This is a genomic window from Finegoldia dalianensis (assembly GCF_046255015.1).
Taxonomy (GTDB): Bacteria; Bacillota; Clostridia; order Tissierellales; family Peptoniphilaceae; genus Finegoldia; species Finegoldia magna.
In genome coordinates, this window is record NZ_JBDLBQ010000007.1 from 57,027 (window position 1) to 114,697 (window position 57,671).

Sequence of the window (57,671 nt, forward strand, 5' to 3'; positions counted from 1 at the left end):
ACAAAGTAATAAAGGAGAGTAAATTATGAAGGTTAACGTAAAAAATACAAAAATGGTTTTGAAAGATATGGAAGAAGATTTTTCTTGCCCTATCCCCTTTTCAAAAAATGATTATATAGAGTTTTCGAAACAATATTCAGGCGAATCTTTCAATGATGAAGAATATCAATGTAAAATCAACTCGTACATCATGGAAAGTGATATTTGCGAAAAGATTATTGAACATTTTTATAAGAATAATTTGGAATATTTTACAAAATATTTTCCAGAGTTTCGAGAACATTTTTGTTCAAAAGTTTTTGTGGATCATGTTTACGATTATGCTGGAAATGGCGTTGCTATGTTTTCGGATTATACTAATATAAATTCTGATATTTGTACACTTGTCGAGTACGCTTTTTTCAGAGAATGTGTTTTGTCATTAATTTGTCGTGATAATGACGAGCAAGTTGCGAGTGATATAATTGATGAAAACATAGATGAAATTGAAATGGATAGTTATGATTGTTTCACGATAGATGATATCTATGATGTTGTTGAAAAATATAGTAATAAGAATGTAATATGTGATTAGTTACTTGTGGTGTTATTATTTGTACATGTGTCACATATAACAAGTAAATATAGAAACATTAAGGCTTTAATTGACAAGTGATACAATGATTAATTATTTGTGGATTTATCACTTGTCGATATATCACAAAGAAAAAGGAGAATAAATTATGAATAATGTAGTTTTAATGGGAAGATTAACAAAAGATGTAGAACTTAGATACAACCAATCGCAAATGGCGATCGGTAGATTTACGGTTGCTGTTAATAGGAGATTAACTAAAGAAAAAAGACAAGAGGCAGAGGCGAATAATCAACCTACAGCAGATTTTATCAGTTGTGTTATATTTGGAAAACAAGCAGAGGTTTTAGCACAATATGTTTCTAAAGGTATGAGAGTATTGTTGTCCGGTAGAATTCAAACTGGATCATACGATAATAAAGAAGGTCAAAAGATTTATACTACTGAAGTTATTGTTGAACAATTTGAATTTATCGACAGTAATAACCAACATGGTCAAGACAATAAACAACAAAATAGCCCAGACGATTTTGGAATGGGTAATGCTGTCATAAATAACGATAGTGAAATGCCTTTCTAAATGGAAATAGAGGAGTGGTGTAATGCCACTTCCTTTCTTTTTATTAGAATGTGATTTGTGTTTAATACACTTGTGATTTGTAGGTATGTGGTAATGGTTGAGGTGATTTTGTGAAGTGCAAGGATAAGTATAAAAATCTTGATAAATATAGAGCTGCGAAGCGTAGACAACAGCAAAGGCATAGAGAAAAGTATGGTGCCGGAAAACCTCCGAGAACTTGGAGTGATGAAGAAATTCATTTGTTAATGGATTTCGATGGACTAGATAGAGATTTGGCGAAAAGATTAAACAGATCTCTGGGTGCGATATATACAAAGAGAGCTAGAGTTCGTTCGCAGGCAAGGGGGTGACTGATGTTCAGGAATATGTGGGTACATTTTATAGTATGATTAATAATTAATCTACTTGTGATTTGTCGATATGTTACATATATAAGAAAAATAAAAAATACAAAGGAGAGTTATTATGACAGAAGTAAATCAAGATTTAAGAATGTTTTTAGCAACTTTGAATAACAGAGTTAAAAAGATTGAAGGAATGTTTAACCAAGAAAGTGAAGATATTTGTAAAACATTGCATTTAATGAAAGATAAAAAGGCAATAGCAATATCATCAGCTGTTAGAATTAAAGATGTAGTTTTGTTATATCCAAACTTGAATATATCAAATTATAATCCAGATGTAGATGAAGGCTTATCAACATTAGTATTAATTCCTAATGATAAAGATATTGTTAACGAAATAAATAAAGCATATCTAAATGCTTTTGACTACGGTATTAAAAAAGGGATATATCCAAAGAATACAACAATGGATATGATAAAGAAAAAGACCAATGAATCCTTATTTATAGACGTTAATTCTTTTGTTGCTAATCAAAAAGATGATAACAAAGAGTTTTGTCAATCTTTAGCACAAAATAAACTAATGATAAGAAATGTTAAAGTAGGTAATGATGAAACAGGTAAGCTTTCAGTTGTACTAAGAGATAGAGAGGGTAAGCTACTAGATCCGAATGAAAGAATTTCTTCTGGAGATACGGGTGAGATAGTAATTAAGTTTTATCCATACTCACATAAAGGTAAGGTTGGAATAAGTCGTTATATTCAAGGTTTTATTAGAACTAGCGAATGTATTACACAAAAATCAATTTATATTTAAGTGATAATAAGAATGTGGTATAATAATTAATAACAATACCACATTCTTATTATTCTGATATTTTTTGCAAAAGAACAATTTGTCTTAAATTATCATCGGCACTAGGATTAACGCAGGTTGATAAAATGACGTATTTTTCGATAGCCTCTTTTGGTTTATTGACTACTATGTCTGATGTATTTATCAAATTAATTAACCAGTCACGATCTTCTTGCGTTTTATAAAAGTTTCTATCAAGCTTTTTAATACGCTTAATAGAAATTATTTTATAACGTTCAATACCTTGTATCGATGTTATTGTAAATATATCGTTATTACTAGATTGTAAGCTGGTTGCGTATTTTTGGTTTTGTAGCTTAGTAAGATTTGAAAACATCTTATCGTCTAGCATTTTATGCCCGAACAGGTTGTTGTTCCAATCACTAAAATCACTACGATTGTAACGGTCTAGAAAGATAGTTCCATATTTGTTCTTTTTGTTATTAATATCGTGGTTAAGCCAGTAGGTGTCATCTTTAGATTTTACGATGATTTCGTCAATATTTAAAGCTTTGTTTTCAATTCTACCGATGACATTTTCGTTGTTTAGATTTTTTCTTAATTCGAGTATTTTGTCTTGTGATGATTTTTCATTTGAATTAAGTGTTTTATTCATAGATTCTGATATAGCTTTAGTATTGCTTTCTTTTCGATAGCTTTGAAGTTCAGAATTTGTGATTATAGATATAGGTATTATAAACGTGATTATAGCTATGAACAAAAGTAATTTTTTCATTATTTTAGCCTCCCGTTTATGTTATACCCATTATTATTAATTTTTGAAAGGAGATATAGTGAGTGAATTTAATTTATTAGATGAAAAATGGATTCCTGTAATTGACACTGATTGTAATAACTTAAATGTTTCAATTCTGGAGCTATTTAAAAATGCCTCTAAGTATATTAGTATAGCAGGTGATACTGAAGTTCAGACAATTTCTATAACAAGATTTTTGTTATCTATTCTTCAAACGGTATTCTCAAGATTTGATGAGAATGGGGAAGAGTATGGATATTTTGGACTAAATGAGATGTTTAAGCAGAAAACTGAAATAGATACAAATGTTATTGAAGATTATGTTAATGATTTGAATAAAGCGTGGATTAATTTATGGGAAAAGAAATCTTTCCCCAAAATTGTAGAAACTTATTTAAATAAATATCACGATAGATTTTATTTATATGATGACGAGTATCCGTTTTATCAAGTAAGTAGTAATATATGGGAAGATTTTAATGTTGTATCGATGGGTAAGCAAAATGCAAAACCATCTAATATCCCTTTTAAAAAGATAAACGGTAAGTTTTATGAATCAAATTCTTTAAGAATGTTCAACGTTAACGATGAAAAGGCAAAGAATAAACTGTCAGATTCAGAACTTGCTAGATGGATCGTAACATATCAAAACTATTCTAATACGTCAGATAAGGCTGTTTTTGACGGTGTTGACAAAAAGTCATATGGTTGGTTGTATAAGATTACTACAATAAGTTTAAGGGGTAGTAACGTGTTTGAAACACTAATGCTAAATCTTGTTTTAGTACACCCGGTTAAAGAGTTTGTAGGAAATTCTCAAAAACCTTGTTGGGAAGAATCGTCAAATAAGATTATTACTAAGAATATTAAAGGTTATGTTCCAGATAATTTAGCAGAATTGTATAATACTTATTCAAGAGCTATTAGAATATCAAACAATAGCTTAGATGTGTGTAAATTATCTTTAATAGAGCCTATTAAATTGGAAAGTATGGCTATTTTGAGATATAAGGAAAAAGAAGATATTTATAACACGATAAAGGTTAGAAGTAACTACATTTTATGGCAGATTTTATTCTTGATCAGTAAGGGGCTGTACGAAACACCCGTTATTCTTGAAAACTTATTAAAGTATTCTGAAAATATTGATTTCAAAGATATTAAAATAGACATGGTAACATTGATAGATGATGGAAATGCCTTATCATATGTTCCAAAAGAGGAAATTTTCAGTAGTTTTAACATAAATGTATTGGAACTTTTTAACAAGGATTCTGATTTATATAAAACTTTAGAATATTGTTATACTGTTGTTCAAAATTACAGTAATTTCTTATATAAAATTACACAATTAAATAGATATGACGATAAGTCTTCTAAAGATTACATTGAGAAAAAATTAGAGCCTCTATATTTCTATGTAGATAGAGAACTCTCAGCTGATATTGATTTAGAAGATTTTAGAAAGGATTTTAAAATGTTTGCATTACACCAAATAAAAGAGTTTTCGACTAGAAAAGATTGCTTAGAAATTTACAATAAAGCCCCAGAAAGCCCCCGACTTTAGTCGTGGGGATGAATGGGAAATAAGATTTAAAAAACAATTTAAAAGATAGTTGGAGGTTTGTAAATGAAAGCTAAGACATCATCGTATGTAGTTGAATATGAACTATTGACAACTACTAGAGATAGAAAGAGTTTAGAAAAGAAATTTAATAGTGCTAAGTCTATATACAATGCTTGTCTTAATGAGTGTTTGAAAAGACTTAAGAGATTAAGAAACAACGAAAAATATAATAGTCTTTTAAAAGAAAAATCTAGCAAGGAAAGAAATAGAAGACTTAAAGAAATAGAACTATATACGAACTATTCAGAATATGATATGCACAAATATGTTAAGGACATAAGAAAATTGTATTCCAGACATATAGGCTCTCGTGAAGCACAAAAACTTGCTACTAGGTCTTTTCAGACTGTGGAAAAACTACACTATCATGTAGCTGACAAAGTTAATTTTAAAAACAGATATAGCGATATGTCTATTGAGAACAAAAGCAATAATACAGGTCTTAGATTAAAAGATAATATTGTTTTATGGAATGATTTAAAGCTAAAGATTAAAGAAAAGAGAAATGACATATACAATATCCAATCAAGAAATGATAAGACCAAATACATTAGAATACTTAAAAGAAAAATCAGAAGAAAAACCAGATATTTCGTTCAAGTAATCAAAGAAGGTATTCCTCCTAAGAAAAGAAACTACGGAAAAGAATCAGTCGGTATTGATATCGGAACATCATCTGTTGCTATTGTATCTGATAGTTGTGTTAAGCTAGAGAGATTATCTAATACAGAAAATGAATACAAGAAATTAAAGAGATTAGATAGAAAATTAGAACGCTCTAAGAGAATAAACAATTCCAAAAACTATAATGATGACGGAACGGTTAAAAAGGGATCAAAAAGATGGATATATTCTAATAGATATATTAAGTTAAGACAAAAAAGAAAAGACTTATACCGTAAATTAGCGACTAAAAGAAAAGAATATCAAGAAATATTGGCAAACAAGATAATATCACTAGGTGTAGATATTAAAGTCGAGACAATGAGATTTAATGCACTTCAAAAAAGAGCAAAAGAAACAACCATAAACAAAAAGAACGGAAAGATTAATAAGAAAAAGAGATTCGGAAAATCTCTGAGTAATAACTCTCCTTCCCAACTGTTAACTATCATAGATAGAAAACTACACTATGTAGGGTGTTATTTAAAAAAGATAGACACGTTTGAAGTTAAGGCAAGTCAATTCAATCATAAAACTAAAAACTGTATTAAGAAAAAACTATCTCAAAGATGGAATGTAATAGACAATATTAAGATACAAAGAGATTTGTATTCAGCATTTTTAATTCAAAATGTTAGTGATGATTTAAAATCAGTAGATACTGATTTGTGTGACCAGAAATATGACAAGTTTGTTAACTTGCACAATATAGAAATCAATAGATTAAAAGAAACAAAAGAAATGCGTTGGTTAATCGCATAAAAAAAGACCAGTCGGATTGACTGCACCGACTTAAATAAGACAAAATCGAAAGCACATAGCAGGTCTTTTAAAGGCTGGGCTAGTGAAGTGCATATCGTACGATATAGATTTGTTGAGTTCTCTGTTAAAGAAGACTAGATCATTTATTTAATGAAGCAATCTTCGGATTTTCCTAAAGAGAACCCCCCGACTTCAGTTGTGGGGAGTGGTCAGGCAAACCTAGTAAAATACATTGATTACAAAAGAAAAGAGGAAGAAAAAAATGAAGAATAGATTATATTTAGACATACACGCAATACAAGTACTACCACCATCAAATGTGAATAGAGATGAATTTGGAAATCCAAAATCAGCACTATACGGGGGAGTGAATAGATCAAGAGTTAGTTCTCAATCATGGAAAAGAGCAATCAGAGAATATTTTTATGAAAATAGTGAGGTTCAAAACTTAGGAGTTAGAACATTAAAATTACCTGATTATATAGCTGATAAAATGCTAGAAATTGATAGCTCAATCCCTAGAGAAGAGGCTATTAAAAAGGCTGGAAAGGTGTTAAAATCAGCTGGAATTTCAACAAAACTTAAAGATGTTGATGATGAAGGAGAAAAGACTTTAGTCCTAGAATCTTTGTTTTTTATTTCGGATAAACAAGCGTTAGAATTAGCACAAGCAGCAGTAAAAGGTGATGTTGCAAAACCCGATATTATAGACAGTATTAAAAACAATATGTCTATAGATATAGCGTTATTCGGTAGAATGGTTGCTTCATCTAAAAACTTAAATGTAGAGGCAAGCTGTCAAGTAGCACATGCTATATCCACTCATGAGGTTAATTCTGAAGTAGACTACTTTACGGCAGTTGATGAGTATACTAAGGATCAAGGAGCTGCAATGATTGGTAATTCTAATTTTAATGCCTCAACATTATACAGATATTCAAATATTGCGATTCACGACTTGTTTGAAAAAATACACGACAAAGAAACATTAATTAATTCTATTAAGCTTTTTATTAAAGCTTTCTGCTTATCAATGCCATCAGGAAAGATAAGTTCTTATGCAAATCAAACTTTGCCTAGCTTTTTATCAATCGATATTCGTTCAGATAGGCCAATGAACTTAGTTTCTGCTTTTGAAGAACCCGTATTGTCTAATTCAGGATATACTAATAAATCTATAGTAAAACTTTGCGATGAACATAAAAAGTTTAATAAATTTTACGACAAACCTTTATTAAGCTCTTTTATTTCTTTTGATGATATTGAGTGTTTAAATGAGTTTGGCGATGAAGCCGATAATTTAAACAATTTAGCTGAAAATGTAGCTAATTTTTTAAAAGACAATTTAGGTGATTAATTGTGAGTGTTATTTTGTTAAAGTTTGCTAGTCCTCTTCAATCATGGGGAGGCTTAGCAAATTATGAGATAAGAAATACTGAATATTATCCAACAAAAAGTGCTGTTATTGGGCTGGTAGCAGCGGCTTTTGGCTATAAAAAAACCGATACAGAAAGCATCAAGAAGTTAAACTCTTTAAATTTCTCCGTTAGAATAGATCAAAAAGGTAGTTTGCTTCGTGATTTTCAAATAGCTATGGAATACAACCCTAAATATATGCCTAATGACCCTAATTATTTTGTTAAGAGTAATTTAATACAAAAGTATTATATCCAGGATGCTAAGTTTCTTATAGCCTTATCGAGTGATGATGAAAAGTTAATGGAAGATGTATACAACGCTTTAAAAAGCCCTGCATACCAACTATTTCTAGGCAGAAAATCAAACCCGATAAATGCTGATTACTTAATAGGAAAATTTGACGGAAATGAGCTTGAAATAATCAAAGATTATGAGTGGTTAGCTTCTAAATGGTATAAGGAAAGTGTCAAAAAAGATAGTATAGAGTTATCAATATTCAGTGATTATATAGATACTAGTAGTAAAGAAAAGCTAATAAGACGTGATTTAACAGAGTCTTTTGAGAATACAAAACGTGATTTTTCAAGTAGATTCGAATATAGATATGTAACAAAGGTGGGTGAGTAAATGTATCTTTCAAGAGTAATGCTTAAAGATAATCAAAATTACAGAAATTATGTGTATACTAATTTACAATATTTTCATAAATGGGTTGAAGAATCCTTCCCAAACGAATTTAAAGAAAACATAAGAACTAGAAAGTTGTGGAGATTGGATAGTTTTAATAATAAAAATTATCTAGTAATGCTATCAGAACAAAAGCCGGATATCGAAATGTTTGAAAGAAACGGTATTAAAGGAACTGCTAAAATAACCAACTACGATCAATTTTTAGACGATATTAGTGAGAATAAACTATATCGATTTGAAATAAAATATAATCCCGTTAGTTCTGTATATGTTAGAAATTCAAAAAGAGGAGACAACTTTATATGTAGAAGTGATGAAGACAAGATAAAATATCTTATTGACAGAAGCGATAAAAACGGTTTTGAAGTTTTGGAGTGTACACTAATTCAATCAGGTTATGAAAAGTTAATTAAAGATAATCAAAAAGCTCCTATCAACAAAGCTGTAGTTGAAGGTGTTTTAGCTGTTAAAGATGTAGAGAAATTTAAAGAAATTTTAATTAATGGTTTTGGCAAAAGAAAAGCTTATGGATATGGGCTTATGACAATTGTGCCAATAGCTGAAAGGGGATAATATATGATTAATAATTACAAGGCAATAGTTGATTCTGAATTAACCAAGAAAAGCAAGCATGGTCATAACAGATATGTTATAGTAGATATAGAAACAGGCGAGATTTTAGACGATGCTCAAGGATATGGATATAAGTCCAAAGAGGGTGCGTATAAGTGCTTTGGATATAAAAGAAAAAGAGGCGATCTAAATTAGTTTTCTTGCAATAGCAGGTGTTTTTTGCTAGTCGGCATTATGATAACTTTTCATGCAAAGTCGTGCGAAAAAAGAAGCCTTAACTAATAGTAAAATGAATGTTATAGAAACTTTGGCACATTATTATAAAATTTTTATTTATTGATTTTGTCTGATCCTAGAATTTCGAGCTTTTGTAAGTGTTTTACCCGCACATGCGGGTGTGTTCCTGCTGAGTAAAGAATCTTTTCTTCCACGCTCAAGTTTTACCCGCACATGCGGGTGTGTTCCCAGGGAAGACACTGGAAGCCCTAAAACAGCACAATTTTCCCAGCAATAGCGGGTGTGTTTCTATGTATGAGGATTATCAAGACAGGTTTCTCGCAATGGCGAGGGTGTTTCTTTATATTTAAGAGTATTTTCTCGCAAATAGCGAGTGTAGTCCAAGAATATTTTTATCTTTTATTTTTTTCTCGCAAATAGCGAGTGTAGGTACATGATATAGTGCTACATATAATTAGTCTACTTGTGATTTGTCGATATATTATATATAACAAAAAGATAAAGGAGAGTTATATGAAATATATTTATGGAATGAAAGAACGTGGATTTTCAATAGGATGTCAACCAAAAGACGGATTATTGGGTTTATCAGATAAAACAAGTGATAAATACTACGACATTATTGAATATTCGAGAAAACTAACAGAGAAAGAAATCAAAGAAAATGAACTAAATCCAATAGAATAATTGTTTCCAAGAGAGGATGAATTTCCTCTCTTTTTTATTGGTACATTAGCTAGATAGAATAACTAATTAGAACATTCAATAGTTGCGATATATTACATACATAACAAAGATAAAGGAGAGTAGACTATGAAAGAAGTATCAATTAAACTTATCACAGAGTTAATTTTGGATAAGGATTATTTGGAATATTCTTATGACTTAGATATGAGTGAATATGATGATGAAAAACTAACAAAATGGTGCTTAGATTATATCAAGCGTGATATCAACGAGATAATCATTAATTCAGACATTGAGCCAATAATAACGATAACTGATTAGGAGAACATTTATGAAAAACGATATACAAACACTCAACCAAATCTTCCATCAGGTTTTGCAAGATGATGAAAATGCGAATGGAGGAATAAGCTACATTGGAGAAAATTTTGGAAACTTTTTATTAGAAACTACACAATTATTTCCTAGAAACGTTGAGGAATACAACAAAAAGTTGCCTAAATATAATAAAATGCTTATAGAATGTGGTATTAAACCAACTTTAATAAGATTTTAGAAAGGGCTTATTTAAGCCTTTTCTAAACCTTATGGTACAGTTATGAGTGTGATTAATAATTTATCTACTTGTGATTTGTCGCCATATTACATACATAATAAAAGAATAAAGGAGAATATTGTGAAACTATATGAATTGTATTGGTGTGATGAATGGAGAAATACTAGAACGCTTAATGTTTCCTCAAGGATTATAATAACTAAAGATTTGGAAACAATAGCCGATGTTTGTTCTCAAACTGCGAAATCCGATGAAGAGCTTTTATCTTTATACGGTGATGTGAATGATAAAGAGGAATTGTTTGATAAATTAGTAAATCAAGAAATAGATTATTTGCATTTGAATGTAATAGAGTTAGATGAAGTAAACTTGTAAAATATTGAAGAAAATGAGGGGTGATTTTCTCCAAGCTTTTGGTACATATTTTTATCAGATTTTGTAGTGTGTCGACAGATTTTTCTGATATTATAAATATAGTTAAAGGAGAGATAATTATGAAAGATTTAGAGTTACAAAATATTGAATTAATTGATAATGCGATTTGGTTGAATAGACGTGAACACATCGGAAATTATGCTTTTATTGATAAAAAGCTCGAAAGCGATTCGGAAAAAATTATGGTTGCTCTTCAAAAACTTGATAACGGTTTATTAGCTGGAGCAGTTTATTATGTCCTCGAAGAAGACTTAGATGAGGAAACTTTTGACAAGTTAGATTTAGATGACAGGAAAATAGGAAAATTATTGTGTGAAATTTTATTCAATAAAAACAGTGATTCTAATGTTGAATTAAAAAAAGAAATTAAAAAAGCCATTTTAAAATTATACGAAAATGGGAACATAATGCGAATCAGACAAATTAACAATGTTTTGCTTTGTGTTCAAGATGATTATGAAGGCAAAGATTTCGATAGTTGTAAAAGTTATTGGGAAAAATGTGAAATATTAAAAGATATTTATATACTTGATATGTATATATCTTTCGATAGTTTACAAAATATTGACTTAAATAAATTCAATTATGAACAAATTGTTGAAATTCACACAGGTTTAAAAAACTGGATTGATATAAGTAAATATGCAGATATTAAATACACTGCGGAGGAAATGAGAACAATTAGGGATGAGTTAGAGGATTGGGGCGTAGATATTTCAAAATATGTAGGCGTTGGTTTTTCGGAAGACCAGTTATACGAAATAAAAGAAGGGCTTGAATCAGGTATTGATGTAAGTGCTTATGCCGATACTAACATTGATTCTGACAAGATGTTTAAGATTAGAAGAAAGCTAGAAAAGGAAAAGACTAATTAGGTTTATAACAGAGAGGAGATATTTTCCCCTCTCTTCTTTATTTTGGTACAGCAGCGGATAGATCTTACTAGTTACTGCTGCTAAAATTGTCGATATATTATATACATAACAAAGACAAGGGAGAGTAAAATGCTATTAATATTAGGAAAAACTTGTTCTGGGAAAGATACTTTTGCGAAAGAGTTAGATAAGCTTGGATATAAGCCCGTTATATCAAGGACTACAAGAGAGAAAAGAGCAGAATCTGATAATAAGTACAAGTATGTCACAAGAGAACAAGCTGAAAAAGAAAGAGATAAAGCTATAGCTTATACAGAAATAGGCGATAATATCTATTATGTCCTAGAAGAAGATTTGGTTTCTAAAGACTATTATATAATCGATTATAAAGGTTTTTTAAAGCTTGAAGAAAGTTTTCCAAATACTGATTTCGATATAGTTTATTTAACTGCTGATGAAGAAAAAAGAAAAGAAAGGTTCATCAAGCGTGGTGGAACAGTTGAACAATTTTGTAAAAGAAATATTGCAGAAAAAGAGCAATTCAAAGACTTTATAGCAATAACCCAAAGTCGAGATTTGGAAAATCATAATATAAGGTTTCTCACATTTTTGGATAATAAATTCGAGAATAATTTCGAAAGTTTTGCGAAAGAGGTCGATAATACTTTGACTTGGTTTGAGAATATTGGCGTTATAATTGATTTTATAATCGAAAAAGATCATTTATCCGTAAACTCTGATGGCAAAATAAGAGTGTATTATACGGAAAACAACGAGGAAAGAGTAAAATATGTTTCTAAAGGCAATTTCGCAAGAATTTTGCAACATGATAACGAAGGTTTTCTCTATGTATTAGACGACATTTTGGGGAATAAAAATATATTCAAATTGTTAGCGAAAATAGACAAGCAATAATTGGGGAAGGTTTCCTCGATTATTGCTTAATTTTTTTTCCTAATATCTTGTTTTTTTCGAGAAATTCACTCTTGAAGATATCTGTTAAATAGTATATACTATGTATATACGTTAAAGATTAATATTTGGAGGTTATTATGCAAGTTAAGTTATCTAAGTGGGGAAATTCTCAAGGTTTACGAATTTCAAGGTCAATTTTAGATGTTTTAAATTGGAAAGATGATGATTCTTTAAATTTAAGAATTGAGGATAACAAGTTAATAATTGAAAATTCATATTGTGATGAAATTAGTATAGAGGATTTATTTAAAGATTTTAAAGGAGAATATATAAAAGAAGACATTGATTGGGGAGAAAGTGTAGGAAAAGAAGTATGGTAGATCAAGGCGATATAATAAAAATAAACTTAAATCCAACTAAAGGGCATGAACAAGCGGGATATAGACCAGCATTAGTAATAAGCAATAATTTTTTTAACAGAAAAACGAATCTTGTAATTGCTTGTCCTATAACTAATACAAACAATAGGTTTCCTTTGCATATAGAATTAGATAATAGAACTCAAACAACAGGTGTAATACTGTGCGAACATATTAAATCATTGGATTTAGCAAGCAGAGGCTATAAGCTAGTTGAAAAAGTTCCACGAGATATCCTAGAAAATGTATTAAACGTTGTTAAGTCTGAATTATAACATAATATAGCATAGATTTTGAATTAATAGCCCCGCACTCCTCTTCTGAGCAACTGCATTAGGAGGAATTAGGGGTTTTTTTTGCCTTGGTTTTGTATATAGTTTTTTAAATAAGTTTGGAAAGAGGTTGGCATAAACTAGCTTTTTGTTTGTGTGTATAGGTACATCGTTTAGCGTGATTAATAATTAAGCTACTTGTGATTTGTCGATATATTACATACATAACAAAACAACAAATAAAGGAGAGTAAATTATGGCAAACTTATCAGATGCATTTGGGAACGTAACAATTAAAAAAGAAGGCAAAGAAATGTCTTTAGAACTTTTGAAGAAAATTTTTGAACAAATTAACACATTCTATTATGGTAATTTGAACATATCAGAAGACGAACTTGAATTTGACAAGCCATTAGATTTTGCAACAACTGGAAGATGTTCTTTATGTACAACTTTAAATGATTATTTTGATTTTAACTTGGATAATTTTTCAAAACAAGAATTAGAAAACATTTCAGGTTTAATTTTCGATTTTGATTATACAGATTATGAGCCAGGATGTGAATTGTTCGAAGAAGGAAATATAACAATACGAGCGATATACGAAGATGATAAATTAAAAACAGAATTTATCTTTGAGGAAAGTTATCCAATATATATAACTGCTGGAAATTTAGAAACCTTTTTTGTTTATGACAATGCTTTTGACACATATACAAAATACGGTGTAAAAAATTTCAAAAAATTTCTAAAAGAAGATTTAGAATATCAAGATAATGAAATATTTAAAAAAGCGTATAACAAACTACTAGAAATGTCTTGCGAAGAGCTTTTAGAACTTTTTAAGGATAATGAAATACGTTTTTGTGATAATGGCGAAGATGTTTCATGGGTTGTTGAAAATATCTTAGATTCAGTTATGGTTGAAAGCTAAGAGGTTACACCGTATAGGACAGATTTTCTGTCTTGTACGGTGTAAGTTTTTATTTTGGTACATTAATTGGGTTAATAGTTTTGTGTGGTATTGTTATTTGTCGATATATTACATATAACAAAAAGATAAAGGGGAAGTCAAATGAATAGAGAAAAGTTAATAACTGAAATTCAAAATAAGCTTAATCAAGCGTATATGAACAGAGATTTAGAAGACGTTGATAAACTTATTCGTGATGTTTTTAATGATGTTGAAAAATTAAGACAGCCAGTAGATAATTCACAAGTCAAAACAAATAAAATGTATCGTTTTGAAGTGTCAGGTTTTTGTGAACTAGATATAAGTGCAAATTCCTATGACGAGGCGACTGAAAAATGTGAAAAAAGCATGAAAGATTTATTTACCAACTCTTTATTCACTAATTTTACATTTGTTGGTGAGGTAGACGAGTTTGGTGAGGTGGTAGAAGATTGGTAAAACTATTCATAAAGGCTTCTCAAATATTTTCGGAAGCCTTTTTATGTGGGTGCAGTGAGCTACCAACAATATCGATATATTACATATAACAAAGAGATAAAGGAGAGAAGCAATGATAGAAAAGTCAGATTTATTAGATTTCGATGTATGGCAATTAAGTGAAATTAAGTTAGGGTTAGAAAAAGAGCTTGATGTTAGCGTATATACTAAGCCTGAATTTGATAAAAACCAAATGAGAGAAATCAGAGTAGGATTGGAACGTGGATATGATATTAGTGTATATGCAAAGCCTGAATTTGAAGGTGAACAAATGCAACAAATAAGAGTAGGTTTTGACCACAAGATTGACGTTAGCTTATACGCAAACCCAGAGTTTGATTTTGAACAAATGCGAGAAATAAGGGTAGGGTTAGAGAAAGGGCTTGATGTTAGTATATATGCAAAACCTGTTTTTGATTATGAACAAATGCGAGAAATAAGGTTCGGATTGGAATTCGGATTTGATATTGATGTGAGTGCTTATGCAAAGCCTGAGTTTGTTCCTTTTAAAATGTATCTAATTAGACAATGGTTAGAGAGTGGGCTTAGTGCAGATGAGAGTATCAAACAAGCTAATGTTACAAGGGTTAATATTTTTGATACAGGTTCTGAAAGATTCAAGTTGTTAAACGAAATAATACAATTGATTAATGGCTAGTACGGAGAGGGGATGGTTTATCCCTTCTCTTTTGTTTTTTATTTTGGTACATCAGTTAGATTAATAGTTCTGAGTGGTATTGTTATTTGTCGATATATTACATATAACAAAGAGATAAAGGAGAGGATATTATGGATAAGCTAGATTTATCGCTATTCAATGATGAGCAAATGGAACAGATTAGGTTGGGGCTAGAAAAGGAGCTTGATGTGGGTGTTTATGCCAACCCCGAATTTGATAATTGGCAAATGCAAGAGATTAGACTAGGGCTTGAACAAGGGCTTGACGTGAGTGCTTATGCCAAGCTGGAATTTGATAATTGGCAAATGTACGAAATTAGGCTAGGTCTTGAAAGTCGTGTCAAAGTTAGCAGGTATACATACCCAGAGTTTAATGAAGTTCAAATGTATGAAATTAGGCTAGGTCTTGAAAACGGCGTTGATGTGAGCTGGTATGCAGACCCAGAGTTTGATGATGAGCAAATGTATGAAATTAGACTTGGGCTTGAAAATGGTGTTGATGTGAGCTTATACGTAAATCAAGATTTTGATACAGACCAAATGAAGCAGATTAGATTAGGGCTTGAAAGTTGTGTTGATGTTAGTGTATATGCAAACCCAGAGTTTGGTTTATTGCAAATGTATGAAATTAGACTAGAACTAGAGACAGCTTTGGAGAGGGGATAATTTATCCCTTCTCCATTGTTTTTTATTTTGGTACATCAGTTAGATTAATAGTTTTGAGTGGTATTGTTATTTGTCGATATATTACATATAACAAAGAGATAAAGGAGAGGATATTATGTTAACGATTAAGGATTTATTGGATAACGGAATTTTCATTCAAGAACGAGCTACTAATGTCACGATTTTTTCGGATATAGAAAATTTGGAAGACCTTGAGGTTGAGGATTTAGTAACTAATAACTATTGCCCCGAACTAGTTGAAACTGTTTGGAATACGGCAAGTTACGATTTATGGCTAGAATATGAGAGAGAAGGTGCGATTATATCTTTCGATGATTTTGAAACTTTTATGAAAAATTGGAACAATGTTGAAGAAGTTATTAATTATATAAGGAGAAATAGGTGTGAATATTAAAAAAGAAGATATAGAAAAAATAGACAGAGTTGATATTTTACAAGATATAAAAACAATAATAAACGATAGAATATCACAGATAGAATTTGACGAGATAACGGGCGTTGTGCAAAAAGGTAGTAACACTTATATGACCTTAAAAATTTCTGATAGTCTCAAACTAGAGGTAGAAAGATTTCAAGATGGTATTAACAACGCTATCAATGTGTATCTAGTTGATAATAATGATGAGTTCATTCAGGACTTAACAACCATAAGGCTTTCAGATAATCAAGACCAATCAAGTGATTCAATCGAGGTTTTGGTTTGGTCTGATGAAAATGATGAGGATTATAACGTTATTTTCAACATAGATGTGCGACAAGAAGATTTATAATACTATCCATAAAGGCTTTCGAAACATTTTTGGAAGCCTTTTTTGTGGGTGGTACAGCAGCAGGAATCTGGTATCTTATTTCTGCTGCCGATAGTAACGATATATTACATACATAAGAAAACAACAAATAAAGGAGATTATATTATGATAGAAGCATTGAGTTACACAAAAGAACAGTTAGATTATTTTTTAGAAAATTTGTCTAAGTACAAAGGGCAAAAATATTCTGAAACGTTTGTTAAAACGTTAAATTATGAATATTTGCAAAGAGAAATAATAAGAAAAGATAAAAAACAGCAAGAAGAAAACGAAAAAGCATTGGCAAAGATTTTGGAAATCAAAGATAGGTTAGCGAAAGATTCAGAATTCAACAAAAACAAACAAATTCTTGAAGAAGGTTTTTCAATACTTTATATTAAAGAATCTCGTGTAGAGTGGGATAGAGAAGAATTAGCTAAAAGAGAAAAATCATTAAATAAGAATTTGTGGAACGGATTTATTCATTATCTTGAACAAGATTTGTTTATTGAATTAGACTCTCGTTATGGCATAGATATAATAATAGATCGTTCTGATTGCTTTGATTGGCTTTATGAGATTGAATTTTCTGAAAAGGAAATGGTCGAAAACGCAGAAAAAGTCGCAAACATTATTGTTCAAGAGGTTAATAAAAATTTACTAAAATCATTAAAAAAAGTTTTGGGTGACAAAATAGAAAAAGATACATTCTATGGCATTTCCAGATATAAGGTTGGAATATTTTATGTTGATTGGGAAAAAAAGACTAAGATAGATTATCTAAAAGCAAGAAGTTCTCTAGCATATATCTATTATTTATCGAATATAGGGAAAGCTACGGATATTGCAACTGCTAAAGAAGTTTTAGATATAGCGATTAGTAAAATAGAAACAGCATTCGCCAATAACAAAAGGGTTTCAATAGATTTTTGTAACAATGTTGTAGAATTTTATAAAATCAAAGATACTAAAATAAAGTTTTCAAAAGAGTTTGTTCAAATGTACAATAATTTTGATTGATTTTCACAATATGTGTGATATAATAAGGCTAAGAGAAAGAGGAATTAATAAGAAAGAGCTTCATGATTGTGTCATTGAAGCTCTTTTTCTAAAATGGAGGTGTTTTTATGAGAGCTATTGATTTTTCAAAGTGGTTTTTAAACAAGAATCCAAATCTATTAAAAGGCAATTTTGACGGAAATCTAAAATTAAATAAGTTATTGTATTTTTCAAATCTTATGTATTTTAGTGTTTTTGGAAAAGAACTTATGAGTGATAATTTTGAAAAGTGGGAAAAGGGGCCAGTTATAGAAAGCATATATAACGAATATAAAGATAATAGCCTATTTGAATTAGTTAAAAGTCTCCCTTCTATAACTGATAAGAAGACATTACAGGTATTAGAAATCATTAATTTTGTATACGCTGATTATTCTTCAAAAGAGCTAACAGAGGAATCACATACTCATAATATATGGAAAGATGTTGAAGAAAAAGGTTTAATTGATTTCAAAAACATTTCACAAGATGTGAAAAAGTATATGCTAGATTTATACAATATATATAAATATTATGACTTCAATAACATCGCAATAGAAAGAGTAAATGGCAATAAATATATTTATTTCAAGGATAACCTAGAATTAACGGATGACATATTAAATATACTTCAAACAATTAACAGTATAAATTCTCCTGCTTTTATAGAAATGATAGACGGGGAGTTGGTTTTTTCATAATGGATATTCTAATTTGCAAACTAATATATCCAAATGATCCTACAAAAACGTTGGTAGCACATCAACATTTTGTAGGATTTTTTGATTGTAATTCTATTGTTCTATATTCGATATCATCAGTGTTAGGAAAAGAATACAAGGTGTTTTATAGTGGGTCTAAAGTGAATCCACTATGTTTTTTGTTGGTAGGTGATCTAAAAAGTAAGTGTAATTTGAGAGCCGATTCTTTTATAGATTGTTCAAAATCATATAGAATAGAATTAGATAATACAATAAACATAAGCAAACTATCTTGTAGAAATATTCCAAATGATATTAGGGAAAAGATAGAAGAAAGAATTAAAATTGTTAAGAAAAATGGAAAGCATACCGAATACAGCATAAAGCTAAGCGATTTTGTAAAATACAATCCAAAGGTTAAGCATTGATTTTGTGTGTAATAAATCAAAAATAACCATAGCAAACCCCGAGACTTTATAACCTCGGGGCTATCTTTTTTTCCTGGATTGTAGGTACAGTGATCGGAAATAGTAACTAGTTCCTGTTGCCTTTAATTTTGCTATATTACATACATAAGAAAACAACAAATAAAGGAGAGTAAAGCAATGATTAAGACAGTAAAATTAACGGAATTAGTTAAAAAAGAAATAGAAAACGGTAACGTTCCAGAGGTGTATATAGATTACAGAGATAGAGTTTTTCTATCAAGTTATAAATTAGATAACTTCAGTAAAGATAGCCTAGTAGATGAAATATATGAAGATTTTCTATTCGATAGTGTTGATGATAATTGTATAAGGTCTTATATTGATTATTTATTAACTTTAAAAGAGTTTGAAGGATTCACAGAAGAAGATTTCGCAGATGATGAAGTTTATTACTTAATGAGTGAAAATGTTGATTATAATATTGATGAATTGTTAAATAGCACTTCATTAAACGCTTATTTCTTCCCAAGTCAACAAGATAACCTTAATTCTGAAGGTAGCCAACTTTATTATAATCTTGCTGATATTTTCGAAGATGAAGAAGATAGAGTTAATGAACCTATTAGTCCAATACTTACAGAGCTTTTTTCATCACAAGGATATAAGTTAGAAGATTTGAGAAATGATTCACTTATAGAAAATAGCAAATTTTTAAAATCATTTATAGAAGAATTGAAAGACTTAAGTTCTGATAGATGTATGTTAACCGTTCTAACAAGAATGAATTTAAACGAATTTTTCGATGTTTATAATACAGGTAAAAAGATTAGCGTTGATGAAAACACAACATTAGGATTATATGATGCAGTTTGTGGTGGCGGAAGTTGTTTAGAAATAGAATTAGAAAAGCCATTTAGTTTTGAGGTTAAAAAAGACTATTTCGAAGAATTTAATTTTAGTGGTGATTTAATCAATTATGGTTATGATATAGACGTAGTATATGGATTAGGTGGAGAATTTTGGTCAGAAGATTTCACGATATCATAAGAGGGAGATTCATTTCTCCCTTTTTTAGGTACAAGGATCGGAATGATTAACTTGTTTGGATTACACATTACACCGATATATTACATACATAAGAAAACAACAAATAAAGGAGAGTATATTATGAATAATGTAACTTTAATGGGAAGATTAACAAGGGATGTAGAATTGAGATACACTCAATCACAAGTAGCAATTGGTAGATTTACTGTAGCTATTAACAGAAGATTAACTAAGGATAAGAGACAACAAGCTGAGGCTAATAACCAACCTACAGCTGATTTCATCAGTTGTGTTGCGTTTGGAAAACAAGCCGAAACTATAGCCCAATATGTGTCAAAGGGTATGAGGGTATCATTATCTGGAAGATTACAAACAGGTTCTTATCAAAACAAACAAGGTCAAACGGTTTATACAACTGATGTTGTTGTTGAACAATTTGATTTCATTGATAGCAACAACCAAGCGAATAATAATCAAGGTTATCAACCAGCTAATCAACAAGCAAATGGAGTTCAACAACAAGCTCCAGATGATTTTGGCATGGATGCTATGGATTTCAATGATGAGTTGCCATTCTAATAAGCTTATAACGAGAGGGGGTTTTCCCCTCTCTTCTTTATTTAGGTACAGGGATTAGAAAAATTAACTTTCTATGATTACCTGCTATGCCGATATATTACATACATAAGAAAACAACAAATAAAGGAGAAAAAACAATGGAAAACTATTTGAATTACAAACAACGATGTACAAAAAGAGCAAAGAGAGAGAAAGAAGAGGTTGAAAATGCTAAACTGTTAGTAGATGGTATTTTAATATCTTTATCTTTTTTTGGTATGATTGCAACGATGGTTATTTTAAACTTGATGTTCACTGAGATATTATATTAACAATAGGGAAGGTCTTTTCTTCCCTGTGTTAATATATACATAAGCAAAAATATATTAAAAATTTAGGAGATAAAAAATGAGATTAAAAGAAGCGATAGAAATTGTTTTAGAAAAAAACAAATTCAATAGCGGTGACGAAGGTGCTGACTGCACTTTTAATTATGATGAAAAACTTCATAAAGATTTGATGGACTGTGAAAACGACAATATCTGGTTTGATATCGATCAGGACATGGAAATTCATATTAAAATCAAAGACTTGGATAAGTCTTTAGAGGTGTAAAAGTGATTAAAGATTATAATAGATATACGTTTGAAGGAAAAGAGCTTAAAGAAGGTCTTTTGGAATTTTTGAAGAACGATGTTTTTGATGACAGGGGCTGGAATATGGTTGCAGATACTGAGTTTATGAACATAATCATATATCCAAGCTGTGTTAATACATTTGCTGAAAATGAAGTATGCTTTTGGAAAAATCCAAGAGCAGAAGCTGTTTCGCAATTTGATGATTACTGGAGCGTAGGTGAGTTAGAAGAATATGCGACAGAAGAAGAAATAGAAAAAGCTAAGTCGAAATCTATAGATAATTATGAAGAGCTTGATTTAGAAATATACAAAGATAACTTATTCGATATTATAAAGGATAAAGAAAGCTTTCTAGAAGATTTAGACACTTGGCTTTCGTTTGATAGATTTTTCGAAATATTTGTTGATAATTTCAATAATGCTTTCGAAGACTTATAAAATGCTTTCATTGGTGGGATATGGCTTTATAGCTATATCCCTTTTTCTCTTATATAGGTACAGAAAAAGCTTGTTTATCAATTACTGCTGCTGGTAATCTCGATATATTACATACATAATAAAAATAAGGGAGAGTGGATTATGAAATTAAAAGAGATTGAATTAGTTGTGAAAGAAACGCCAGTGAAATATGATGGGAGAGAGGCTTTGATTAAGGATGATATTATTAAGTCTACACAGACAGAAAACAATTCTTCATCAAAATTAACAGAATTATTAATTAATTACTTTTCGTTATATAATGACGAGAAGGAGAGATTTATTTCTTTATTGTTTGATTCAAAGTTGAAACTTATAGGTATTGATCTTATTTCTATAGGTACTATTAATCAGTCTCTAGCTCATCCTAGGGAGGTTTTCAGGAAAGCTGTTATATCAGGTGCCGCTTTCGTTATGATTGCACATAATCACCCATCAGGAGATACTACACCATCCGCTGAAGATATAAAGGTTTATAGAAATTTATCAGAATGTTCTGAAATCCTTAATATAAAATTATTGGATAGTTTTATTGTTTCATTAAAACCAGAACAGGAAAGTGTCTTAAGTATGAGAAAGTTTTTGTCTTATGATAACTAGGGGGATATTATGAAACAAATAGATATGTCACAATTTGACAGTCGCCAACAAGAACAAGTGAAAATAGGGCTTGAACAAGGGCTTGATGTTAGTGTATATGCAAGGTCAGAGTTTGATTGGAGACAAATGGAACAAATAAGGTTAGGATTAGAGCGAGGGCTTGATGTGAGTATATATGCCAAACCTGAGTTTAGTGATAGACAAATGTATTATATTAGGTCTGGATTAGTGCAAAAGATTGATGTGAGCTGGTATGCAAAGCCCGAATTTGATTCAGAACAAATGAAACAAATAAAATTAGGTTTAGAGAAAATATTTGAATCAAGTAAGACAGTTGATGTTAGTTGGTATGCAAAACCAGAGTTTGATTGGAGACAAATGTCTCAGGTTAGGGTAGGGCTTAAACAAGGGCTTGATGTGAGCTGGTATGCAAAACCAGAGTTTAAACGTGACCAAATGGAACAAATAAGATTAGGCTTAGAAAAGATGATTGATGTGAGTTCTTATGCCAACCCAGAACTAGATTATGAACAAATGAGAGAGAAGAGGCTGGAAATAGAGAGAATTTTAAGGACAACAAAGGCTGGAGGATTAGAATTAAAAGATGTTGCAAAACTTTTGAAGAAAGATATTATGGATAAGTACCCTGATGTGAAAATATCAGTTAGAACTAGAAGAACTTGTTGTAATCGTATTTATGTGAGACTTTTCTTTAAAGAGCATGATTATCGTGCTTTCACTTATTACGAATTAGCTGAAAGTATGAAACAATCCTTAATAGATACGTTGAATATAGATTGTGCAGATGATAATTTAGATATAATAAGTAACTATTTATCGGGAATGGGAATATTGAACAAGAAGGGTCATTCGGTTTTCAATAGTATCCATGATTTTCTTGATCGTTTTAATTATGATAAAGATGATCCTCAGAGAAAGTATTTTGGTTTTGAATCACGAATCAACTTTGAGTTTGTCTAAGACATAAGAGAAGGTTTTATCCCTCGCTTATATACATTCTGACTACCCCACAACTAAAGTCGTGCCAGTAGTCAGATAAATAGAGAATTAACTAAAGATTTATACACGGAGAGGGGATAATTTATCCCTTCTCCTTTATTTTTTTGTTTGTCGGTACATTAGGTGGATAAAGTATTTACCTAATACTTTCAACAATACCGCTATATTACATACATAACAAAACGACAAATAAAGGAGAGAAAAACAATGACTACTAAATTTGATAATAAAAAGGAATACAAAAATATTGCAGAAAAGTTAATTAAGGTTTTAGAAAATGATGATATCGATATTAATAACTGGAATAAGGGTTTTATTGGTTTTCATAATCCAACTACTAATAAAGAATATACTGGTAAAAATATTATTATATTAATGCTTTCACAAATGTTATCTAATTATTCAGATAATAGATACTTAACATTTAATCAAATTAAAAAACTAGGTTTAAAACTTAAAAAAGGCTCAAAAGGTACTTGCTTAAATTATGTAAATACTTATAGAAAAGATTTGAAAAGAAATTTAACTAGAGAAGAATTGAATGATGTTGAATTGATTAGAGAATTAGACCGCAAGGGCTTATTACAAAGTTATAAAAAATATTTTACAGTTTTTAACGGTGACGATATAGAAGGCTTAGAAGAAATTAAAGACATAAAGGTTGAAATAACTAACGACATAGATATTAATGCAATAGCAAGTAACATCGGCGTTCTGGTTAAAAATCAAGCTATAAACACCGCACACTATAATCTAGATGATGATTGTATTTATATGCCTAAATTATCTCAACTAACTTCTAGTTATGAACATTATCTAAAGACATTTTTCCACGAATTGACACACGCAACAGGTCACAAGAGCAGACTAAACAGGAATTTAGAAAACTATGATTTGGATTATGACCTTCATTCAACGGAAGAATTAATTGCAGAATTAGGTTCTATAATTCTTGCGAAATATTTTAATGTAAATGTTGATGAAAAATTATATAACAATTCATTGATTTATATAAAAGGTTGGTTGAGCCTTATAGAAGATGACAAAAAAGTTGACATGTTAGCAGCAGCAGTAGAACAAGCTATCCAAGCTGTTACATTAATAACATCTAAATCCAAGGTTGAAAAGGCTGCTTAATTGTAGCCTTTTCTTGTTGGTACAAGCAGCGGGAAATAGTAGCTAGTTACTACTGCTTGTTTTATCGATATATTACATACATAACAAAACGACAAATAAAGGAGAGAAACAATGATATTAAAAAGAGATAAAAATAATTGGAAAAACCACACGTTTTCTACAGGTTCTAGCACAGGAAGTGATTACAAAGCCTTTGAAAAAGATTCTAAAAACGATTTGGAAAACATGGCAAAAGAAAATGGCTTGTGTTTACACTCGTTCAATAAAAACCATTATTGTTTTTCAGCTGTGTTATCAGATGGAAATAATTATGTTTATGTTTCACAAAGTGATGTCAGATTTTTTGATATAGATAAAATTCTAATTAGAACTATGGAACACGACCATGATTGGCATGGTGGAAGAAATCAATATTGCAAATGGAGTGAGCTTGGAAGAGAGGCAAAAAGAATAATCGGAAGAACTGTATAAGAAATTTAGGCGAGAAAAGTATCTCGCCTTTTTGGTACAGGGTTCAGAAAAATTAACATGTTTTGATTACACGTTATACCGATATATTACATACATAAGAAAACAACAAATAAAGGAGAGAAAACAATGGAAAGATTTTTTGAATGTGATGTAAACACAAACAGCAGAGAGAATATGATAGAATTTTTAACTAATCATTATCGTTATTATAATTTACACTCATGGAATCGCAGCAATTCATACGCAAATAATGTTAAGTTATATAATCTAGGTCTTGATTCAAAGGATTTAGATTTTGCTTATGAAATTATTTGTGGTGATGAAATTATTTGTGGTGAAATGTATGATGATTTCAATTTTATTATATCTCAGTTTAAAGAAACCTACGGGTATGATATAGGCTTCAACGGTCGTTCTGGTGGATATCTGGTACTATATTATGGAGAAAAAGTCGATGGTGATGTTGTAGTTTATCCAGGGCGTGCAATCGACAGTTCAGATAAAGATTACTTCGAGGATTGGTCTGATGACGAACTAAAAGATAGAGTAGAGCTTGTAAAAGCGTTTGATAATATTTGTGACATGATTCGTGATGTTTTTATAGATTATTTAAAAAACGGTGAGGTTATAGAACAAGAAGAAGTAGTTAAATCTTATATGTTAACATTGAATTAATTTTGTAGGGCAGGCAAATAATATTGTCTGTCCTTTTTGGTACAAGGATCAGAAAAATTAACTTGTCTTGATTACCCGTTATACCGATATATTACATACATAAGAAAACAACAAATAAAGGAGAGAAACAATGGAAGATTTAAAACAATTGCAAATAAATGAGGCTATAAAAAGAATGAGCCTTATAAAGATTTATACCGAAACTATAAGAGAATTTAAAGAAGAGGGTACGATTTCAAAGTCAATAAGAGGTGGTTTATATTGGATTGACAATGACGATGAAAAAAGAGTTCAAGAGTTCGAAGAAAAATATAACGCTGTTGTTTATAGCATTATAGAAAACAATACAGAGTTTGGTAAAGTACAAGCTTTGTTTTATGTATCAGATGATGTTGACGAATGGAATTTGGATGTTGAAGATTTAGAAAACGGAATTTCTAATTGTTATGTATACAATCTTGATTGTCCAGAGTTTTCAGAATTTGGGTCAATTGGTTTTAGAAATGCTTTTGGAGGCCTTATTAGAGAATATTAGAAAAATAGTTATGTAAATTTTGGAGCAAGTTGTAAAAATTTGCTCCATTTTTTTATAATGTTTGGTACTAAGATCGGAATGATTAACTTGTTTGGATTACACATTATACCGATATATTACATACATAAGAAAACAACAAATAAAGGAGAGTAAACAATGGAAGAGCTTAAAATAACAGTAAACGGGAAAACATATGATGTAACAAGGAAAGAAAATGAAGATTTTATATTAACTGGTGGCCAAGGTATACAAATAATAAACGCAACAAATGTAAAAATCAAAGATAATGATGAATTAATTTATGATGGTTATTCAACAGAAGGTTTCCTAATATGGGAAGATGTCGTAAATCCAGAGATAGTTGAAAAGATACTAGACCAATTATAAAGATTTGCTAAGCTAACAACTTAGCCTTCTTTCTGGAACGTTTTATAAATTCATGCATAAGAAAAATAAAAAATAAAGGAGTGTAAATTATGAATAATGTAGTTTTAATGGGAAGATTAACAAGGGATGTAGAATTGAGATACACTCAATCACAAATGGCTATTGGTAGATTCACTGTAGCTATTAACAGAAGATTAACTAAGGATAAAAGACAACAAGCTGAGGCTAATAATCAACCTACAGCTGATTTCATTAGTTGTATTGCTTTTGGCAAACAAGCTGAAACTATAGCCCAATATGTATCAAAGGGTATGAGGGTGTCATTATCTGGAAGATTGCAAACAGGTTCTTATCAAAACAAACAAGGTCAAACAGTTTATACAACTGATGTTGTTGTTGAACAATTTGATTTCATTGATAGCAATAACCAACAAAGCAACAATCAAGGTTATCAACCAGCAAATAACCAACAAAACAATCAACCGTTTGATGATGATTTTGGCATGGATGATATGGCATTTGATGAAGATTTGCCATTCTAACAAGCTTATAACGAGAGGGGGATTTTCCCCTCTCTTCTTTATTTTGGTACATGGTCAGAAAAATTAACTTACTATGATTACCTACTATGCCGATATATTACATACATAAGAAAACAACAAATAAAGGAGAGTATATTATGACGAAATTAGATTTATCAGTATTTGATGAGTATCAATTAAAGGAAATCAAAAAAGGTTTAGAGAATGGCGTTGATGTTAGTATTTATGCTAAGTCTGAGTTTGATTGTTGGCAAATGACACAGATAAGATTAGGATTAGAAGAAGGGCTTGATGTTAGTGTGTACGCAAAACCTGAATTTGATAGTGCTCAAATGGATCCAATTAGATTTGGTTTAGAAGAAGGTATTGATGTTAGTGCTTATGCAAAACCCGAATTTGGTATGGGTCAAATGGAACAAATTTTATTAGGCTTAAAGGGTAATGTTGATATTAGTATCTATGCTAAGTCGAATTTTGATGAATTTCAAATGGAGGAAATTAGACTTGGTTTAGAAGAAGATTTTGATGTTAATTTCTATGCTAAAGAAGAATTTGATTATAAGCAAATGCGAGAAATTAGATTAGGTTTAATGACCCTTAAAAAATCACTAAAAGATAAATTGTGTGACGATATACAAGCATTACTCAAATAGGTTTATAACGAGAGGGGAATTTCCCCCTCTCTTCTTTATTTAGGTACAGGGTTCAGAAAAATTAACATGTTTTGATTATCCTTTATACCGATATATTACATACATAACAAAACGACAAATAAAGGAGAGAAAAACAATGACAATCTTATACAAAACTAATACAAACAAAAACGGAAATTCATATCATGTAGCTATCAATCATGATAACAAAACTTATAACGAAAATACTTTTACTTCTGACTTAACAATTTTTGTTAAGTTAAAAGAATTAAAACAACTTAAAGCACTAGCAGTAAATAATGGTTATATAAACATTGGTTAATATTTTACAAAAATAAAGGTAGAGTGAGGCTGCTTTTTACGCCCTTGCTCTACCTTGCCTCCTATACGATGGTACAATAATCAGAATAATTAACTTGTTTTGATTATACGTTATATCGATATATTACATACATAAGAAAACAACGAATAAAGGAGAGAAACAATGGAAGATTTAAAAACTAGAGATGAACAATTATTAGAAGATGCTTTGAAAAATAATGTTGAAGGATTTTTTCAAGATTTAGAAAAGGCTTTTGATTATGACGGCGAAAATTATGATGAGGATTATTTTATAACAGACGATATATTTGATATAAAAGTTTTGTCAGATTTAAATAAGACTTTCTTTGGTGCGTGTTATCAAATAGCTTTTGGTGGCCCTAATATTTATATTAACACTTATGACAATGTTGTTGAGGGTTATTGGGGAGGAACAAAAATTATAGAAAATTTAGAATATTATTTAGATTCTTTAGGCTTAGATGATAAGTTTGAGTTGTTAGAAACTTTAGATGACTATATAGAAGAATTGTTCGAATGTAGGTAGATTTATTTCTACCTACATTGGTACATTGGCTGGATAAAATAATTAGCAAGGGCTTTCGTTGTTCCAGATATATTACATACATAACAAAGAGATAAAGGAGAAAAAAACAATGACAACAAGAATAGAAAAAGCAGTAAAGGATAGCGTAATAAAACAAGATATATTAAATCTTCAAGAAGAGATTGTTGAATTAATTTATAAAACTTTAAAGGATCGAGACGTTGAGAAAACTTTAATAGATGAAGTTTATTATGATGGTATAACTTATGATATTTATTTAGAATGTTTGCCTGAAACCTTCTATGATGAAACAAATGGTTGTGATTATATCCAACAATTTACTGATGTGTCTATAAAACAAAATAATAGCTTAATATTTTCTTTTAATTCTGTTATAGGTAAACTTTATTCTTCCGATGAATTAACTGACGATAATACAGATATTATATTAAATATTTTACAAGAACTAGTAAAAGAATTATAAAAATATTAATTAAGATAGGGCGGGGTTACAATAAACCCAACTCTATCTTCCCTCCTATATATGGTACAAATACAAGATAGGATAAATACTAAAGGTTTATGATATTGTCGATATATTACATACATAAGAAAAAGATAAAGGAGAGAAAACAATGATAACTAGAATAGAAAAATCAATAATGAATAGCATAATAAAACAAGATATATTAAATCTTCAAGAAGAGGTTGTGAGATTAATTCATAAAACTTTAAACAATGATTATAGTAAAATTAAAAAAACTTTAATAGATAGGCTTTTGTTTAATGGAGAATATTATGAAATCTATTTAGAATATGATTTCGGTGAATATTATGATGAAGAAAAACATGATAATCATTTAAAACCACTTACACGAATATATATCGAAGAAGATAATCACAATGATATTGAAATACAAGATAATGTTCGAATTTTTGTTTCTAATTTCATGGGTGAATGTCTTTATTCTTATAGTGAATTAGACGAATATAATATAGAGATTGTATCATTTATTTTAAATGAATTAGTAAAAGATATATAAAAATTTTAGTTAAGATAGGGTTGGGATTATTATATCCTAGCTTTATCTTCCCTCCTATATGATGGTACAAGGATCAGAAAAATTAATATGTCTTGGTTACCCGTTATACCGATATATTACATACATAACAAAACAACAAATAAAGGAGAGAAGACAATGATAGACAACTTAACAAAACCTGTAAAGGAATTAGAAATAGTAGTAGATAATACACTAAGAAAAATCAAAGAATTAAAGAACGAAATAAAAGAAAAAGAACTTGATAGATACTATTCGGATTCATTTGGAGAAGCAATTGAATTAAGCGAAGAAATAGATGAGTTAAAAGCGAAATTAGAAAAAGCAGAAAAAGACCTTATTAATATTACTGATATTTAAATTTAAAAATGTTAATTAAGATAGGACAAGGATTTATATAAACCTTGTTCTATCTTCCCTCCTAAAATAGGGTACAGCAGCAGAAATAATATCTAGTTACTGCTGCTTGATTTGTCGCTATATTACATACATAACAAAGAAATAAAGGAGAAATAAACAATGAAGGATTTTTCAGCAAGAGTTAGTTCAGAAGAAGTTGACAGACTATTAGATTACGTTTATAAAAATGATTATGAAGTATATTGTGCAAATGGTTGTATGAGTGATTTTTATATTATCAATACCGAAAATCTTAAAGTGTGTAAAAGAAGAAAACCTAGAAAATATACAGTCTTATATTATGTTCCTATAAACTGTTGGGAGGATGAATTATATATTCTACAAACTGATAACATCGATACAGTTATCGATTATACCGAGCGTTATGGCTTAGAAGAAGGTCAACTACCCCACGACTAAAGTCGGGGCTTGTCTTAACAGACAGTCCTAGTTGATTAGACTAAGCACTTATGTGCTACGTTACTTGTAAATATATAGTTACCAAGGAATGTTTTGCCTAGTTCCTTGCTCTAAGATATGTGATTAAAAGACCGAAGGGTTGTGGTCGGTGTTGCATATATAAAACTACAAGATAACATTGTCGAAGGCAACATTACAGCTCTTATGTGCTGGCTTATAGCTTTAAACATAAGATTCAAGAAAGGAGACCTTATGGTTGTATATGTCTTAAATATTGATAATAAACCCTTAATGCCAACCACAAGGTTTGGTAAGGTAAGAAGGCTATTAAGGGATAAGAAAGCTAAGGTAGTAAAAAGAACACCATTCACAATAAAACTACTGTATAGAACAGATAATAATGTTCAAAATATAACTTTGGGAGTTGATTCTGGATCTAAACATATAGGTTTATCTGCTTCAACTACAGACAAAGAAATATTTTCAGCAGAGTATGAACTTCGTAATGATATAGTTAAGAAACTATCGTCAAGACGTGAGTGCAGGAGAACTAGAAGAAATAGACTAAGACACAGAAAAGCACGTTTTAACAACAGAGTATCATCAAAGAAAAAGGGTTGGCTTGCACCTAGTGTTAAACATAAGGTTGATAGTCACTTAAAGATAATATCTGATGTATGTAGTATTATTCCAATCAAAAAGATTATTGTCGAAGTTGCAAGTTTTGATATGCAAAAGATTAAAAACCCTAATATATCAGGTGTTGAATATCAACAAGGTGAACAATTAGGATTTTGGAACATACGAGAATATGTATTGTTTAGAGATAATCATACTTGTCAACATTGCAAAGGAAAAAGCAAAGACCCTATATTAAATGTTCATCATATTGAATCAAGACAAACTGGAGGTAATAGCCCTAACAACTTAATTACTCTATGTGAGAGTTGTCATAATGCTTATCATAAAGGAAAAATTAAACTTAACATTAAGAAAGGAAAATCTTTCAAAGATTCAGCTTTTATGGGTATTATGCGTTGGACTTTATTTGACAGGTTAAAAGAGATATATGATGATGTAAGTTTGACTTATGGATATATTACTAAGAATAAAAGGATAGAAAACAACCTACCTAAAGAACATAAAATTGATGCTTTTTGTATTGCAAATAATCTTAATGCTAAGCTATCTGAGACAAGCTTTTATTTTAAAAAGGTAAGGTGTCATAATAGACAAATACACAAGATAAATTATCTTAAAGGTGGAATTAAGAAAAACAATCAAGCTCCTTTTATGGTTAAAGGATTCAGGTTATTTGATAAAGTAAAATATAAAGATAAAGAATATTTTATATTTGGAAGAAGAAGTTCAGGACAATTCGATATTAGAGATTTGTTTGGAAATAAAGTAAATAACGGTTCTATATCGTGTAAGAAATTAGAGTTTATAGAACCAAGAAAAACAGTATTAGTAGAAAGGAGATAAACAAGGATTGGAAAATCCTAATGGTTTCCTTGTTTAGTTGTTATGATATAAATATTCTAAAATGTTAATACAACTATTGAGCAAGTATTTATATAATGCTTGCTCTTTTCATTGGTTATTCTATTTGGTACAGCAAGAAGGTGTTATATAAATTTTATATAATCCCTTTTGCGATATTTCTAAATTATAAGAAAACACTTAGTTAATGTTTATATAACTATTGTGCTATTCTTATTTCATTGGTTGGGGGATATGGTTAATACTTTATCTCCCGTTTTTTCCTATAATTTTAGACTTTTTTTGCACTATTTTTACGGCAATTATTGTTTAAGCCATAATGTAAGGTGTAGATGATGTTTTTGTTGGGTTTTTCGATTTGTTTTTCAGCAATATTTTTTATCAATAAATCATAATGCGACATTTTGGGTAATATAATTTTTGGTTTTGCTTTTTGTTCATTATTTACATTATTCCACATCATATAAACGACATTCTGGAACAAATATTTTTCAAAGACGACATTTTGGAAAATGAAATTTTATATCTGTATTACTGTTCATTATTTGATTGATTCCACACCATATAAGCGACATTTTGGGCTAGTTATTTTTATAGACGACATTTTGGGTAATGTAGTATTTTGATTTATTTTTTGTTCATGTTTTATTTTATTTAATATCATATAAACGACATTTTGGAACTAGTTTTTTAACAGACGACATTTTGGGTAATGTGATTTTTATCTTTGCTTTTTATTCATAATTTGATTTTTTTCATACCGTATAAGCGACATTTTGGAATCAATAATTTCAATAGACGACATTTTGGGGAATATAATTTTTGGTTTTGCTTTTTGTTCATTATTTACCTTATTCCACATCATATAAACGACATTCTGGAACAAATATTTTTCAAAGACGACATTTTGGAAAATGAAATTTTATATCTGTATTACTGTTCATTATTTGATTTATTCCACACCATATAAGCGACATTTTGGGCTAGTTATTTTTATAGACGACATTTTGGGTGATGTGATTTTATATCTATGTTTCTGTTCAATTTTTGATTTATTTCATACTGTATAAACGACATTTTGGAACTCGTTTTTTAACAGACGACATTTTGAGGAATGTAGTATTTTGATTTATTTTTTGTTCATGTTTTATTTTATTTAATATCATATAAACGACATTTTGGAACTCGTTTTTTAACAGACGACATTTTGGGTAATATAATTTTTATCTTTGCTTTTTATTCATAATTTGATCTATTTCATATCGTATAAACGACATTTTGGAATCAATAATTTCAATAGACGACATTTTGGGGAATATAATTTTTGGTTTTGCTTTTTGTTCATTATTTGATTTATTTCGATCCGTATAAACGATATTTTGGAACTTGATTTTTAACAGACGACATTTTGGGAAATAAATTGAAAGAGCAATAAAAAAGACTATCGCTAATTATAGCAATAGTCGATATGTTTAATTAATTTGTTTTTTATTTTCAGGATATTTAATAATCTCAATAACATCATCACTATAGAAAAAATATAGCTGTTCCGGTATCAAGACTGGATATGGTTCAGTGCCATAATAATCATAAATAGTTTCATCATCACCAAAAGGATTAGGTGTGTTTTTTTTAGTTATTCTTACTATATCTTTATATCCGTTATCTTTTTTAATCATAATAATTGTTCCTAATGGTAGATCTTTAAAGTTGTCTTTATTCACTCTTATCCTCCAAAAGTTTTAAAAATTTTTTTCTATTTTCTTCAATTTCATCCTTATGTTCCAGATAGAAATTTCCGGAAGGGTGTGTTTCCAATTCTTCTTGCATATCAAAATATGATTCGATAATTTCATCTGCATCTAGCTTACTCTTTTTCTCTCTATTTTCTCTGGTGAAATCAAATTGAAGACCTATAACTTTGTTTCCTTTTTTCTTTTTAATAATTTTAAAATAATCAAATAGTTCAGATAATTCTTCGTTAATTGGCTTTAGAACACGTCTATCAATATCATACATTCTATATGAATCTGGTATATCTAATTCATATCTAAATCTGTCAATGGAAACATACCAATGTCCTGTATCACTAAATTGTTTAAGTCTTCTATAGCACTCTTTTGTGTAACTGCTTTTAAGATCAACGAACTCATTGAGTTCAAATCTAGTAAACTGTTCTGTAAAATCATTTAGAAGAAATAGAAAGTCATCGTTAACTCTTACGGTTAATTTGCCTTGTGATTTACTTATTTTAAATGTAGTAAATAATACTAAGTCAATTAAATCGTCTTCTGTTTCGTACGAAAATTTACAGTCTAATAATTTTCTATTTGTTGACTGTAAATCTTCTATAAACCTTTCTTTATCCTTGCTTCCATATTTAGTTAATGTCTTAATGTCTTCGAAAGAAATATCAATAATTTTATCCCTTTGTCTTTTCAACTTAGAGCATAAATACATTAATATATTTAATTCAGTAGCATTAAAATTACGAAGTGGAACAGTATTAAATCTGTTGTTGAAATTAACGGAGCGTTTATACTCAAATTTTTCAATTAGATTTCTGTGTTCCCATATTATCGGTTCATTCGCCATAGTTTTCTCCTGTTAGTATTATTTTTTATAAATACATAATACCATAAAAGACGAAGTATGTAAACATTTGTCGTCTATACATTAGAAAACATTAAGTTATCCACAAAAAAGTTATCCACATTTCGCTATCCCCAAGTTGTCGTCTTTGATTACCCAAAATGTCGTCTTTGCCTACCCAATTTGTCGTTTTTATGCCCCAAGTTGTCGTCTTTACCTACCCAATTTGTCGTCTTTTCTACCCAAAATGTCGTCTAAGACCCTCTTTAAACTTAGTGTTTTAAACCACTACAGAAGACCTACAACTATATTACAACTATATTACAACTATAAATACAAATAAAATAACAACATTGTGTTACGAGGTTATTATTTTTCATTTTTTCAATCATATTCTATCACATATTTTCGTGGGTATAACAATAAAGAGAGGAGATAACGCATGGCATATTTAAAGGTTAGATCAATAAAAGATATATCTAGTTCACTAGATTACATAGAAAAAGATGAGCAGACTTATTATGGACTATTGGTAAACGAATTAAATGGTGGAAGATGTGAAATAGAAAATAAAGTTAGTTCTCCAATAATAGCATGTGATAGTTTTGTTAAGTATGGAATTGAATATGAAAACAAATTAAAAAACGAAGGGTTAAGTATAATTTGTTCTTTTGATCCACAAGATAAATTAACCGTTACAGAGGCTTTAGAAATTACAAAAGAGATTATGAAAGAAGAATTTCCTAATCAGCCAATGGTATTGGCAAGTCATGTTAATGGTCGTAATATCCATACGCATACTATTGTATCAAACTATTACAACAATTCAGTAAATAATTACGAGAGACTATATTCAATACAATCAAAACTCAGGAAAAATTTAAATGATGTTTGTATTGAAAGAGGTCTATCAAGTATGTATGAGTTAATTTGGAACGAGATTAATAATAGGATATATCAACCGAGTGAAAGGTTAGAACGTAAGAATAAAGAAATAGATATTAATTTTAAGTATAGGGATAAAAAGAAATTCAGTAAAAGAGAAATTTTAGATTTTAAAATACGATCAATTATCTATGAGAAAGCATATAGTGCTAATAATGCAATAGAACTTTTTAAAGAAAAAGGTTTAAAGGTAAAGGAAGAAAATGGAATTATATATATAAAAAATCAAGAAAAGGATCGATATAGAAAACTTTCTAAAGTAATAGTAGGTGTTAATACGAAGAGTGATTTAGATAAAGAAATCAAATCATTATATGAAAAACCTAAAGAAGAATTACCAAAAGAAAATATTAAAGATATTTTAAAAAGCAAAGATATGAAAAAATTAAGCACATTAAGAGATAATGTTCTTTCTGTTCACGAGAAATACTTTTATATGAAAAATATGTTTGCTAGTCTAAAGATTAAAAGAAAAGAGAATGAATCGTTTGATGATTACAGAAGAAGATACAAAGAGGAAGAAAAGATTTTTATATCAAAATCCTCAGCATTTGAAATTAAAATATTGTCTGATTTAGATGAGGATGACGAGTATCTAAAAAAATTACTTTTTTCTAACACTAGTAAAGTTAAAGAAATGTTTAATATGTTAATAGAAAAAGCAAATAACAAGCTATTTAATAGAGAAAAAGAAATGGAAATGAATAATGAATACAAAGAAATAGAGGAAAAGGAAATTGGCAGAGAATATTATTAACTTAGGAGAAAATGTAGAGTTAATAACCTACATTTTAGGGTATGACTTAGCAATTGAAACGGATTCGTATTTAGTAAAAGTACTAGATAGGGTTAGATTTCTTAATAAAGAAAATTCTGATTCGTGGTTATTTACTAAAGAAAAGATTGAAGAAATTGTAAATAAAAAAGATGAAAAATACGATGTTAAAGATGATTTTTATTATGAAACTATTACAGATAAGATAGTTTATTATCTTGAAGAAAAGGGGTTTGATGTAATAAGACACGATAAGGGATTTGATGTTTTGAGTAAAGTTAAAGCAAACTCAATTTACAATGTCTATAAAACGTCACAAAGAGAAACTACAAAAGAAATAGATGTAGAAAGACAAATCGAGCTAGGAAAGGAATTACGCTTAGCATTAGAAAAAGAAAAAGAAATGGAGAGAAGATCTATGTCTTTGGAAAATAATTTAGATTTTGGTGATGAATAATGGAAAACTTGTCGCAAATAAGTCAGTATTCAATTGAAAATAAAAATGCAGTTGATTTGGATAAAATATATACTAATTTCAAAGAGAAAGATTGTTTTAAAGATGAAATACAAGAAAGATACGCAAATATTATTTACTTTCTATATAACAATTCAGAGTTTAATTCTAAGAAATTATCGTTATTAGATGTAGTCAAATATCTTGACCGAATAATCCTAAAGGATTTAAGTTTTAAGTATTATATTGAAACGTCAACTGATAAGTCTAAAATAAACTTCATTACAGATTATAAAATAGCTGATAACAAGGACAAATTTGATTTCAAAACATATTTTGAAGAAAATGGTGTGAATTACAAAGATATTTCAAAATATCTTTTAACAGAAATCGAAAAAATCAATTTTTCATATAATAACACACAAGTGTTTAATAATCTTGAAATAAGAAAAAAAACAATAGAAAGAAAAAAACAAAAGAAGAAACTAACGAATCTGGAAAAACTAGATTATAAAGTAATAACATTAATCTTTGATCAATCAGAAAAAGAAAAAGAATCTATAGATGAAGAATTAAACGTATATACTTATATTGATAAATGGATAAATAACATTAATGTTTACAAAACAAAACAGGTTATTATCAAATTAGAAAGCTTTTTAAATTCTTTAATTTTACAAAACGAAATCGGCTATAAGCAAAAGGATATATCCGATAAAAGAATTGAATTTATCAAAGAATACAAAAAATTAAATAAGAAATTTAGAAAATATGATGTAAAATCGATCGAAAAAGAATTGATAGATATTGAAGATAAGTACAGTAAAAACATTACTGATGGTTATTCTGAGCCTATTTTTGTATCAAATTTTTTAGATTTACTTAACGAAATAAGAGTATCTATTGAAGATATTACAGACTTTGATATAAAAAACGAACTAGAGGGTTATATATACTTTTTAAACAACAGATTCTCTAAATCTTCTAAAATGCTTACAAAAACTGATATGACATGCCTTAATATAATTTTTGCATATATAGATAATAACGTTGAGTTACAAGAATTAAAGGGTGGTAAAGTTAAAAATGTAAGTACTGAAAAAAGCAAAAGAAAGGCAAGGTTTATTACTACAGTTTTATTTACTTTCATTTTTTTCTATATTGCAAATCAAATTGTTGGTTTTGGATTGTCAGAAACTCCGGAAACATATTTTAGTAAGGTTGATTTTTTGCTAAATAATCCTTATCAACTCTTCGGCTTAATCGTTCTACATCCACTTATATATTTCAACTTAATAGCTATATTATCTGGTGTTCTTGTGGCATCGATGTATATATATATCTGGTATTATAGAAATGCTGGTAAAAGAGATTATGTCACAAAGGGAATTGAGCATGGAGCGGCAAGATGGGAAAGCGTACAAAGCTTAAATAATACTGAAAAAGATATAAAAAGCGAAACAAACGGAATTAAGGTTACTAATAACTTTATTTTAACAAATAACGTAAAGCCATCAGTTAATCGTGATATTAGCGGTGCAGATAACAATAACATTTTAGTAATTGGGGGTTCAGGTTCAGGTAAGACTTGGACTTTTGTAACACCTAATGTTTTAGAATCCGACTACAATCAGATTGTCGTAGACCCTAAAGGGGGAGTTTTGAAAGCTACTGGTAAATATATGGAAGAAAGAGGCTGGAAGATAAAGATTTTAAACTTCGTTCAAACAGAGGCAGACAAAGAAGAGGATAGGTACAATTCAGATGGATATAACTTCTTTGAATATATCTCATCAATCGAAGATATAACAAAAATAGTTTCTGCTCTTGCTTCATACAAAGAGGATTCATCATCTAAAGGAACTGACGAGTATTGGGAAGAAAAGGGAAAGGATATAATCAAGTGTGTATTTGCATATTTGAAGTTTGTAAATACGGATAGGTCAAAGCAAAACCCAACGGAGGCTTTAAATTTAATAAGGTCTATTGATCCTGCAACAAAGCAAGGGGAGTTTCCAGACAGGATGCGTCAATTAGAAGAAGATATGAAGAAAAATATTCAAAAAACAAGCAAAGAGTTTGAATATCAGCAGTACACTTTTGGATTATGGCAAGAGTTTTCTAAGGAATCTGAAAAGCCATTATCTTCAATGTTGTCTGTTGCAAAAGGTAAACTATCAAAATTCTCATCACCAGCTTTGAGAAATTTAACCTTGAAAGATGAATTAAAATTAGAAGATTTCGGCGGAAAAGAAAAATGCATTCTGTATATAATCACACCAGATAACGACAAATCGTTAGGTTTTTTAGTTTCTATTTTGTTTTATCAATTAATTAGTAAGATGTATGAAATGGCAAGACGTTACGATAATGGGGAGCTTCCTATACCTTTACAGATTGTGCTTGATGAGTTTACAAATATAGGAAAACTTCCAGATTATTTAGGAATTATTTCTACAAACCGTAGTCGTAACATAGGGATAACGATGATTGCCCAATCTTTCGTGCAAATCAAAGACGTATACGGTGAAAATGGCTTGGAGGCTATAATGGCTAACGTAAACTATATATTGTTTTTAGGAGCAGGTAGTAGTAGAGGTGAAGATAAGTCGACATTAACAGGTAAAATTTCAGATATGATAGGAAAAACAACTATTGAGTATTCTACAAACAACAAAACCCGAGGTAAAGAATCTTCCGTATCAGAATCACATAGTGTTTCAGGAAGACCTTTGATGACTGCGGAGGAAGTTGCTGTATATAAAGGTGCAATTCTTTTTATTAATGGAAAGTTTCCTATCAAAGATGATAAGTATAAAACCATAAAACATCAAAACATTAATCATTTAGCTGGTGTAAAAGGCAAAAAAACTTTAAATCGTATTTACAACAGAACACCGATAGAACAAAGAGAAAAGCTAATGTATGAGATTAGAAAGAAAATAAAAGATGAAGGATTTGATGTAAAATATTTACCGATCCAAAAAGATGTGTCAAGTATAATGACTAGAGATGAGATTTTAAGTATACCAAAAGTTAGAATATATGATGGTAATTATCGTGAGCTTACAAATTCAATTTTATCGAAAGATACAGAGTCTGAAATTTCTGCTAGAGAAGAACTGGAATTGTCTAGAATAGTTGAAAAAGAAAAAGATGATGATTTTAACATAGATGATTTCTTCAATGTGGATAATGACAACAACAAAGATGAAGTAGATAAAGATATTAAAAAAGAAGATGTTATAATATCTGTAGATACAGATTCCGAAAGCTTAGATATAGAGAGTGAAGATAAATCTGATATATCAGAAAATCAAGAAAGTGACTTCATTGATGATTTCGATGTTTTTGAATGAGGTGAGATTTGTGAACGAACTTGAAATAAAAAAATATATAGAACGCAGAGAAAATCTTCAAAAAGATATTGAATATGAGCCTTCTAATATTTTCGTAGATGATACTTTAACAATGAGAGAGATAGGAGAAAATCTTAGCGAGGTTTCAAAGAAAAGTTTAAAAAACTTTAGGGAAAAATATTAGAATAATGGGGAAAAGAGTTCATCGCAGTAGCGGTGTTCTTTTTTTGCTCTTAATGTTAGTTTTACTGTCCTTATTTATGATAATTAATTAGGGATTTGTGCAATTTAACATAAAAGCTGAATGTTTTTGCCTCAAATACATCTTTATCGTGGGTATAACAAGAACGTAAATGATAGCATTTAAAATACAAAACAAATCCCACTTTTCACTTTTATAGCTATCATATTAAATTTAAAAAGGAGATTTTAATACAAATGAATACGAATACAATGACGTTAAATACACAAGAAAGCTTTTTATCTAAAGCAAAGGCGTTTATTAAGGAACATAAATACTTAATAATTTTAGCTTCCTTAGTTATTATGGCTGCATATATATTAACAGTAAGATCTGGTTTTGCAGCAGGAATTATCAATTCAGGAGCTTCAAAAAAAGCGAATGACTTAATGATTGAAGTTGTATCATTTTTCGGTAAATTAATGGCAATAGTAGGTGCTATATTAGCAGCGATTGGTATTGCTAGTGGCTTTGCAGCGATTAATAACGGTCAACAACTACAATCGCAATTATACCAATTCGTTGGTGGAGTTGCTCTAGTAGTACTTGGATTATCTTTACCAACAATAGTTAAATATTTCATGTCTTAGAAAAATTAGCAAAGAATTAAAGTGGGTATTCTTTGCTAATTTAAAATTGTGAAAAGCCCTATATTCTTACAAGGCTAAACACAATATATAAGGAGTAAAAATTGAGAAAAAATAAAAATATTTACAAAATAGGAATTTTTTTGCTATTGGTAATTCTTGTATCTCATAACTTATCTTCAATTTCTTTTGCTCAAACAGTAAATAATAATCCATTATCAGAAGCTTTTAATTCACACTTTAATTTAATAGCAAACATAGTAAAGATATTTAGTATTATAACTATAGTTAGTGGTTTAGTAATGATAGGTTCACACTTAGCAGAAGGATTAACAGATACATCAAAGTTAATGACAGGATTTTACACAGTTGCGTTTGGTCTATTTTTGATTTTTGCAATAGGTGCAGTTGGAACAAACGGACAATTAAAATTTGAAGGGCTATTAGATGCTAGTATGTATTTTCTAAAATACGGTGCAACATTAACAATTGCTTGGTCATTAATACAATTTGGTATTGCAGTGAGTTCACAATCGGCACAACAGATTTATAGATCAGCAATGTTATTTGGTGGTGGTGTAATTGTGCTTATATCAGCAACTCTTTTAACAAGTTTACCAAAGCTTACGACAAATCCCGAAATAGATTGGAATTCTCCTTTAGTAATTAACTTTAGTATATTTTTGAAAGGGGTTTTTTAAATGTGGAAGATGTTTTGTGAAGCGATACTTTCGCTTTTTAAATTTATGGTTGAAATGCAGGATGTCACAGCAAAAGTAGGTGGGTTTTTTACAAGACAAAACATGAATATGTTTTTATCGCCATCTGGAACAATATTAAGCGATCAAACATTATCAGGGTTAAACAATATAATATTAGCTGTGGCTTATACGATACTTGCAATAGGCTTTGTATTAGGTCTATATTCAATGGCATCTAAACACGATGCTGTTCAGGCACAAGGTATAGTAATACCTTTAAAGTTCTTCTTTAAAATAATGATTATAAAAATGTTGATAGAAAGTGTTCAAGAAATATTTTTATCGGTAGTATCAGGGTTTGCGGGCTATGTGGAAAATTTTTCTAAAATTACGACTATAGATCATGCATACTCGGCAAATTCGGTTTTAGCTGGCATGTTAGATTCGAAACATGCAATCAAAGAAGAAATAATAGATAATATGGCAAGTACTTTGAAACTATCATCAATAATACTAGTCTTACTATTTGCTTTAGGGGCAATTGCGATGTTAGCAATATCATTAATGATAGGGTTTTATATATTAGGCGTAATGGTAGATTGTATATTATATTATTTTGCAGCACCTATAGCTGTAGCATCAATAAGTTGTGAGCAATGGGCTAATACTGGATTTACATACTTAAAGACGATTTTAAGTATAGGGTTAAATATTTTGCTTATATTAGTCGCCGCAAAGATATCAACGCAGTTATTTTTAAATGTGTTTAATGCGATAGAGAATGGAAGTGGAATAGGAAATGTGTTATTTAGTGGTCTTGTAGCAAGTCCACAAACATTTATAAAAGTGTTCTCATCGGCTGATCCAGCAAAAACAATGCAATCTTTGGGAATAGGAAGTGCATTTACACTAAGTTTAAAGGTTATTGCAGGAAGTATGCTTATGAGTTTAACTACGTTGACGTTATTTAAAAAGTCAAAACAAGTAGCGAACTTAGCAACAGGTGGAGCTTTTAATTAGGAGGAATAATTTTGATACAAGTTAACATACCAAGAGATATTTCAGAATATGAAAATAAGATATTTTTAAATCTTACTAAAAGAAAATTATTGGCTTTAGGAAGTGGCTTAGTTTTAGCAATTTTAGAGACAATAATTTTATCTAAGTTTTTAAAGATGAACATAATAGCTTATCTAATATTTTTAACAGTAGTTCCAATAGCAATGATTGGTTTTATTAAAAAAGATAATTTAAATATGGAAGATTATCTTAAGAAGTTATATCGTGGTAAATTTGGAGTGAATAAATTGACATATAAAACAGAGGTTAATCAAAACTTCTATAATATGTTAAATAACAAAAAAAGAAAGAGATTTGTTTTTAAAGAAGACCAAATGACACAATTTGATATAAAGTCTGGTGAGATATTAAATAAAAATGATTATACTCAATTATTGAACAACAAGGTTTTAGTCGATAAAAAAGAAAACAACTATGTTGGATTAATAAATCATAGAGTAGAAACAAAAGAATATCGTAAGATGATAACTGAAAAATATAAAAAAGGCAAACCTAAAGAAGAGGCATTGTTCAATTTTGACGAAAGAGGTGAGTTGGTTGGGATTATTTAAAAAGAAAAATAAGGAAACAAAAGAAATAGCAACAATAGATTCTAAAAATAAAAACCTAAAGAAATCTAAAGAAAAAGAAAATATCCCTTTAGATGAAAATGTATTAATAGCTAAAGATGTCAATACTACAGGAAAGCTTAAAAATAATAAAGATATAAAAAAGAAAGCTATTAGTAAAAGAGAGCAAGAACAGAAATTAAGAAAATCTAAAGAAAAGAAAGTCAAAAATTCAAAATCCGATATATATAATAAAAAGAATGCATCAACACAAAGTTTAATAGGTTATGACAGGCTTCTAAGTGACGGAACTTTAGTAATAAGAGAAAACCTACTTTATTCAAGGACAATAGAGTTTGCTGATATTAACTATAAATTGTTAGCTGAAAAAAAGCAAAGTGAACTTTTCTTAAATTATGTTAAGTTTCTAAATACACTAGATGAAAATATAGCGTATGAAATGTCATTTAACAATGAATTAGTAAGCCATGATAAGTTTGTAAAAGATGTAAATATAAATTTGAAAGATGATGGTTATGATGAATTTAGAATTGAACTTAACAATCAAAATATCGCAAAATATGACACCGATAAAAACAATAGAATAAATAGAAGAAAGTTTATAACATATACAGTATTAGCTGATGACTTAGAAGATGCTACAGAAAAACTTAAAAGAGCAGAAACAGCTATTAGAGAAAGATTAAAAGACATTTATCCAATAAATTCTGATGATGTTGTAAAGGTGTTATCAGCTAAAGAAAGATTAAAGTTATTCAAGACGATAATAGATCCTATGAATCATTCTAACTCAAAATATGATAATAGAATGTATTTTAGACATGGGCTAACATCTAAAGACTTTTTAGCTGAAGATTCCGCTGATTTTACCGATAAATCAATATTTGAATGGGGAAGATATTATGGTCAAGTAAGATTTATCAAAGATATACCGACAGAAATGACGGATGAATTTATTCAAGATTTGACTGCTGAAAATATCAACATGATATGTTCAATCCATATTAATCCAATTCCAAAGGATGAAACTAAGCAAATGATTAGAACTAAACTATCTTTTATGAATACAGAGAAGTTTGGTGAGAAAAGGAAATTATCTGGTAAGGGATTAGGTGTAAGTGATGAATTTGTTGCACAATCATTAATTGAAAACTTGGAAGAGGCTAAAAAGATACAAAATAAGATTCAAGAAGAAAACGAAAAAATGTTTGTGACAACATTTTGCATTATGACAATGGCTGAAACAATTGATGAACTTATGGATAACAATTACAGAATAGACACTCTTTGTAGAAGTCATGGTATCAGTTTAGGTAATTTAGATTGGGAACAAAAAGCAGCGTTTAATACGGTTTTACCATTTGGATATAACAGACTAGATGTTTCACGTCAATTGTTATCTAAATCTTTAGGTATATTTGAACCATTTAGTACTCAGGATATCTATCAACCGGGTGGTTTTGTATATGGTGTAAACCCAACAAGTAAATCAATTATTTTACTTAATAGATTAAGTAGAAAAAACCCATCAGGTTTTATTATGGCAACACCAGGTTCTGGTAAATCAATGGCCGCAAAACACGAGATAGCTAATATTTTCTTATCTACAGATGATGATATTGTTATAGTCGACCCAGAAAGTGAATATGGAACTTTAGTTAATAGGCTTAACGGAGAAATAATAACTTTAGGTCAAAACAAGGGTAACTATATTAACCCAATGGAATTAGAAGAACAAATAGAAATAGACAAGAATGATTTTGTTCAAAATGAAATGTTTGAAAATGAGCCGGATCCAGTATCTACAAAAATAGACTTTTTGAACTCATTCTTTGCAATGATTACTAGAATTAATAAAAATAGTGATTCAAGTAGTTTAACACCAGAAGAAATATCAACAATAGATGTGGTTGGTAGAAAACTATATAAAAGATGTGAAAAAGAAAATAGAGTTCCAACTCTTAATCTTCTTTATGACACTCTTGTAAAAGAGGCTGATTATACTTCAACAAGACTTGCACAAGTATTACAAATCTATGTTAATGACGGTAGTTTGAATATATTCTCTAAAGAATCTAATATCAATATTAAAAATAGAGTAATATCATTTGACCTTAACTCTGTAACACAAAACTTAAAAGGTGTATGCCTTTTAATCATGCTTGATAATGTATGGAACAGAATTATTCAAAACAAGAAAAAAGGAAAAAGAACATGGATTTTTATTGATGAGTTCTATTTGATGTTAAATAATGAATACTCAACATCATTCTTATATCAATTATTTAAACGTTCAAGAAAATATGATGGTGTAATTACAGGTATCACACAAAATATATCAGATATGCTTAGAACTGAAAATGCAAGAACAATGTTTAACAACGCAACAGGTTATGTATGTCTATTAAACCAATCAGAAGACGATTTGGCAACTTTAACAGAGCTTTACGGATTATCGAAAGAGCAACAAAAATACATCTACAATGCTTCTAAAGGTAAAGGTTTAATCATGACAGAGGGTGTTACTGTTCCTTTTGAAAACATAATAGCAAAAGATTCAAAACTATATAAACTTACAACATCTGATCCTAATGATATCAAGAGATACAGGGCAGAAGATGAAAAGATTAAAGAAGATTTTGATAAGCTTATGGAAGAATATAAAGATAACAAATCTGAAGATATTGAAAATCAAATTAACGATAAGCTTAATAAGATGTACGATATTAAGTATTCGTTCCATTTAAAATCGAAGTTTAAGGAAGAAAAAAGCAAAGTCTCTTAATAATAGAGGCTTTGTTTTATAGGAGATTTTTAATGCCAGACAAGAAAAAAGATGATATTAAAATAAAAGCTAAAGATTATATCTTGTATCAACAAAAACATAAAAATCGTGTTGAAATTGACCTAAACAACGAAAATGTTTTTAAAGCACAAGATTTAAAACTAAAAAAATTTAAAAATGAACTTAAAGATAGTATCAACATACAATCTCCTATCTTAAATGATAATAAGGCATATAATGAATTATTAGATAAGCTTGGAGACCATGTATTTTTTAACAATATAACATCACAAGATGCTATTAATTTGGTTCAAAAAGAATTAAAGAATAAACAATTTCGAATTTCTAATATTGAAAACAAGGTAGACGAAATAATTTATCAAAATGCTGTTTCAAATCCTAATAATCAATATTTAGATGAAATAATTAATAAAACTCAAAATAACTCTATAACAGAAAATGAGCTTAAAGATTTAATTGATAAATCAAACAAAAATCTAAATTATCAATACGGTTTCAAAGAAAATAATAAAGATAAATTCAGCGTTAAAGACATGCAAGAAGATTTGCAAGTATGGAAAGAACAAAAACAAGATGATTTAGACTTTGAAAAGATAAATAAAGACACATTAAGAACAATAAATGTAGATCAGTTTGCATCTAAAATTACAGATGATAATCTTAATAAGTTTTTCAAAGAAAACATAAATGAAAATCCATTACAAAGCTTTAAAACTGCTGCTATTTTAAATCAAAGAAAATTAATAACAAATCAAGATGTCAAAGATCAGTTCAAATACGAGTACGCAAAAAATATTGTTGATGAAAACTTTAAGGAAATTGATAAGTTAAAGGTTGATTATGATAACTTAAAACCTTTAAGCGATATAAGAGAAATAGATTTTAATAAGTATGTTGATTTTAAATCAAATAATATCCTTAATAAATACGAAAACTATTTAATCAATAAGTCTAACGATAATTCATCATTTGTTAATATTACAGATAATGTTGATAACAAAATTGCTGACTTTAGTGATAGTAGGATTGAGAATTTTTCTACAGCTAGTTTATCCAAAAGTGTAAATGAGAGAACAGCAACTAACGGAACAATAAATCTAGATACTTTTCATACAGATGAAGGATATACAGTAGGTAATGCAGGAACAAACACATTAAAATTTGAGAATCTTAAAAAAGACTATACAAAAGTGTTTGCATATAATCCTTCCGATGTCTCTAAATATCAACTATTGAATGTCAAAGGCGAAAGAGGAGAGTTTGAATATAAAGCTTTTACAAAAGACGAATATACAAACGCTATACAAACGAATTTATCCGATGATAAGATAAAGTTTTTAATAGATGCAAAAGATCATAGGCTTATTAGTGAACAGCAATTTAAAAACATAATTTACGCATCAAAAAACGATACTAATGTAGGTAAAGATGTACTAACAACAATGGTACAAAACTATGAAAAAAGCCCTGTTTCCTTTAACCAGCAAATCCCCGATATTATAGATATAGGTAAAAGCCTAAAAAATATAAAAGACTATAGTGACTTCGAGGAGGCGATAAACGGGTTTAAGGGAAATAAGATTAATTTTACTAGTAATCAGAGAGTAAAATATATTCTAAATACCGTTAAATCTAGTGACAAAACAGAGCTTGATAGGTTTTTGAAAGCTAACGATACTAAAATACCGTATGTATCAACAAGTATTAAAAAAGAATTTCTTGAAAACTTTAATAAGAATTCACCCGATATTATTACAATAAAAGAACAGTCGGATAGTCTATTTAAAGGATATTCTACAAAGCTTGATGAAAATTCTAAAAGGTTTTTAAAAGATTGTTATACAAATGGGATTATTACCAATACTCAATTAAGATATATAGCCCAAACTACAAGAAAACCGTTAGAGGTTAGAGAAAAGGTAGTAGATAGCATAATTTCTTACAGAGGATTTTCTGATTTACCAAAGGATAAATTTGACAATCCAAAAGACGAGGAAGAAAGTGCTTTAAATAGGTATGGTAATGTAGTAGTAGATAAAAAATTAGAGATTTCAAATAGTAATAGAGAATTTTTAATTGAAAAGTCTAAATTATTAAAAACTACATTGTCTCAACAAGAAAGTGCAGACATTGATTATAAAAAATTCAAAAGCCTAATATACAATGATAAAGAATTTAGCAATATAAGAAGATCGTTTGAGAATCTTGAAAATAAAAACCAGGATGCTATTAAAGATGTAACAAAAGATATTTTAGCTAATATGAGAGTTTCTTATGCTAATAGAGAAAAAATTGAAAATGCAGTAGAAACTATTAATGATTTAAAAAATCAATATAGAAAAGAGCTTACTTTTGAAGTATATAAAAGAAATCTAGATCGAAAAAGAGTAGAATATATTTTAAATAGTAAGAAAAATCATGAAGATTTAGAAATAAGAGTAGACCATTATCTTAAAAACAGACAAAAGCAATATAAAGTACAATCAAATGAAGGTAAAATTAAGTATATAAAATACGATATTCTTTTAAAGGATTGTTTAGATAGGACTAGTCCTAATCCGTTTCATGACGATATTAATAGCTTATTAAAAGATGAGGATTTGGGTTTAATAAATTCAATCGCTGATAAGCTTAAGGTTAAGCCATATAGTCAAGATGAAATTAATATAGAATATTCTAAATTCTACTACAATACAAGATTTATAAAAGAATATTCTAGGCTTTTATCAAAAACAACGAATGAAAAACATCGAAATCAAATGATTTCAAAATATAATGACTATGCAAGCATAGGCATTAATAAAATGAGACCATTTATTAAAAGCTCAGTTAAGGCTACTAGATTAGGACTAGAAAAAGAGCATGAAAATATTATTAATGTAGCTGGAATGATTTCAAAACATTCAGCAAAAATTGCAAAAGAGCATTTGAAATATCAGGCTATAGATAATCAGATACAAAAGATTACTCAGTCAGTTATAAATAAAACTGTTAAAGAGGATACTAAGAATAGATACTTTAAGGTTTACGATACTATAAAATCTCAACCCGATACTTTAAGAAATATGAAAAATAAAGTAATCGTAGATTTAACTGCAAGATATCAAAATTCTCATGCTTTTACAACTTTGCTTATGGCAAAGAAATTAGGAATAGCGACAAATCTAAAAGCCAAAGAATTAAAAACTTTTATTAATTCTGAAAGAGAAATATATAAAAACGACCCTAAGCTACATGAAAAAATCGAATTTAAGGGCATGAGAAAGTCGTTGCAGGATAATCTAAGTGAAAAAGCTAGATTTAAGACAAATAGATTTTTCAAGAAGTATGGAATTAATATTGAGCTTTTAAGCACAAAAGAAAAGCAAATAAACTATCTTAAAGATATAGCCGAAGGAAATAAGAAAATGAATTTCTTCGCTAAGAAAAAGCTTGAAAAAATAGACAAAAAGCTAGATAAAAACAAAGCTTTATCAGAAAAATATAGAAAACAAGCTCAAAGAAGAATGACAAAAGCTTATGCTTACATGATTGTTTCAAGGTATATTCAGGCAGGACTTAAGGATAATCAATACGCTTCAGACTTTTATCGAACTGCTAGAATATATTCTCTAAATTATGATATTGCTAGATATTTAATTGCTACGCCTTTTAGGGCATCAATATTTTCAATAAACTTCTATAGATTGTTTAAGAAATATTATTTAGCTTCTTCTAGAATCTTTAAGGGTAGAAACCTAAGAAAATCTCAAAAAGCTTTATTTGCGGCTTTAAATGCAAAAAGAAGAAAAGCTGAATTAATCAAGCCAAGAAAGAGAAAACTGTCTATTTTAGCCTTAAGAGCATTAAACAATGTAAGATATGTAAATGATTATGGTCAAGACTTAGCAAATGCTACTTTAAAGGCACATTCATCAATTATTGCAGCTAAAAAAGTTGCGAAAGCTACAAAAAAGGTCGGAAAAGAAATTACAAAAATTCCGAAACGTGTTAAAAAGATTACTGTGTTTCTAGCGAAAGTAAAAGCAACAATTACAAAGTTGGTAATGGCTGTTGGTAAATTTGTAGCTGCTTTTGTTGGTTTTGTAACAGCTAATTTAGTTCCTATTGTTGCTGTTTCATCAGCTTTAATAATAGTTTTGTCTTTTATGGGAAGTTTTACAATAATAACCGATATGTTCATGGTTAGAGAGGAATATGACCCTGCAACAAGATTCTATGACAGGATTACAAAACTAGATTATGAAAAGAATAAAGAAGCAAATAAACAATACAAAGAAATGTTGTCTAAAGCAAGAACAAAATATAATCAAACACAACAAGGGGTGTTAACAAGTCCAATTCATGTTCCAATGGTAGAAAGGGAATTAATTCAAGAGCCATTTAGAAAAAAAGAAGATGACAACAATATCTTCATAAGAACTGATGCTTTAAGGTTGTTATACTATTTAGAAACACTTTATTCGGATGATAACCTGGAAAAATTCACAACTTACGATAAGGATATGTCTTCTAAGATAGAAAGACCGGCACAAGCTTTTTCTAGTACGAAAGCAAAATTTGCAAATATATCAAAGGATAAATTAAAAGAAATGGATTTAGGAGATATTGCAACTAATATTAGAAACAAAGCTAATGGTGTGCATGGTAATTATGAAATAAACTATCCAAAGGAATTAGGAGGCGTTCAAAAATTAAAAAACAGATCAGCGATTGAATATAGAGACCCTGTTACAATGCTTATGAAAATACATGGTGAACTTCATAATAAAGCATATTCAAAAAACATAACACTTAGAAAAGTAGATGTTTACGGATATAAAAAGGATTCTTCAGGTAATTTTATAAGATACAAAAAAGGAACTGTTCCTATTCAAGGAAATAAATATGGTTCTGTACCTTTTGATAACTGGTATAATCCATTCGCTATTAAAAAGTTCTCTCAAATAAAAGACAACTCACCAGATAAGATGATTTACAAATCTAACTTAGGTATAGATAGATTGGCATTAATCGAAGGTGGTGGAGAGCGTGTATCTTCTCTAGATGATATGATGAACAACATTGTTTACGAATATGAAAATCCACTAGGATATGAAAAGAAGACTGGAGAGGGTATAGGTTGGATTAGAAGAAATCCTAAAACTTATTACAGCGAAGTTGATGCAAAAGTTATTAAAAACTCTAACAATCCTTATGAATTTCCTACAACATATATCAGAAGAAGATATGGTCACGAAGGAGATCAAGATAAAATTGGTTTCTTGAAATCAATAGGAATGATATTCGATAAAAATAAGAGTGTAGATGATGACAAAGATGTAAATACAGTAATAGATGTAGTTGTTTCAAACACAGGAAATGGAACAGATAAACAAATAGATCCAAACGCATCTACAATTTACGCACCTATGGATGGTAAAGTAATGGTTGCTTCGAATTCATTCAAAGATTCAGACACAAAACTTAAACAAGCAAACAGAATGGGTGGAGAATATGTAATCATAAAAGACGTATTGAAAAAGCATAAGTTTGAAGGTGATGTTACAGATGAGGATGGCGAAAAGGTAGATTTAGAAGAGGAAGATAAAGAAACTGACAAAAAGAAAGAAGAAAACAAAAAGGATACCAAATCTGAAGATACATCAGATGAATCAAATGATGAAATGATGATAATGATGATAGGTGGCCTTGATAAGTCTTCGATGGATAGTATTAAAGATAAAATAGTAAAATCTAATAATAATTATATTGTTTCAGCGGGGGATCCTTTAGGTACAGTTAAATTAACTCAAAAGGCTCAACCTAAACCTAGATGGAATGATATGTCAGCATTGGGTACAACTGCTGTAAACCCACTAACTACTAATCCAAATGATCCGGGTTCGCCTTTATATAAATACAATCTAACGGCTGAAGAATGGACTAGAGTGTTTAAGAAATACTTCCCAAGGTCAAGTATGTTAGTAGAAAATCATCCACACGCAGCAGGTTTCTTTGACGAAGTAGTCGCATCTGAAAAAAGGACTGGAATAAGCCCAGCATTTATGCTTGCAATAATACAAACAGAAAATGGTGGTGCTTTTGGTAGGTTTGGTTATGGTGCAAGAGTAGCTGCTGAAAAAAATAATATCTTGTCTTGGAACGCAACCGACATAAACACATATACTAACGCAAATGGTTTTAGAAATTTTGCAGAATGTTATGGTTTTGTTTGTAACAAGTTAAATACATTGTATTTAACTCCGGGTGGTAGATATTATAACGGTCAATCAGTAGCTGGTGTTAGTAAGTTATATTGTAGTGATTCAAAGGGATGGCAAACAAGTGTTAGTTTGTTTATGGCTAGAATCTATGAGGCTGTTCAAAAAGAATCATTAGGTAACAAGCATAATCAAACTCAATCACCAGATCAACCCGTAACTAATCCTACAGAAAATAATTCAATTTCTCCAGATTTAGTAACGAAGGTTAAGGTTACAGCTACTGGCATTTATCCAACAAAAGAAAATCCTAACACACCGAACGGAACACCTATCAAAAAGGGTATAATATTAGCAGATGGATCAATTATCGCTAAAGGTGCTAAGGTAGAAATACCCGGATATGGTAATGCAACTGTAGACGGTAGCACAAATGATACTAGAGGATATAATATTAAGATTGCTTTTAATACTAAAGAAGAAGCGATAGCTTTTGGTAAAAAATCATTAGAAATTGATGTTCATACTAAAACTAAACTTAATACTAATCCAAATGAAGTAGATCCTACAAAAGAAATAAAAAGGACTAAAGAAACGGCTAATGATACTGAAAAATATGAATCTGTATTATATATGAACATGTTCTATCAATATAAGCCGGGTGAAAATGAATCATTTATTAACAAATTCTTAAAAGGCGAAATCAGAAGAGCTTATCTTAACCCAGCAATGCGTATGAGTTCTGGTATTATAGATCAAAAGAACGCAAAAAGCTATATGCTTGAAACAGGATGGGCTTCAATGCAAAATGATTTTGAAGAATTCCAAGATTCATTGGGTAAAGTAGATTCTGCCCCTCAATTTACTGGTGGATATGATGGTGGATATGGTTTCTCTGGTTCAAGAGAAAAATCAAAATTAGGGACAATACCAGATAATGTAAGAGTGTTTAAGCCTCACTCAACAGCAGCAAACTGGACTGGTAACGGTTCAGATAAAGGTCAATGTGTTTGGTATGTGTATAACAGATCTAGAGAATTAGGTGGCTATCATTTATACAGTATGGGTGATGGCGGAAGATGGCGATATTCAGCAGCAAGAGGACATTGTGGAACTAAAATAATACCTAAACCTGTAGCAGGATGTGCATTATCAACAGTAGGTGGTGCATATGGACATATAATGTTCGTAGAGGCAGTAAATGAAGATGGTTCTGTCTGGGTAAGTGAATACAATTATATTCAGGGAGAATACTCTGAAAGATTACTTCCAGCTGGATATATAAGAGCAAGAAATGGAGTATTCATAGATATTGGTGTTAGTCAAAACGCTAATAACATGATGAAACATTAAAGCAAATTTAAAATTTATGAAAGGGGATAAGGGGAGATTAAATCTCCCCTAAAATTTTATGAAAAAATTATTAAAATATTTTATTATCGCAATGTCGGTATTTCTTCTTTTTAGTCAAGATAGTATGGCAAGTTATGACGGACAACAAAATATAATAGAGCAAAAAGGTGATGAGCCAACATTTGACCCAGATTTATCGGGGGCTTTTATCGATTCTTTAGAAACTTGCATTTACAACAGGAAAGGAGAATTGGTTGAATTAGATTTCGGAAAGCCGATATCGATAAGAAATAATTGGGTAAAATTTGGTGATGATAAACTAAAATATGAAGATATAGCCAAAAATGAAAAAATGAAATATGATTATAGTGTTAAAGCAATGAATTTTATTAGATGGGTAAATAATGACGGAAAAATTGATAAATCAAAGAGATATGATGATATTAAAGATAGAGATAAAGCAGGAACTATTAGATTTAGAGTAACAAAAAATCAAGCTAATCAACAACCTCTTAGAATTATTCTATCAAATGATGAAACAAAAGATGTGTATGAGGTAGTGGTAGGAACTGGTAAACAACTAGATAAGGCTTTTAATTATGGAAAATACACAATTTATAAAGTATATCAAGATGATGAAGATTTTTCTAATTTTCAAATAAATATATCAAAACAACAAATAAATGTGTCTGAAAAAACAAGATTTCAAGTTGTAGATATATCAGTAGTAAACCCAGATGCAGAAAAAGCTGAACAATTACAAAAGCAAAAAGACGAAAGTAAGAAACCACAAGACGGCACAAAAAAAGAAGATAAAAAAGATTCGGATAAAAAAGATGATGAAATTGTATTAAAGCCTACTGAAAAACAAGCTTTGATTAACAAACAAAAAGAATTAGAAAACACAAGAAACATGAAACTATTATTAGTTTTTGCAGCTTTTGCAGTAGTAGTGGTTGCGGGAGGTTATGTTTTCTACAAGAAAAGATAGTAATTAATAATCGCATCTAAAACGATCAGTAAAATATTATAAATAAAGGAAAGAGTAAAATGTTATATAATCCAAAATATATACCAGATAATGAATATGTGTTTGATATAGATAAATTCGATGACGATGTAACTTATGATTATGAGCCTCCAAAAGAGGATGTAGTTAAATTAGTATATTATGAGCATGTGGATAAATATGGTAGGAAAGACAGACTTTTACTAGATAGAGAAGAATGGTGTTTAGAAGATTGGAAAGAGTCTATGTCCGGAAGAAATAAAGGAAGATTTGATTTTATAGTAGAAAATCAAGTAGACCTTCATTATTATAATTATATATCTCCCCAAGATTATATTGATTGCTTATATGCGATAGAAAAAGATTTATTGGCTGATGAAGAAGGATGTATATATATAGGCGAAAACGTATTATATAATAAAAAGATTATTAAAATGGTTTTTGAATATCTAATGGTAGCATCAGGACAATACGAAACGTTTTTATACGATTTAAATAGATTTCGTTGGAATACAAAATATGCTAAAGGTAATTATGAGGGAAAAGAGACGTATTATTGCATTCTATCATCTACCAATCCTGTAGAAAAAAAACGTTGGTGCTGGGATCAAACATCAGATTCAGACTTGAAGAAAAGAAAAAAGTTTTCGGAAATAGAAAGATATCTTTATAGTATATTCGATTCCTCTCTCTATGAATTTCAATTACCAGATAGGAAAAAAGAATCAGGAGGAATAATGAAGTCAAGTATTCATTTTAACTCCAAATATGGAAGAGATAAAATAAGCGAAGTTTCTGGGTTGGCAGTAAAAAGAGCTAGAACAGATTATTTGGAAAGACATCTAATAAAACATATAAATTATATAGGAACTTGTATGGATTATGAGTTCATTAATGAGGTTTTAGATAAAAAGCTTTTGGAACCAACAGAAGAAGAAAAGGAAATAAAAAGAGACTTTAGAGAAAAGTATGGGTTAGATAAATGCTCAGATTCAGAAGAAAGGCGAAAAAGACAAAAAGAGCTTTCGAATAATCAAGAATTCATTAAAGATGCAAAAATGGTAGATAGTTTTAATAGAAAAGAATCAATTTTAGAAGGTTATCAATACGCTGTATCACAGTATTTTTTAGAAAGAAATGGCGTAGGAAAGCTAAGTTTTGATATTTATTCTAGAGACATAGATTATCCTAAAGAAATGTCATTAGATAATTTGGAGAAATATTATATTGAGATGAAAGAAAAAGAAGGAAAAGAGGTAGATAAATGTTAAAATCGCTAATAGCAGCAGCAGTAATTGTAAGTATATTTTCTGTAATATATATTACACTTTCGATAAGTATATTTAAATTACAAAAGGATGAAAATGCTAAAATATTTAAATATGGATCACCGATACTATTATATGTAGCTTTGTCTATTATAGTGTCATTTCTTTCATATAAGATTTTGTACTTAAGTCCAACATATATGGTAAGCACAATAAGTATATTAAAGATTGTTATCTCGTGTAACGTCTTAATATTAGCTGTTCCGTATGTAATAACTTTTATAAAGCATTATGAAAATAATGTTGATTTTGACGTGTTTAAAGTTAATAGATTTATTATTGTAGGTGCTATAGTTATATCTTTGGTATTAAACTTTGCTATTCTTTTTAAATATAGACAAACAACATACTTACCACCAGAACAAGACCTTCCACGAACAGAAGAACAAAAGGAAGAAAAGGTTGAATCTTTGTCGTATACAATAGTAAAGAAGCTTGAGGAAGATCAAAGAAATAAAATAGATGAGGTAAAGGTTGAAGATGAAAACAAGCCTAATAAGGATGTGTTTTACGAGTATAAGCTAACTGAATTCTATATATTAACTGACAAAAAAGATGAAAAAGATTTAAGAAGAATTTGCGATGATATTTTAGAAAAGAAAAAATTAAAAAATAAGCCTGTTAATTTTTATTTCTATGATGATAAAAGGGATGTAGATAAATTCTACGGAACGATAGCTTTCGCTAATTATTTAGAGGGTGGTTCTGAAAACTTTATGGGTAGAGGAATGGACTATATACTAGATATGAGGTTTAAAGGTGGAGTAGAAGATATAACAGATTTGGATAAGAAAATTTATTATGAAGTGGAAGATGAGATAGAAAGAACTACCCCTGTTGTTAGTTCAGATGATTTGAAAAGCCAAACACTTGAAGAGTCGGTAAGTGACGGTGGAACTTATAGTATTAGAGTAATGAACGCTTGTCAAACAGTTGCTGAAAAAAGAGGTGTAGATCAAGTTAGCATTGAAAAGATTTATAGAAAAGTTGAAAAATCTAAACAATTCTAATAAAGAATAAGAGATACGGGAGGATATATGCGAGATTTGTATATTTCATTTGGAATATTTTTTGTACTTTGCCTAGTCTTGAAAAGCTTGTGGCCAAGGATCAAGGGGTACATGGGAGAGGCTATGGTTAAGATGGAATTAAGTAGTCTTGATAAGAATAAATACAGCGTTATAAATAATCTAGTATTAGAAAATTCGGGTGGAAATACTTATTCTACGCAAATCGATCATCTCGTTATCTCAACTTATGGTATTTTTTCAATTGAAACGAAGAATTACAAAGGATTGATTTGCGGTTCTGAGTACGGCAAGAGGTGGATTCAAAATATTCATGGAAATAAGAATGAGTTTATGAATCCAAGTTTACAAAATTACGCACACATTCAAGCTGTTAAATCAATTTTGAGGAAGTATTATCCAAACATTAAATATTTTTCTATTGTTGCATTTTCTCCAGATGCTAAAATCAAAGTTAAAGCCAATGCTTCTATTATCTGCAAGATTTCACAAGTTTCTAGAAAAATTAAAGAACTTTCGGATAAAGAGATTCTGAATCCAAATGATTTAAAAAAAGTTATAGAACTGATTGAAGAAAATAAGCTGAATATCAGCTATAGGGAACATGCTAGAAATATTGCTACTCGTCAAATGTAAAGC

General features: G+C 29.4%; 65 protein-coding genes. 62 read left to right on the forward strand and 3 right to left on the reverse strand.

Annotated features, from left to right (window positions below; translation table 11 throughout):
- Positions 1–25: 25 nt before the first annotated feature.
- From ABDJ34_RS08200 to ABDJ34_RS08215, 4 genes are all read left to right on the forward strand, one after another.
- Complete coding sequence (locus tag ABDJ34_RS08200; RefSeq protein WP_412702019.1) at positions 26–574, forward strand: hypothetical protein; 549 nt, start codon at positions 26–28, stop codon at positions 572–574.
- Positions 575–722: 148 nt separating this feature from the next.
- Positions 723–1,154 carry a single-stranded DNA-binding protein gene (locus ABDJ34_RS08205; RefSeq protein WP_412702020.1) on the forward strand — a complete coding sequence of 144 codons (432 nt, stop codon included), beginning with the start codon at positions 723–725 and terminating at the stop codon, positions 1,152–1,154.
- 110 nt (positions 1,155–1,264) lie between these two features.
- Positions 1,265–1,504 carry a hypothetical protein gene (locus ABDJ34_RS08210; RefSeq protein ID WP_412702021.1) on the forward strand — a complete coding sequence of 80 codons (240 nt, stop codon included), beginning with the start codon at positions 1,265–1,267 and terminating at the stop codon, positions 1,502–1,504.
- 115 nt (positions 1,505–1,619) lie between these two features.
- Entirely contained in the window at positions 1,620–2,315 is a 696-nt protein-coding gene (locus ABDJ34_RS08215; protein ID WP_412702022.1) for a DUF2815 domain-containing protein, read from the forward strand.
- Between the two features lie 49 nt (positions 2,316–2,364).
- On the opposite strand, the gene ABDJ34_RS08220 is transcribed toward ABDJ34_RS08215, so the two are convergent.
- Entirely contained in the window at positions 2,365–3,090 is a 726-nt protein-coding gene (locus ABDJ34_RS08220) for a class B sortase (protein ID WP_412702023.1), read from the reverse strand.
- Positions 3,091–3,148: 58 nt separating this feature from the next.
- Here ABDJ34_RS08220 and ABDJ34_RS08225 point away from each other — a divergent pair, with 58 nt between their 5' ends.
- From ABDJ34_RS08225 to iscB, 44 genes are all read left to right on the forward strand, one after another.
- Positions 3,149–4,678 (forward strand): type I-E CRISPR-associated protein Cse1/CasA, encoded by a 1,530-nt coding sequence (locus ABDJ34_RS08225; RefSeq protein ID WP_412702024.1) that lies wholly within the window; start codon positions 3,149–3,151, stop codon positions 4,676–4,678.
- 63 nt (positions 4,679–4,741) lie between these two features.
- Complete coding sequence (locus ABDJ34_RS08230; RefSeq protein ID WP_412702025.1) at positions 4,742–6,163, forward strand: hypothetical protein; 1,422 nt, start codon at positions 4,742–4,744, stop codon at positions 6,161–6,163.
- Positions 6,164–6,425: 262 nt separating this feature from the next.
- The gene (gene cas7e / locus ABDJ34_RS08235; RefSeq protein ID WP_412702026.1) at positions 6,426–7,520 is read left to right on the forward strand and encodes a type I-E CRISPR-associated protein Cas7/Cse4/CasC; all 1,095 of its coding nucleotides are present in this window, start codon (positions 6,426–6,428) and stop codon (positions 7,518–7,520) included.
- 2 nt (positions 7,521–7,522) lie between these two features.
- Complete coding sequence (cas5e, locus tag ABDJ34_RS08240; RefSeq protein ID WP_412702027.1) at positions 7,523–8,209, forward strand: type I-E CRISPR-associated protein Cas5/CasD; 687 nt, start codon at positions 7,523–7,525, stop codon at positions 8,207–8,209.
- On the forward strand, positions 8,210–8,845 hold the full coding sequence (gene cas6e / locus ABDJ34_RS08245; RefSeq protein ID WP_412702028.1) for a type I-E CRISPR-associated protein Cas6/Cse3/CasE: 636 nt from the start codon (positions 8,210–8,212) through the stop codon (positions 8,843–8,845).
- 3 nt (positions 8,846–8,848) lie between these two features.
- Positions 8,849–9,040, forward strand: coding sequence for a hypothetical protein (locus ABDJ34_RS08250; protein WP_412702029.1), 192 nt, complete (start codon positions 8,849–8,851; stop codon positions 9,038–9,040).
- Between the two features lie 555 nt (positions 9,041–9,595).
- Complete coding sequence (locus ABDJ34_RS08255) at positions 9,596–9,769, forward strand: defense against restriction DarA-related protein (protein WP_412702030.1); 174 nt, start codon at positions 9,596–9,598, stop codon at positions 9,767–9,769.
- Positions 9,770–9,895: 126 nt separating this feature from the next.
- Positions 9,896–10,090 (forward strand): hypothetical protein, encoded by a 195-nt coding sequence (locus tag ABDJ34_RS08260; RefSeq protein WP_412412170.1) that lies wholly within the window; start codon positions 9,896–9,898, stop codon positions 10,088–10,090.
- 10 nt (positions 10,091–10,100) lie between these two features.
- Positions 10,101–10,325 carry a hypothetical protein gene (locus ABDJ34_RS08265; protein WP_412702031.1) on the forward strand — a complete coding sequence of 75 codons (225 nt, stop codon included), beginning with the start codon at positions 10,101–10,103 and terminating at the stop codon, positions 10,323–10,325.
- A gap of 120 nt (positions 10,326–10,445) precedes the next feature.
- A complete protein-coding gene (locus ABDJ34_RS08270) occupies positions 10,446–10,700 on the forward strand; it encodes a hypothetical protein (RefSeq protein ID WP_412702032.1) in 255 nt (84 codons plus the stop codon).
- Between the two features lie 119 nt (positions 10,701–10,819).
- Positions 10,820–11,635, forward strand: coding sequence for a hypothetical protein (locus ABDJ34_RS08275; protein ID WP_412702033.1), 816 nt, complete (start codon positions 10,820–10,822; stop codon positions 11,633–11,635).
- A gap of 129 nt (positions 11,636–11,764) precedes the next feature.
- Positions 11,765–12,550 carry an AAA family ATPase gene (locus tag ABDJ34_RS08280; RefSeq protein WP_412702034.1) on the forward strand — a complete coding sequence of 262 codons (786 nt, stop codon included), beginning with the start codon at positions 11,765–11,767 and terminating at the stop codon, positions 12,548–12,550.
- Between the two features lie 137 nt (positions 12,551–12,687).
- Complete coding sequence (locus tag ABDJ34_RS08285) at positions 12,688–12,930, forward strand: AbrB/MazE/SpoVT family DNA-binding domain-containing protein (protein WP_412702035.1); 243 nt, start codon at positions 12,688–12,690, stop codon at positions 12,928–12,930.
- Positions 12,924–13,244 (forward strand): type II toxin-antitoxin system PemK/MazF family toxin, encoded by a 321-nt coding sequence (locus ABDJ34_RS08290; RefSeq protein WP_412702036.1) that lies wholly within the window; start codon positions 12,924–12,926, stop codon positions 13,242–13,244. The genes ABDJ34_RS08285 and ABDJ34_RS08290 overlap by 7 nt, the downstream gene beginning before the upstream one ends.
- 253 nt (positions 13,245–13,497) lie before the next feature.
- Positions 13,498–14,175 (forward strand): hypothetical protein, encoded by a 678-nt coding sequence (locus tag ABDJ34_RS08295; RefSeq protein WP_412702037.1) that lies wholly within the window; start codon positions 13,498–13,500, stop codon positions 14,173–14,175.
- A gap of 141 nt (positions 14,176–14,316) precedes the next feature.
- On the forward strand, positions 14,317–14,652 hold the full coding sequence (locus ABDJ34_RS08300; protein WP_412702038.1) for a hypothetical protein: 336 nt from the start codon (positions 14,317–14,319) through the stop codon (positions 14,650–14,652).
- A 112-nt stretch (positions 14,653–14,764) separates the two neighbouring features.
- Positions 14,765–15,349 (forward strand): hypothetical protein, encoded by a 585-nt coding sequence (locus tag ABDJ34_RS08305; protein ID WP_412702039.1) that lies wholly within the window; start codon positions 14,765–14,767, stop codon positions 15,347–15,349.
- Positions 15,350–15,480: 131 nt separating this feature from the next.
- Complete coding sequence (locus ABDJ34_RS08310; RefSeq protein ID WP_412702040.1) at positions 15,481–16,035, forward strand: hypothetical protein; 555 nt, start codon at positions 15,481–15,483, stop codon at positions 16,033–16,035.
- A gap of 115 nt (positions 16,036–16,150) precedes the next feature.
- Positions 16,151–16,450 carry a hypothetical protein gene (locus ABDJ34_RS08315; protein ID WP_412702041.1) on the forward strand — a complete coding sequence of 100 codons (300 nt, stop codon included), beginning with the start codon at positions 16,151–16,153 and terminating at the stop codon, positions 16,448–16,450.
- Positions 16,440–16,826, forward strand: coding sequence for a hypothetical protein (locus ABDJ34_RS08320; RefSeq protein ID WP_412702042.1), 387 nt, complete (start codon positions 16,440–16,442; stop codon positions 16,824–16,826). The genes ABDJ34_RS08315 and ABDJ34_RS08320 overlap by 11 nt, the downstream gene beginning before the upstream one ends.
- A 144-nt stretch (positions 16,827–16,970) precedes the next feature.
- Positions 16,971–17,864: a hypothetical protein gene (locus tag ABDJ34_RS08325; protein ID WP_412702043.1), complete on the forward strand. Its 894-nt coding sequence runs from the start codon at positions 16,971–16,973 to the stop codon at positions 17,862–17,864.
- Positions 17,865–17,971: 107 nt separating this feature from the next.
- Positions 17,972–18,583 carry a Panacea domain-containing protein gene (locus ABDJ34_RS08330; protein WP_412702044.1) on the forward strand — a complete coding sequence of 204 codons (612 nt, stop codon included), beginning with the start codon at positions 17,972–17,974 and terminating at the stop codon, positions 18,581–18,583.
- Positions 18,583–19,011, forward strand: a complete 429-nt coding sequence (locus ABDJ34_RS08335) for a hypothetical protein (RefSeq protein WP_412702045.1) — start codon at positions 18,583–18,585, stop codon at positions 19,009–19,011. Before ABDJ34_RS08330 ends, ABDJ34_RS08335 begins: the two co-directional genes overlap by 1 nt.
- 177 nt (positions 19,012–19,188) lie before the next feature.
- Entirely contained in the window at positions 19,189–20,058 is an 870-nt protein-coding gene (locus tag ABDJ34_RS08340; protein WP_412702046.1) for a hypothetical protein, read from the forward strand.
- A gap of 120 nt (positions 20,059–20,178) precedes the next feature.
- The gene (locus ABDJ34_RS08345; protein ID WP_412702047.1) at positions 20,179–20,637 is read left to right on the forward strand and encodes a single-stranded DNA-binding protein; all 459 of its coding nucleotides are present in this window, start codon (positions 20,179–20,181) and stop codon (positions 20,635–20,637) included.
- Positions 20,638–20,723: 86 nt separating this feature from the next.
- Positions 20,724–20,948, forward strand: a complete 225-nt coding sequence (locus tag ABDJ34_RS08350; RefSeq protein ID WP_412702048.1) for a hypothetical protein — start codon at positions 20,724–20,726, stop codon at positions 20,946–20,948.
- Between the two features lie 76 nt (positions 20,949–21,024).
- A complete protein-coding gene (locus ABDJ34_RS08355; RefSeq protein ID WP_412412185.1) occupies positions 21,025–21,231 on the forward strand; it encodes a hypothetical protein in 207 nt (68 codons plus the stop codon).
- Between the two features lie 2 nt (positions 21,232–21,233).
- Complete coding sequence (locus ABDJ34_RS08360) at positions 21,234–21,692, forward strand: hypothetical protein (protein WP_412702049.1); 459 nt, start codon at positions 21,234–21,236, stop codon at positions 21,690–21,692.
- A 141-nt stretch (positions 21,693–21,833) separates the two neighbouring features.
- A complete protein-coding gene (locus ABDJ34_RS08365) occupies positions 21,834–22,331 on the forward strand; it encodes a JAB domain-containing protein (protein WP_412702050.1) in 498 nt (165 codons plus the stop codon).
- Positions 22,332–22,355: 24 nt separating this feature from the next.
- The gene (locus ABDJ34_RS08370; RefSeq protein ID WP_412702051.1) at positions 22,356–23,312 is read left to right on the forward strand and encodes a hypothetical protein; all 957 of its coding nucleotides are present in this window, start codon (positions 22,356–22,358) and stop codon (positions 23,310–23,312) included.
- A 246-nt stretch (positions 23,313–23,558) separates the two neighbouring features.
- Positions 23,559–24,488 (forward strand): zincin-like metallopeptidase domain-containing protein, encoded by a 930-nt coding sequence (locus ABDJ34_RS08375; RefSeq protein ID WP_412702052.1) that lies wholly within the window; start codon positions 23,559–23,561, stop codon positions 24,486–24,488.
- Positions 24,489–24,599: 111 nt separating this feature from the next.
- The gene (locus ABDJ34_RS08380) at positions 24,600–24,959 is read left to right on the forward strand and encodes a hypothetical protein (RefSeq protein WP_412702053.1); all 360 of its coding nucleotides are present in this window, start codon (positions 24,600–24,602) and stop codon (positions 24,957–24,959) included.
- A gap of 126 nt (positions 24,960–25,085) precedes the next feature.
- Positions 25,086–25,634, forward strand: a complete 549-nt coding sequence (locus ABDJ34_RS08385) for a hypothetical protein (RefSeq protein WP_412702054.1) — start codon at positions 25,086–25,088, stop codon at positions 25,632–25,634.
- Positions 25,635–25,764: 130 nt separating this feature from the next.
- Complete coding sequence (locus ABDJ34_RS08390; protein ID WP_412702055.1) at positions 25,765–26,169, forward strand: hypothetical protein; 405 nt, start codon at positions 25,765–25,767, stop codon at positions 26,167–26,169.
- 156 nt (positions 26,170–26,325) lie between these two features.
- On the forward strand, positions 26,326–26,556 hold the full coding sequence (locus ABDJ34_RS08395; RefSeq protein WP_392436250.1) for a hypothetical protein: 231 nt from the start codon (positions 26,326–26,328) through the stop codon (positions 26,554–26,556).
- 89 nt (positions 26,557–26,645) lie between these two features.
- Positions 26,646–27,098: a single-stranded DNA-binding protein gene (locus ABDJ34_RS08400; RefSeq protein ID WP_412702056.1), complete on the forward strand. Its 453-nt coding sequence runs from the start codon at positions 26,646–26,648 to the stop codon at positions 27,096–27,098.
- Between the two features lie 137 nt (positions 27,099–27,235).
- A complete protein-coding gene (locus ABDJ34_RS08405; protein WP_412702057.1) occupies positions 27,236–27,751 on the forward strand; it encodes a hypothetical protein in 516 nt (171 codons plus the stop codon).
- Between the two features lie 136 nt (positions 27,752–27,887).
- The gene (locus ABDJ34_RS08410; protein ID WP_412702058.1) at positions 27,888–28,073 is read left to right on the forward strand and encodes a hypothetical protein; all 186 of its coding nucleotides are present in this window, start codon (positions 27,888–27,890) and stop codon (positions 28,071–28,073) included.
- 162 nt (positions 28,074–28,235) lie between these two features.
- The gene (locus tag ABDJ34_RS08415) at positions 28,236–28,619 is read left to right on the forward strand and encodes a hypothetical protein (protein WP_412702059.1); all 384 of its coding nucleotides are present in this window, start codon (positions 28,236–28,238) and stop codon (positions 28,617–28,619) included.
- A gap of 109 nt (positions 28,620–28,728) precedes the next feature.
- Positions 28,729–29,103, forward strand: coding sequence for a hypothetical protein (locus ABDJ34_RS08420; RefSeq protein ID WP_412702060.1), 375 nt, complete (start codon positions 28,729–28,731; stop codon positions 29,101–29,103).
- Positions 29,104–29,254: 151 nt separating this feature from the next.
- Positions 29,255–29,662, forward strand: a complete 408-nt coding sequence (locus tag ABDJ34_RS08425; RefSeq protein WP_412702061.1) for a hypothetical protein — start codon at positions 29,255–29,257, stop codon at positions 29,660–29,662.
- A 156-nt stretch (positions 29,663–29,818) separates the two neighbouring features.
- Complete coding sequence (locus ABDJ34_RS08430; protein ID WP_412412206.1) at positions 29,819–30,040, forward strand: hypothetical protein; 222 nt, start codon at positions 29,819–29,821, stop codon at positions 30,038–30,040.
- Positions 30,041–30,199: 159 nt separating this feature from the next.
- Positions 30,200–30,499, forward strand: a complete 300-nt coding sequence (locus ABDJ34_RS08435; RefSeq protein ID WP_412702062.1) for a hypothetical protein — start codon at positions 30,200–30,202, stop codon at positions 30,497–30,499.
- Positions 30,500–30,751: 252 nt separating this feature from the next.
- Positions 30,752–31,984, forward strand: a complete 1,233-nt coding sequence (gene iscB / locus ABDJ34_RS08440) for an RNA-guided endonuclease IscB (RefSeq protein ID WP_412702063.1) — start codon at positions 30,752–30,754, stop codon at positions 31,982–31,984.
- Positions 31,985–33,474: 1,490 nt separating this feature from the next.
- Here the strand turns inward: iscB and ABDJ34_RS08445 are convergent.
- Positions 33,475–33,726 (reverse strand): DUF4176 domain-containing protein, encoded by a 252-nt coding sequence (locus ABDJ34_RS08445; protein WP_316517795.1) that lies wholly within the window; start codon positions 33,724–33,726, stop codon positions 33,475–33,477.
- Complete coding sequence (locus tag ABDJ34_RS08450; RefSeq protein ID WP_412702064.1) at positions 33,719–34,597, reverse strand: replication initiation protein; 879 nt, start codon at positions 34,595–34,597, stop codon at positions 33,719–33,721. Before ABDJ34_RS08450 ends, ABDJ34_RS08445 begins: the two co-directional genes overlap by 8 nt.
- A gap of 439 nt (positions 34,598–35,036) precedes the next feature.
- On the opposite strand from ABDJ34_RS08450, the gene ABDJ34_RS08455 reads away from it, so the two are divergent.
- From ABDJ34_RS08455 to ABDJ34_RS08520, 14 genes are all read left to right on the forward strand, one after another.
- On the forward strand, positions 35,037–36,296 hold the full coding sequence (locus ABDJ34_RS08455) for a relaxase/mobilization nuclease domain-containing protein (RefSeq protein ID WP_412702065.1): 1,260 nt from the start codon (positions 35,037–35,039) through the stop codon (positions 36,294–36,296).
- Entirely contained in the window at positions 36,277–36,771 is a 495-nt protein-coding gene (locus ABDJ34_RS08460; protein ID WP_412702066.1) for a hypothetical protein, read from the forward strand. Before ABDJ34_RS08455 ends, ABDJ34_RS08460 begins: the two co-directional genes overlap by 20 nt.
- Entirely contained in the window at positions 36,771–40,127 is a 3,357-nt protein-coding gene (locus tag ABDJ34_RS08465; RefSeq protein ID WP_412702067.1) for a VirD4-like conjugal transfer protein, CD1115 family, read from the forward strand. Before ABDJ34_RS08460 ends, ABDJ34_RS08465 begins: the two co-directional genes overlap by 1 nt.
- Positions 40,128–40,137: 10 nt before the next feature.
- Positions 40,138–40,311 carry a hypothetical protein gene (locus ABDJ34_RS08470; RefSeq protein ID WP_412702068.1) on the forward strand — a complete coding sequence of 58 codons (174 nt, stop codon included), beginning with the start codon at positions 40,138–40,140 and terminating at the stop codon, positions 40,309–40,311.
- A 362-nt stretch (positions 40,312–40,673) separates the two neighbouring features.
- Positions 40,674–40,958, forward strand: a complete 285-nt coding sequence (locus tag ABDJ34_RS08475) for a hypothetical protein (RefSeq protein ID WP_412702069.1) — start codon at positions 40,674–40,676, stop codon at positions 40,956–40,958.
- 101 nt (positions 40,959–41,059) lie between these two features.
- The gene (locus tag ABDJ34_RS08480) at positions 41,060–41,656 is read left to right on the forward strand and encodes a hypothetical protein (RefSeq protein ID WP_412702070.1); all 597 of its coding nucleotides are present in this window, start codon (positions 41,060–41,062) and stop codon (positions 41,654–41,656) included.
- A complete protein-coding gene (locus ABDJ34_RS08485; RefSeq protein ID WP_412702071.1) occupies positions 41,657–42,676 on the forward strand; it encodes a type IV secretion system protein in 1,020 nt (339 codons plus the stop codon).
- A gap of 11 nt (positions 42,677–42,687) precedes the next feature.
- Positions 42,688–43,287: a PrgI family protein gene (locus tag ABDJ34_RS08490; RefSeq protein ID WP_412702072.1), complete on the forward strand. Its 600-nt coding sequence runs from the start codon at positions 42,688–42,690 to the stop codon at positions 43,285–43,287.
- Positions 43,265–46,090 carry a VirB4-like conjugal transfer ATPase, CD1110 family gene (locus ABDJ34_RS08495; protein ID WP_412702099.1) on the forward strand — a complete coding sequence of 942 codons (2,826 nt, stop codon included), beginning with the start codon at positions 43,265–43,267 and terminating at the stop codon, positions 46,088–46,090. The genes ABDJ34_RS08490 and ABDJ34_RS08495 overlap by 23 nt, the downstream gene beginning before the upstream one ends.
- 32 nt (positions 46,091–46,122) lie before the next feature.
- A complete protein-coding gene (locus ABDJ34_RS08500; protein WP_412702073.1) occupies positions 46,123–53,667 on the forward strand; it encodes a CHAP domain-containing protein in 7,545 nt (2,514 codons plus the stop codon).
- A 58-nt stretch (positions 53,668–53,725) separates the two neighbouring features.
- Positions 53,726–54,658, forward strand: coding sequence for a hypothetical protein (locus tag ABDJ34_RS08505; protein ID WP_412702074.1), 933 nt, complete (start codon positions 53,726–53,728; stop codon positions 54,656–54,658).
- Positions 54,659–54,717: 59 nt separating this feature from the next.
- On the forward strand, positions 54,718–55,947 hold the full coding sequence (locus tag ABDJ34_RS08510) for a hypothetical protein (RefSeq protein WP_412702075.1): 1,230 nt from the start codon (positions 54,718–54,720) through the stop codon (positions 55,945–55,947).
- The gene (locus tag ABDJ34_RS08515) at positions 55,941–57,014 is read left to right on the forward strand and encodes a hypothetical protein (protein WP_412702076.1); all 1,074 of its coding nucleotides are present in this window, start codon (positions 55,941–55,943) and stop codon (positions 57,012–57,014) included. Before ABDJ34_RS08510 ends, ABDJ34_RS08515 begins: the two co-directional genes overlap by 7 nt.
- 27 nt (positions 57,015–57,041) lie before the next feature.
- Complete coding sequence (locus ABDJ34_RS08520; protein WP_412702077.1) at positions 57,042–57,668, forward strand: nuclease-related domain-containing protein; 627 nt, start codon at positions 57,042–57,044, stop codon at positions 57,666–57,668.
- Positions 57,669–57,671 lie beyond the last annotated feature (3 nt).

Bases quoted from the DNA above. Each gene is read 5' to 3' on its own strand.
- ABDJ34_RS08520 (WP_412702077.1), top strand. From the start codon at position 57,042: ATGCGAGATTTGTATATTTCATTTGGAATATTTTTTGTACTTTGCCTA.
- ABDJ34_RS08395 (WP_392436250.1), top strand. From the start codon at position 26,326: ATGGAAGAGCTTAAAATAACAGTAAACGGGAAAACATATGATGTAACA.
- ABDJ34_RS08350 (WP_412702048.1), top strand. From the start codon at position 20,724: ATGCCGATATATTACATACATAAGAAAACAACAAATAAAGGAGAAAAA.
- ABDJ34_RS08365 (WP_412702050.1), top strand. From the start codon at position 21,834: ATGAAATTAAAAGAGATTGAATTAGTTGTGAAAGAAACGCCAGTGAAA.
- ABDJ34_RS08310 (WP_412702040.1), top strand. From the start codon at position 15,481: ATGGATAAGCTAGATTTATCGCTATTCAATGATGAGCAAATGGAACAG.
- ABDJ34_RS08515 (WP_412702076.1), top strand. From the start codon at position 55,941: ATGTTAAAATCGCTAATAGCAGCAGCAGTAATTGTAAGTATATTTTCT.
- ABDJ34_RS08385 (WP_412702054.1), top strand. From the start codon at position 25,086: ATGGAAAGATTTTTTGAATGTGATGTAAACACAAACAGCAGAGAGAAT.
- ABDJ34_RS08230 (WP_412702025.1), top strand. From the start codon at position 4,742: ATGAAAGCTAAGACATCATCGTATGTAGTTGAATATGAACTATTGACA.
- ABDJ34_RS08370 (WP_412702051.1), top strand. From the start codon at position 22,356: ATGTCACAATTTGACAGTCGCCAACAAGAACAAGTGAAAATAGGGCTT.
- ABDJ34_RS08475 (WP_412702069.1), top strand. From the start codon at position 40,674: ATGGCTGCATATATATTAACAGTAAGATCTGGTTTTGCAGCAGGAATT.
- ABDJ34_RS08330 (WP_412702044.1), top strand. From the start codon at position 17,972: ATGAGAGCTATTGATTTTTCAAAGTGGTTTTTAAACAAGAATCCAAAT.
- ABDJ34_RS08325 (WP_412702043.1), top strand. From the start codon at position 16,971: ATGATAGAAGCATTGAGTTACACAAAAGAACAGTTAGATTATTTTTTA.
- ABDJ34_RS08315 (WP_412702041.1), top strand. From the start codon at position 16,151: ATGTTAACGATTAAGGATTTATTGGATAACGGAATTTTCATTCAAGAA.
- ABDJ34_RS08420 (WP_412702060.1), top strand. From the start codon at position 28,729: ATGACAACAAGAATAGAAAAAGCAGTAAAGGATAGCGTAATAAAACAA.
- ABDJ34_RS08200 (WP_412702019.1), top strand. From the start codon at position 26: ATGAAGGTTAACGTAAAAAATACAAAAATGGTTTTGAAAGATATGGAA.
- ABDJ34_RS08215 (WP_412702022.1), top strand. From the start codon at position 1,620: ATGACAGAAGTAAATCAAGATTTAAGAATGTTTTTAGCAACTTTGAAT.
- ABDJ34_RS08455 (WP_412702065.1), top strand. From the start codon at position 35,037: ATGGCATATTTAAAGGTTAGATCAATAAAAGATATATCTAGTTCACTA.
- ABDJ34_RS08300 (WP_412702038.1), top strand. From the start codon at position 14,317: ATGAATAGAGAAAAGTTAATAACTGAAATTCAAAATAAGCTTAATCAA.
- cas7e (WP_412702026.1), top strand. From the start codon at position 6,426: ATGAAGAATAGATTATATTTAGACATACACGCAATACAAGTACTACCA.
- ABDJ34_RS08290 (WP_412702036.1), top strand. From the start codon at position 12,924: ATGGTAGATCAAGGCGATATAATAAAAATAAACTTAAATCCAACTAAA.
- iscB (WP_412702063.1), top strand. From the start codon at position 30,752: ATGGTTGTATATGTCTTAAATATTGATAATAAACCCTTAATGCCAACC.
- ABDJ34_RS08285 (WP_412702035.1), top strand. From the start codon at position 12,688: ATGCAAGTTAAGTTATCTAAGTGGGGAAATTCTCAAGGTTTACGAATT.
- ABDJ34_RS08345 (WP_412702047.1), top strand. From the start codon at position 20,179: ATGAATAATGTAACTTTAATGGGAAGATTAACAAGGGATGTAGAATTG.
- ABDJ34_RS08250 (WP_412702029.1), top strand. From the start codon at position 8,849: ATGATTAATAATTACAAGGCAATAGTTGATTCTGAATTAACCAAGAAA.
- ABDJ34_RS08205 (WP_412702020.1), top strand. From the start codon at position 723: ATGAATAATGTAGTTTTAATGGGAAGATTAACAAAAGATGTAGAACTT.
- ABDJ34_RS08485 (WP_412702071.1), top strand. From the start codon at position 41,657: ATGTGGAAGATGTTTTGTGAAGCGATACTTTCGCTTTTTAAATTTATG.
- ABDJ34_RS08340 (WP_412702046.1), top strand. From the start codon at position 19,189: ATGATTAAGACAGTAAAATTAACGGAATTAGTTAAAAAAGAAATAGAA.
- ABDJ34_RS08305 (WP_412702039.1), top strand. From the start codon at position 14,765: ATGATAGAAAAGTCAGATTTATTAGATTTCGATGTATGGCAATTAAGT.
- ABDJ34_RS08390 (WP_412702055.1), top strand. From the start codon at position 25,765: ATGGAAGATTTAAAACAATTGCAAATAAATGAGGCTATAAAAAGAATG.
- ABDJ34_RS08280 (WP_412702034.1), top strand. From the start codon at position 11,765: ATGCTATTAATATTAGGAAAAACTTGTTCTGGGAAAGATACTTTTGCG.
- ABDJ34_RS08510 (WP_412702075.1), top strand. From the start codon at position 54,718: ATGTTATATAATCCAAAATATATACCAGATAATGAATATGTGTTTGAT.
- ABDJ34_RS08505 (WP_412702074.1), top strand. From the start codon at position 53,726: ATGAAAAAATTATTAAAATATTTTATTATCGCAATGTCGGTATTTCTT.
- ABDJ34_RS08410 (WP_412702058.1), top strand. From the start codon at position 27,888: ATGACAATCTTATACAAAACTAATACAAACAAAAACGGAAATTCATAT.
- ABDJ34_RS08465 (WP_412702067.1), top strand. From the start codon at position 36,771: ATGGAAAACTTGTCGCAAATAAGTCAGTATTCAATTGAAAATAAAAAT.
- ABDJ34_RS08425 (WP_412702061.1), top strand. From the start codon at position 29,255: ATGATAACTAGAATAGAAAAATCAATAATGAATAGCATAATAAAACAA.
- ABDJ34_RS08265 (WP_412702031.1), top strand. From the start codon at position 10,101: ATGAAAAACGATATACAAACACTCAACCAAATCTTCCATCAGGTTTTG.
- ABDJ34_RS08220 (WP_412702023.1), bottom strand. From the start codon at position 3,090: ATGAAAAAATTACTTTTGTTCATAGCTATAATCACGTTTATAATACCT.
- ABDJ34_RS08335 (WP_412702045.1), top strand. From the start codon at position 18,583: ATGGATATTCTAATTTGCAAACTAATATATCCAAATGATCCTACAAAA.
- cas6e (WP_412702028.1), top strand. From the start codon at position 8,210: ATGTATCTTTCAAGAGTAATGCTTAAAGATAATCAAAATTACAGAAAT.
- ABDJ34_RS08355 (WP_412412185.1), top strand. From the start codon at position 21,025: ATGAGATTAAAAGAAGCGATAGAAATTGTTTTAGAAAAAAACAAATTC.
- ABDJ34_RS08380 (WP_412702053.1), top strand. From the start codon at position 24,600: ATGATATTAAAAAGAGATAAAAATAATTGGAAAAACCACACGTTTTCT.
- ABDJ34_RS08430 (WP_412412206.1), top strand. From the start codon at position 29,819: ATGATAGACAACTTAACAAAACCTGTAAAGGAATTAGAAATAGTAGTA.
- ABDJ34_RS08260 (WP_412412170.1), top strand. From the start codon at position 9,896: ATGAAAGAAGTATCAATTAAACTTATCACAGAGTTAATTTTGGATAAG.
- ABDJ34_RS08275 (WP_412702033.1), top strand. From the start codon at position 10,820: ATGAAAGATTTAGAGTTACAAAATATTGAATTAATTGATAATGCGATT.
- ABDJ34_RS08400 (WP_412702056.1), top strand. From the start codon at position 26,646: ATGAATAATGTAGTTTTAATGGGAAGATTAACAAGGGATGTAGAATTG.
- ABDJ34_RS08255 (WP_412702030.1), top strand. From the start codon at position 9,596: ATGAAATATATTTATGGAATGAAAGAACGTGGATTTTCAATAGGATGT.
- ABDJ34_RS08500 (WP_412702073.1), top strand. From the start codon at position 46,123: ATGCCAGACAAGAAAAAAGATGATATTAAAATAAAAGCTAAAGATTAT.
- ABDJ34_RS08435 (WP_412702062.1), top strand. From the start codon at position 30,200: ATGAAGGATTTTTCAGCAAGAGTTAGTTCAGAAGAAGTTGACAGACTA.
- ABDJ34_RS08415 (WP_412702059.1), top strand. From the start codon at position 28,236: ATGGAAGATTTAAAAACTAGAGATGAACAATTATTAGAAGATGCTTTG.
- ABDJ34_RS08375 (WP_412702052.1), top strand. From the start codon at position 23,559: ATGACTACTAAATTTGATAATAAAAAGGAATACAAAAATATTGCAGAA.
- ABDJ34_RS08450 (WP_412702064.1), bottom strand. From the start codon at position 34,597: ATGGCGAATGAACCGATAATATGGGAACACAGAAATCTAATTGAAAAA.
- ABDJ34_RS08405 (WP_412702057.1), top strand. From the start codon at position 27,236: ATGACGAAATTAGATTTATCAGTATTTGATGAGTATCAATTAAAGGAA.
- ABDJ34_RS08295 (WP_412702037.1), top strand. From the start codon at position 13,498: ATGGCAAACTTATCAGATGCATTTGGGAACGTAACAATTAAAAAAGAA.